At 50.5% G+C, this 57671-nt stretch carries 49 protein-coding genes and 1 tRNA gene (2 of these 50 cut by a window edge); 36 read left to right on the forward strand and 14 right to left on the reverse strand.

What is annotated here, in order from left to right:
• The 4 genes from OQJ98_01190 to OQJ98_01205 all read left to right on the forward strand — a co-directional run.
• On the forward strand, nt 1-377 hold the 3' portion of the coding sequence (locus tag OQJ98_01190) for a helix-turn-helix domain-containing protein (protein ID MCW9054580.1). It extends 25 nt beyond the left edge of the window; the window shows 377 of its 402 coding nt (coding positions 26-402); its start codon lies off the left edge, out of view; the stop codon is at nt 375-377.
• 201 nt (nt 378-578) lie between these two features.
• The gene (locus OQJ98_01195) at nt 579-1544 is read left to right on the forward strand and encodes a D-glycerate dehydrogenase (GenBank protein ID MCW9054581.1); all 966 of its coding nucleotides are present in this window, start codon (nt 579-581) and stop codon (nt 1542-1544) included.
• A gap of 49 nt (nt 1545-1593) precedes the next feature.
• Nucleotides 1594-2235 carry a 50S ribosomal protein L25 gene (locus OQJ98_01200; GenBank protein MCW9054582.1) on the forward strand — a complete coding sequence of 214 codons (642 nt, stop codon included), beginning with the start codon at nt 1594-1596 and terminating at the stop codon, nt 2233-2235.
• Between the two features lie 68 nt (nt 2236-2303).
• Nucleotides 2304-3683: a hypothetical protein gene (locus OQJ98_01205; protein MCW9054583.1), complete on the forward strand. Its 1380-nt coding sequence runs from the start codon at nt 2304-2306 to the stop codon at nt 3681-3683.
• A gap of 39 nt (nt 3684-3722) precedes the next feature.
• On the opposite strand, the gene OQJ98_01210 is transcribed toward OQJ98_01205, so the two are convergent.
• A complete protein-coding gene (locus tag OQJ98_01210) occupies nt 3723-3941 on the reverse strand; it encodes a hypothetical protein (GenBank protein MCW9054584.1) in 219 nt (72 codons plus the stop codon).
• Nucleotides 3942-4072: 131 nt separating this feature from the next.
• Between OQJ98_01210 and OQJ98_01215 the strand changes: the two genes are divergently transcribed.
• The 12 genes from OQJ98_01215 (at nt 4073) to OQJ98_01270 (ending at nt 15828) form a co-directional block, all read left to right on the forward strand.
• Nucleotides 4073-4336, forward strand: a complete 264-nt coding sequence (locus OQJ98_01215) for a type B 50S ribosomal protein L31 (protein ID MCW9054585.1) — start codon at nt 4073-4075, stop codon at nt 4334-4336.
• Between the two features lie 63 nt (nt 4337-4399).
• Nucleotides 4400-5368 (forward strand): PCRF domain-containing protein, encoded by a 969-nt coding sequence (locus OQJ98_01220; GenBank protein ID MCW9054586.1) that lies wholly within the window; start codon nt 4400-4402, stop codon nt 5366-5368.
• Between the two features lie 97 nt (nt 5369-5465).
• Nucleotides 5466-6188, forward strand: coding sequence for a 30S ribosomal protein S2 (gene rpsB, locus OQJ98_01225; protein ID MCW9054587.1), 723 nt, complete (start codon nt 5466-5468; stop codon nt 6186-6188).
• A 30-nt stretch (nt 6189-6218) separates the two neighbouring features.
• Nucleotides 6219-6803 (forward strand): elongation factor Ts, encoded by a 585-nt coding sequence (gene tsf, locus OQJ98_01230; protein MCW9054588.1) that lies wholly within the window; start codon nt 6219-6221, stop codon nt 6801-6803.
• Nucleotides 6804-6808: 5 nt separating this feature from the next.
• Nucleotides 6809-7204, forward strand: a complete 396-nt coding sequence (locus OQJ98_01235) for a hypothetical protein (GenBank protein ID MCW9054589.1) — start codon at nt 6809-6811, stop codon at nt 7202-7204.
• 161 nt (nt 7205-7365) lie between these two features.
• Nucleotides 7366-7438: transfer RNA gene (locus tag OQJ98_01240), tRNA-Thr, on the forward strand.
• Nucleotides 7439-7446: 8 nt separating this feature from the next.
• On the forward strand, nt 7447-8997 hold the full coding sequence (locus OQJ98_01245) for a glycosyltransferase family 2 protein (GenBank protein ID MCW9054590.1): 1551 nt from the start codon (nt 7447-7449) through the stop codon (nt 8995-8997).
• A gap of 26 nt (nt 8998-9023) precedes the next feature.
• A complete protein-coding gene (locus tag OQJ98_01250) occupies nt 9024-9878 on the forward strand; it encodes a hypothetical protein (protein ID MCW9054591.1) in 855 nt (284 codons plus the stop codon).
• Nucleotides 9879-10014: 136 nt separating this feature from the next.
• Nucleotides 10015-10746: a phenylalanine--tRNA ligase subunit alpha gene (pheS, locus tag OQJ98_01255; GenBank protein MCW9054592.1), complete on the forward strand. Its 732-nt coding sequence runs from the start codon at nt 10015-10017 to the stop codon at nt 10744-10746.
• Nucleotides 10747-10786: 40 nt separating this feature from the next.
• A complete protein-coding gene (locus tag OQJ98_01260; GenBank protein ID MCW9054593.1) occupies nt 10787-11143 on the forward strand; it encodes a four helix bundle protein in 357 nt (118 codons plus the stop codon).
• Between the two features lie 27 nt (nt 11144-11170).
• On the forward strand, nt 11171-13558 hold the full coding sequence (locus tag OQJ98_01265) for a phenylalanine--tRNA ligase beta subunit-related protein (protein MCW9054594.1): 2388 nt from the start codon (nt 11171-11173) through the stop codon (nt 13556-13558).
• 173 nt (nt 13559-13731) lie between these two features.
• On the forward strand, nt 13732-15828 hold the full coding sequence (locus OQJ98_01270; protein ID MCW9054595.1) for a type IIA DNA topoisomerase subunit B: 2097 nt from the start codon (nt 13732-13734) through the stop codon (nt 15826-15828).
• 73 nt (nt 15829-15901) lie between these two features.
• Here OQJ98_01270 and OQJ98_01275 read toward each other — a convergent pair whose 3' ends face one another.
• A complete protein-coding gene (locus tag OQJ98_01275; protein MCW9054596.1) occupies nt 15902-16912 on the reverse strand; it encodes a hypothetical protein in 1011 nt (336 codons plus the stop codon).
• Between the two features lie 126 nt (nt 16913-17038).
• Between OQJ98_01275 and OQJ98_01280 the strand changes: the two genes are divergently transcribed.
• The 3 genes from OQJ98_01280 (at nt 17039) to OQJ98_01290 (ending at nt 20846) form a co-directional block, all read left to right on the forward strand.
• The gene (locus OQJ98_01280) at nt 17039-17683 is read left to right on the forward strand and encodes a sortase (GenBank protein MCW9054597.1); all 645 of its coding nucleotides are present in this window, start codon (nt 17039-17041) and stop codon (nt 17681-17683) included.
• A gap of 131 nt (nt 17684-17814) precedes the next feature.
• On the forward strand, nt 17815-19020 hold the full coding sequence (locus tag OQJ98_01285; protein ID MCW9054598.1) for a hypothetical protein: 1206 nt from the start codon (nt 17815-17817) through the stop codon (nt 19018-19020).
• Nucleotides 19021-19091: 71 nt separating this feature from the next.
• Nucleotides 19092-20846, forward strand: coding sequence for a hypothetical protein (locus tag OQJ98_01290; protein MCW9054599.1), 1755 nt, complete (start codon nt 19092-19094; stop codon nt 20844-20846).
• 203 nt (nt 20847-21049) lie between these two features.
• On the opposite strand, the gene thrS is transcribed toward OQJ98_01290, so the two are convergent.
• Complete coding sequence (thrS, locus tag OQJ98_01295) at nt 21050-22798, reverse strand: threonine--tRNA ligase (GenBank protein MCW9054600.1); 1749 nt, start codon at nt 22796-22798, stop codon at nt 21050-21052.
• A 64-nt stretch (nt 22799-22862) separates the two neighbouring features.
• Nucleotides 22863-26072 (reverse strand): DNA polymerase III subunit alpha, encoded by a 3210-nt coding sequence (gene dnaE / locus OQJ98_01300; GenBank protein ID MCW9054601.1) that lies wholly within the window; start codon nt 26070-26072, stop codon nt 22863-22865.
• A 54-nt stretch (nt 26073-26126) separates the two neighbouring features.
• Here dnaE and OQJ98_01305 point away from each other — a divergent pair, with 54 nt between their 5' ends.
• From OQJ98_01305 to OQJ98_01325, 5 genes are all read left to right on the forward strand, one after another.
• Nucleotides 26127-26705 (forward strand): ribonuclease HII, encoded by a 579-nt coding sequence (locus OQJ98_01305; GenBank protein MCW9054602.1) that lies wholly within the window; start codon nt 26127-26129, stop codon nt 26703-26705.
• Between the two features lie 99 nt (nt 26706-26804).
• A complete protein-coding gene (rpmF, locus tag OQJ98_01310; protein ID MCW9054603.1) occupies nt 26805-27086 on the forward strand; it encodes a 50S ribosomal protein L32 in 282 nt (93 codons plus the stop codon).
• Nucleotides 27087-27131: 45 nt separating this feature from the next.
• Nucleotides 27132-28061: a transcription antitermination factor NusB gene (gene nusB, locus OQJ98_01315; protein MCW9054604.1), complete on the forward strand. Its 930-nt coding sequence runs from the start codon at nt 27132-27134 to the stop codon at nt 28059-28061.
• Nucleotides 28062-28069: 8 nt separating this feature from the next.
• Entirely contained in the window at nt 28070-28762 is a 693-nt protein-coding gene (gene rnc / locus OQJ98_01320; GenBank protein ID MCW9054605.1) for a ribonuclease III, read from the forward strand.
• A 68-nt stretch (nt 28763-28830) separates the two neighbouring features.
• Nucleotides 28831-31047, forward strand: coding sequence for an AAA family ATPase (locus tag OQJ98_01325; protein ID MCW9054606.1), 2217 nt, complete (start codon nt 28831-28833; stop codon nt 31045-31047).
• A 49-nt stretch (nt 31048-31096) separates the two neighbouring features.
• Here the strand turns inward: OQJ98_01325 and rnr are convergent, their stop codons facing one another.
• Nucleotides 31097-33025: a ribonuclease R gene (gene rnr, locus OQJ98_01330; protein MCW9054607.1), complete on the reverse strand. Its 1929-nt coding sequence runs from the start codon at nt 33023-33025 to the stop codon at nt 31097-31099.
• An 83-nt stretch (nt 33026-33108) separates the two neighbouring features.
• On the opposite strand from rnr, the gene rpsP reads away from it, so the two are divergent.
• From rpsP to OQJ98_01370, 8 genes are all read left to right on the forward strand, one after another.
• The gene (gene rpsP / locus OQJ98_01335; protein ID MCW9054608.1) at nt 33109-33543 is read left to right on the forward strand and encodes a 30S ribosomal protein S16; all 435 of its coding nucleotides are present in this window, start codon (nt 33109-33111) and stop codon (nt 33541-33543) included.
• A 108-nt stretch (nt 33544-33651) separates the two neighbouring features.
• Nucleotides 33652-33969 carry a KH domain-containing protein gene (locus OQJ98_01340; GenBank protein ID MCW9054609.1) on the forward strand — a complete coding sequence of 106 codons (318 nt, stop codon included), beginning with the start codon at nt 33652-33654 and terminating at the stop codon, nt 33967-33969.
• A 117-nt stretch (nt 33970-34086) separates the two neighbouring features.
• Entirely contained in the window at nt 34087-34731 is a 645-nt protein-coding gene (gene trmD / locus OQJ98_01345; GenBank protein ID MCW9054610.1) for a tRNA (guanosine(37)-N1)-methyltransferase TrmD, read from the forward strand.
• A gap of 629 nt (nt 34732-35360) precedes the next feature.
• Nucleotides 35361-38534, forward strand: a complete 3174-nt coding sequence (locus OQJ98_01350) for a DNA-directed RNA polymerase subunit beta (GenBank protein MCW9054611.1) — start codon at nt 35361-35363, stop codon at nt 38532-38534.
• Nucleotides 38535-38537: 3 nt separating this feature from the next.
• On the forward strand, nt 38538-42206 hold the full coding sequence (gene rpoC / locus OQJ98_01355; protein MCW9054612.1) for a DNA-directed RNA polymerase subunit beta': 3669 nt from the start codon (nt 38538-38540) through the stop codon (nt 42204-42206).
• A 123-nt stretch (nt 42207-42329) separates the two neighbouring features.
• Nucleotides 42330-44060 carry a DNA primase gene (gene dnaG / locus OQJ98_01360; protein ID MCW9054613.1) on the forward strand — a complete coding sequence of 577 codons (1731 nt, stop codon included), beginning with the start codon at nt 42330-42332 and terminating at the stop codon, nt 44058-44060.
• 21 nt (nt 44061-44081) lie between these two features.
• Complete coding sequence (locus OQJ98_01365) at nt 44082-45380, forward strand: sigma-70 family RNA polymerase sigma factor (protein MCW9054614.1); 1299 nt, start codon at nt 44082-44084, stop codon at nt 45378-45380.
• Nucleotides 45381-45516: 136 nt separating this feature from the next.
• Nucleotides 45517-48507 carry an ATP-dependent helicase gene (locus OQJ98_01370; protein MCW9054615.1) on the forward strand — a complete coding sequence of 997 codons (2991 nt, stop codon included), beginning with the start codon at nt 45517-45519 and terminating at the stop codon, nt 48505-48507.
• Nucleotides 48508-48579: 72 nt separating this feature from the next.
• On the opposite strand, the gene OQJ98_01375 is transcribed toward OQJ98_01370, so the two are convergent.
• The gene (locus OQJ98_01375; protein MCW9054616.1) at nt 48580-49302 is read right to left on the reverse strand and encodes a DsbA family protein; all 723 of its coding nucleotides are present in this window, start codon (nt 49300-49302) and stop codon (nt 48580-48582) included.
• A 45-nt stretch (nt 49303-49347) separates the two neighbouring features.
• Between OQJ98_01375 and OQJ98_01380 the strand changes: the two genes are divergently transcribed.
• The gene (locus OQJ98_01380) at nt 49348-50145 is read left to right on the forward strand and encodes an undecaprenyl-diphosphate phosphatase (protein MCW9054617.1); all 798 of its coding nucleotides are present in this window, start codon (nt 49348-49350) and stop codon (nt 50143-50145) included.
• Here the strand turns inward: OQJ98_01380 and OQJ98_01385 are convergent.
• Genes OQJ98_01385 through OQJ98_01400 form a run of 4 tightly spaced genes read right to left on the reverse strand, consistent with a single transcriptional unit; the run spans nt 50142 to nt 52836 of the window.
• Nucleotides 50142-50723, reverse strand: a complete 582-nt coding sequence (locus tag OQJ98_01385; protein MCW9054618.1) for a ribonuclease H-like domain-containing protein — start codon at nt 50721-50723, stop codon at nt 50142-50144. The two genes, OQJ98_01380 and OQJ98_01385, sit on opposite strands and share 4 nt — an antisense overlap.
• Before the next feature lie 27 nt (nt 50724-50750).
• The gene (gene hisS / locus OQJ98_01390) at nt 50751-51998 is read right to left on the reverse strand and encodes a histidine--tRNA ligase (protein MCW9054619.1); all 1248 of its coding nucleotides are present in this window, start codon (nt 51996-51998) and stop codon (nt 50751-50753) included.
• Nucleotides 51999-52058: 60 nt separating this feature from the next.
• Nucleotides 52059-52595, reverse strand: coding sequence for a PH domain-containing protein (locus OQJ98_01395; GenBank protein ID MCW9054620.1), 537 nt, complete (start codon nt 52593-52595; stop codon nt 52059-52061).
• Between the two features lie 10 nt (nt 52596-52605).
• Complete coding sequence (locus OQJ98_01400; protein MCW9054621.1) at nt 52606-52836, reverse strand: hypothetical protein; 231 nt, start codon at nt 52834-52836, stop codon at nt 52606-52608.
• A 72-nt stretch (nt 52837-52908) separates the two neighbouring features.
• Here OQJ98_01400 and OQJ98_01405 point away from each other — a divergent pair, with 72 nt between their 5' ends.
• The gene (locus tag OQJ98_01405; GenBank protein MCW9054622.1) at nt 52909-53337 is read left to right on the forward strand and encodes an SET domain-containing protein; all 429 of its coding nucleotides are present in this window, start codon (nt 52909-52911) and stop codon (nt 53335-53337) included.
• 68 nt (nt 53338-53405) lie between these two features.
• On the opposite strand, the gene OQJ98_01410 is transcribed toward OQJ98_01405, so the two are convergent.
• The 3 genes from OQJ98_01410 to OQJ98_01420 all read right to left on the reverse strand — a co-directional run bounded on the left by OQJ98_01410 (nt 53406) and on the right by OQJ98_01420 (nt 55327).
• On the reverse strand, nt 53406-53735 hold the full coding sequence (locus tag OQJ98_01410) for a hypothetical protein (GenBank protein ID MCW9054623.1): 330 nt from the start codon (nt 53733-53735) through the stop codon (nt 53406-53408).
• A 138-nt stretch (nt 53736-53873) separates the two neighbouring features.
• Nucleotides 53874-54074, reverse strand: a complete 201-nt coding sequence (locus OQJ98_01415) for a cold shock domain-containing protein (GenBank protein ID MCW9054624.1) — start codon at nt 54072-54074, stop codon at nt 53874-53876.
• Between the two features lie 440 nt (nt 54075-54514).
• Nucleotides 54515-55327 (reverse strand): UDP-3-O-acyl-N-acetylglucosamine deacetylase, encoded by an 813-nt coding sequence (locus OQJ98_01420; GenBank protein ID MCW9054625.1) that lies wholly within the window; start codon nt 55325-55327, stop codon nt 54515-54517.
• 337 nt (nt 55328-55664) lie between these two features.
• On the opposite strand from OQJ98_01420, the gene OQJ98_01425 reads away from it, so the two are divergent.
• The gene (locus OQJ98_01425) at nt 55665-56087 is read left to right on the forward strand and encodes a hypothetical protein (protein MCW9054626.1); all 423 of its coding nucleotides are present in this window, start codon (nt 55665-55667) and stop codon (nt 56085-56087) included.
• Between the two features lie 9 nt (nt 56088-56096).
• Nucleotides 56097-56969: an FAD:protein FMN transferase gene (locus OQJ98_01430; protein MCW9054627.1), complete on the forward strand. Its 873-nt coding sequence runs from the start codon at nt 56097-56099 to the stop codon at nt 56967-56969.
• A gap of 72 nt (nt 56970-57041) precedes the next feature.
• Here the strand turns inward: OQJ98_01430 and OQJ98_01435 are convergent, their stop codons facing one another.
• Nucleotides 57042-57671, reverse strand: partial view of a DEAD/DEAH box helicase gene (locus OQJ98_01435; GenBank protein ID MCW9054628.1) — the 3' end only. Its footprint extends 630 nt past the window's final position; only the last 630 of its 1260 coding nucleotides appear in the window; the start codon falls outside the window, past its right edge — the gene reads right to left on this strand; its stop codon occupies nt 57042-57044.

The raw sequence follows: 57671 nt of genomic DNA on the forward strand, positions 1-57671 counted from the left end.
TCGACGAGCGCATCACACAAAAGCTCGATCAACATTTTACACACCTGCTTCGCAATAGCGGGTCACGTACTCGTGTCGATATATTCAACGAACTCTTAACGGAGACCGAACGCACCATGCTTGCAAAGCGTCTCGGGATGCTCTTGTTGATACGAAAAGGGTATTCCTCATACAAAATATCGCAGGTGCTTGGCGTGAGCCCTTCAACAGCAGAGCGATTCTCACTTTTAGAAGAAATTGGCAAGTATAAGCACACATCCAATTGGATGTGGAAGCAGAGTAGAGAAGGGTCTCTTGAAGCGCTTTTTGAATCTCTCGTCAATCTCACGTTTACTGGACGCACACGCTCGTTCAAGAAGTCTGTTGATGAATACTGACTTCAGTTTATTCACAGAAGAGACCAGTGCTCTACAACATAGAAGCATAAAGCATCACAGAGCTCGTTTTTCATTCATACGATATATCGTATGAATGGTATGTGATTCACAAGTGTGCTGTGGGGTTGGTTATTGTATGAATGGTATGTGATTTACAAGTGTGCCGTATGGTTGGTAAGATAAATAATAATAACAATGACAATGAAGGTATTTGTAACAAGAAGGATTCCTGAAGCGGGTATTACACTTCTCAGAGAGGCAGGGTATGAGGTTTTGGTAAGCGAGAAAGACGGTGTCTTGACCCGTAATGAGCTCATTGCAGCGCTCAAGGCAGACGAGTATGACGCAGTGCTTTCGCTCCTCACCGACACGATCGACGCTGAGGTCTTTGATGCAGCACCCGGGGTGAAGATCTTTGCGAACTACGCGGTTGGCTACAACAACATCGACCTCGACGAGGCAAAAAAACGCGACATTACGGTCACCAACACCCCCGGCGTACTCTCTGACACAGTTGCCGAGCACACAATCGCACTCATGCTCTCGATCACCTCGCGTATTGCTGAGGGAGACCGGTTCGTGCGTGCCGGCAAGTATGACAGCTGGGCACCAATGCTGCTCCTCGGGACAGACCTTAAAGGCAAAACGCTTGGTGTTATGGGTGCGGGGCGTATTGGCACGCGCGTTGCACACTTTGCGTCACGCGGACTTGATATGAATGTTATCTACTACGATATCAAACGAAATGAAAATATTGAGAAGGAGTATGGTGCGGTATTCAAAGAAACGCCTGAGGAGCTTCTCAAAGAAGCGGACGTGGTCACGGTGCATGTGCCCCTTCTTGAGTCGACCGAGCACCTTATAAACAAGGAGCGTCTCGATATGATGAAGCGAAGTGCGTACCTGGTAAACTCCTCACGCGGACCGGTTATTGATGAGAGTGCGCTCGTTGAGGCACTTAAAGGCGGAGTTATCAAAGGAGCGGCACTTGATGTGTTTGAGAATGAGCCCACGCTTGCGCCTGGCTTGGCAGAGCTTGAGAATGTGGTCCTCACACCACATATTGCCTCGGCTACCGAGGAGACCCGCGGTGCAATGTCTGAGATGGCTGCGCGGAGCATTATTGACTTTCTTTCAGGGAAGACCCCGGAGCATATTGTTGTGTAAGTGCCTTCAGCGCTTGATTTTCTATACAGAATCCGTATACTAGAGCCTCATGACAGAGACACTACAAGTCCGAGTGCGAGAGGGGAAGAAAAGCCTCAAAGAACTCCGTGGCGGCAAGGAAATGCCCGCGGTCTTTTATGGTCCCAAGGAGGAGGCAACACCGATTGCACTTGAGGTGGATGCGTTCAAGAAACTTTGGAAAGAAGCAGGAGAATCAACCGTCATTGAACTGAAAGGTGATGGAATTGATAAAGAGGTGCTCATTCAGGACGTTGATTTTCATCCGGTAACTGGTGAGCCACGCCACGCAGATTTTTATGTAATGGAGAAGGGTAAGAAAGTGACAGTGAAGGTGCCGATCGAGTTCGTTGGTGTTGCACCAGCAGTGAAGGAGCTCGGTGGTATTTTGGTGAAGGTGCTTCATGAGATCGAGATTGAGGTTATGCCAAAAGACCTTCCGCAGCATATCGAGGTTGATGTTGAGGTACTCAAAGACTTTGAGAGTCATATTCTTGCAAAGGACGTTGCTATACCCGAGAGCGCAACGCTTATAACCAACGAAGAGGAGGCTGTTGCTCTGGTGAACGAGGCGAAGGAGGAGAAAGAAGAGGAAACTTCCGAGGCATCTATTGAAGATATTGAGGTGGAGCGGAAAGGAAAGAAAGAAGAGGAAGAAACACCTACTGAATAATCATATATCTCCACGCATCCCCGACGCGCACCTTACTCCACTGTGCGCGTTTTGCTATACTAAAGTCAATGAGAGTCACATCACTGCGGTTTGCATTCATACTCCTTGTGGCATTGATGAGCACATTGGTGTTTGTCGGTGTTACCACCGTGCTCCCACTTTTTGCGCAGACTGCTGATGAACAGGTTGCCGCGCGGCGCGCACAACTCGAAGCGGAGCTTGCCGGTATTGAAAAAGAGATCGCCGACCAACAAGTACTCCTTGATGATAAGAGGCAAGAGCGTACTTCTCTTGAGCGTGATGTCGCAATTCTTGATGCACAGATACAAAAGGCTCGACTCTCAATACGGGCGCGCGATCTTGAGATTAAGCGGATCACACAGGATATCTATGGGAAAGAAGAGACTATCGGAGGTCTCAATAAAAAGCTTGAGCGCCAGAAAGAGTCGCTCGCGCAGCTCTTAAGAAAGACAAACGAGATTGATGACTATTCTCTTGCTGAAGTGGTGCTGGGGAACGGGAACGTCTCGGATTTCTTTGAGGACATCGACAACTTTGAGTCAATCAAGGCGGGGCTCAGTGTCTCATTTGACGAGATTGCGCTGACAAAAGAAGATACCCAGGCGCAGAAGGAAATACTTATTGATCGGCGCGCTTCTGAAGAAGAGCTTCGCAAGATTCAGGTATTTGAGAAGCAGAAGATAGAGATGCGCGAAGCCGAACGTCAGAGAATCCTCGATATCACCAAGGGTGAAGAGGCGGCATACCAACAACTGATCACCAGTAAACGCCGGACTGCGGGTGAGATTCGAGCTGAACTCTTTACACTTCGAGGTAGCGCGCCAATCCCGTTTGCTGAGGCGTACCAATATGCACTCGAGGCTTCAAACATCACCGGTGTGCGACCGGCACTGATACTCGGCATCTTGGCGCAAGAGACGAATCTTGGCGAGAATGTAGGGCAGTGTCTCTTGACCAACGACCCCAACAAAGGAGACGGCAAAGGGGTTAACACCGGTCGGTACTTTAAGCACGTTATGCATCCAAGTCGCGACGTAGATCCTTTCTTTGCAATCACCGGTGAGTTGGGTATCAATCCTTACGGGCAGGTGGTCTCGTGTCCACCATCGTATGGGTACGGTGGTGCTATGGGGCCGGCACAGTTTATTCCATCGACGTGGAATCTCTATAAGAAACGCATTGCACGCGCAAGTGGTGAAAACCCAGCCAACCCATGGAATCCACGGACTGCGTTCATAGCCTCAGCGCTTTTGATGAGCGACAATGGCGCGGACAAAGGGACGTACGCCGCTGAGCGCCTTGCTGCACTTCGCTACTTCGCCGGCTGGACAAATGCCAAGAACCCGCGATATGGCTTTTACGGAGATGGGGTGATGGAGCTTGCGCAGAAGTATCAAGGACTGATCGATGTGCTCGAGAGTTCGTAGTAGAAAAATAACACCCCGCGCAATGCGCGGGGTGTTGCCTTAGGAGTACTCCAGGAATTCGCGGGGCACTTCGATGGTCTCGTTTCTGTTTGTGTCAGGGTTGAATATGCTGACACGAACTTGCCAGCTATTTGTGAACCCAGTCACAACCCCTGTCTTGCCTTTGGCGAACGAGAAGTTGTCGTCACAGAAATCCTCGGTGAGGGCGACTTTGTTACCCGCAACAAATGCCGGTGCGGTAGCTTCGATAGGTCCCATAGGCATATCTCCCTGGCTAAAATCCAAGATCTTGACACCTTGTCAAGATATTAGATGATTGAATCTCGTCCCACTATGCACGAGAATTAGCCTCGTTGCAACTCCTTAGTACATCTGGTATAGTGCCCTCTATGAAAAAGGATATCCATCCGGAACAGTATCGAAAAGTCATCTTCGCTGACAGCTCAAGCGGGGAGCGGTTTCTTATTGGTTCAACCGTAGCCACTGATGCAACTGATACGTGGACTGATGGAAAGGAATATCCACTCTGCACGGTAGAGATCTCAAGTGCCTCACACCCATTCTACACTGGAAAAGAAAAGGTTATGGATACTGCGGGGCGAGTCGAGAAGTTTAAAGCACGAGCTGCTGCGGCTCAGGGTTCGAAGAAATAACTCAGTCAAATGAATGTGCGTCTCGTCTAACGACAGACGCATTTTTGTATTAGAATGAATACCATGCTCGACGAAGCAAAACTCACTGAATATCGCACAAACCACAAGACTGCATTTTTGGTTGATCAATACGATCGACTTGAGCGGGAGCTTTTGAGTGTGCGTGACATGGCACAAGATCCGTCGTACGCGCCACTCGCGGAAGAGGAGGTTGCGTCTATCCAGAAACAGCAACAAGATCTCATCCTTGAGATGGAAAAGATCACAAAAGCTGAGGAAGAGGAAGAGCAATTCCCGAATGAGGTGATTCTTGAAGTTCGTGCAGGTGCCGGCGGGGAGGAGGCCGCTCTCTTTGCGGAGGAGTTGGTGATGATGTATGAGCGTTTTGCGGAGAAGGAGGGCTGGCAATATCGCGCGCTCGATGAATCGAAGAGCTCGCTCGGTGGCTACAAAGAGGCGTCTGTTGAGATCAAAGGGAAAGACGTGTACCGTGTTCTCCGATTTGAGACCGGTGTGCACCGTGTGCAACGTATCCCGGCTACCGAGAAGCAGGGGCGCATTCATACCTCAACAGCCTCGGTTATGATCCTGCCGGTGCGCAAGAAGAAACATGTTGAGATCAATCCGGCGGATATTGAGATGGAGTTCTCGCGCTCCGGTGGTGCCGGCGGGCAGAATGTGAACAAGGTCGAAACAGCAGTGCGGCTCATTCACAAACCGACCGGTATTGACGTCCGCTGTACTTCAGAGCGTTCACAGGCACAGAACCGCGAGAAAGCACTCGGAATACTTCAAGCAAAGCTTGAACAAAAAATGGAAGAAGAGGCAGCGGGGGAAGCTGCAAAAGAGAGAAGAGAGCAGGTGAAAACAGCTGACCGTTCAGAGAAGGTGCGCACATACAACTTCCCGCAGGACCGTATCACCGACCATCGCCTCAAGAAGTCGTGGTCAAACATCGGCGCCATCCTTAATGGCGATCTTTCAGGGATTGTTGCGGCTTTTCAGGATGAGTCGGCAGAAGAGGTGGAGTAAGAGTAGTTTTTGTTTATTCAAGGACCGAGTTAAGAATATATTTGCGAAATCAACCCGTTTTTGCTAGACTCTTGTGGTACAAAACGTGACCATATATATGGATACTGTAACAACAAAAGAAAATAACACTATCGAGCAAATGTTTGAAGCAGGTGCTCATTTCGCATACAGCAAGACGCGGCGCCACCCCACGGCGAGCCCATACATCTTTGGTGCAAAAGACATGGTTGAGATATTTGACCTTGAGAAGACTAAAGGGCTTCTCGATGATGCGCGTACCTTTGTGGCTTCACTCGCGCGCGAAGGGAAGCAGGTCCTCTTTGTTGCGGGTAAGAATGAGGCCCGTGGAGTTGTCTCAGCTACTGCACTTTCTCTTGATATGCCGTATGTCACTAGCCGTTGGATCGGCGGAACGCTCACGAACTTCAGTGAGATCAAGAAGCGCATTGAACGCCTCGAGACACTCGCTTCAGAGAAGGAGAGCGGGGAGCTTGCAAAGAAATACACGAAGCGTGAGCAACTCCTCCTCACTCGTGAGATCGAGTCGCTTTCCGAGACCTTTGGTGGTCTGACCCCAATGAAGACACTCCCCGCAGCACTCTTTGTTGTCGACACAGAACGCGAATCTATTGCAGTCGAGGAGGCAAAGAAGGCAGGTATTCCGATCATCGCCCTCATGAATTCAGACTGTGATGTTGCTGACGCGACATATCCGATTCTCGCAAATGACGGCTCAGTGAAGAGCATTACTTTCTTTGTGGAGAGTATTGCGGCGGCGTACCGCGAGAACAAGGGGGTCATCAAAAAGACTGAGGAATAATATTATTCATATTCAAAGAAATAAAAAACAATGAGTACTATCACTACTGAACAGATCAAGGAACTTCGTGACCTTACCGGTGTTTCGGTTATGCAGTGCAAGAAGGCGCTTGAGGAAGCAGGTGGTGATATGGAAAAGGCGAAGGTTCTTTTACGTAAGAAAAGTGGTGATATCGCAGCCAAGAAATCTGGACGAGAACTCGGGTCCGGCGTAGTTGAGTCGTATATTCACAACACAAAACAGGTTGGCACGCTTATCGTGCTCTCGTGCGAGACAGACTTCGTGGCGAAGAACGAGGAGTTTGTTCAGCTTGCACGCGATATCGCTATGCAGATTGCGGCAAGCGCTCCAGAGTTTAAGGTTCGTGACGAGGTGACCCCCGCGGCAACCGCTGCCGCCGAGGAGGTGTTTCGTAAAGAGGTTGCTGACAAACCGGCCGAAATGCAAGAGAAGATCCTCTCAGGCAAGATTGACGCATATCTTAAAGAGAAGATATTGCTTGAGCAGGACTTTATCAAGGATCCGAGTGTTACGATTAAGGGGCTTATTGAGTCTGCGACCCAGAAGTTTGGTGAGCGTATTGAGGTCTCCGACTTTACCCGGTACAGTATATAGTACATATGGCGATAAGTATCAGCATCTTCTTTGCCTCATTCGCAGGCATCGTTCTCCTTGTGGCATTTCGGCTCTGGGAGTTGCAACGCGGTGCGCGAGTCGCTCAGCGAGTACGTGCCCATGTTGATGAATGGGTGGATGCGACCGGAAGATCTGTTCGAGCTCGTATTCCAACACTTGATCATTCCTCCATCGCGCGGGTGTTCCATGTTCTTATGCACTATAGCGCACTCATCTTACTCGCGCTTCTTAAGATGCTCGAGAAAAAGATATTCAGAGTGCTTGAGTATGTTCGGGGGAGACGGAAAGTCTCGCGTGGCGTGACGAACTCTGACTTTCTTAAGAGTGTATCGGCGCATAAGCAGAGCCTTGGAAAAGAAAGAGGGAATAGTGTAGAATAGCCAGGTTAGTTTGAAGGTTCATCAAGTAAGACTTGCCACCTTAGCCCAGTTGGGGAGTTCAAACAGAGCCAAAACTCTGTTTGAAAGTTTTGTACAAAACCGTTGCTCCTCCTTGGTCTGATGTGATATACATTGTCTGTGTAAAGGCAATATCAAGATTTGCCACCTTAGCTCAGTTGGTAGAGCAACGGTTTTGTAAACCGTAGGTCGTCAGTTCGAATCTGACAGGTGGCTCCGATTTTATGAAAGACACAAGTCTATATCTCCCCGAGGACCTTCATGTGGGGCGTGCGAGCGAGCTTCACGGAAGGGACCGACTACTCTATCGCGCACTTGAGATCTTGCCCGGGACACTCTCGTGGTTGACCCTTATCGGGGTGGTCTTCCTCTCATTTTTTGCTCCAGTTGCCGCGGCATATCTTATCATCGCATTCTCGCTCTTTTGGCTTCTAAAGACGATCTACCTTTCGCTCCATGTTCGGCATAACTGGCGTCGACTGAAGCGCAATATGAATATGGACTGGGAGAAGATGCTTGAGCACTTCTCGTATGGGCATTTGCGGCACCTGATCTTGCTTCCGTATTATCAAGAAGATTATGCAACAGTCTCAGCGACTGTTGCCAAACTCGCTGAGACCAGTGGTGATAAGAAGAAGATATATGTGGTGCTTGCTCCTGAGGAGCGGGCGGGGAAGAGTGCGCAAGAGATAGCTGAGCGTGTCGTGTCTGAGTATGGGTCGGTATTTGGATATATTGGCGTTAGTGTGCACCCGAAAGATGTGCCTGGAGAGATGGCGGGAAAGGGGTCAAATATCGCACATGCCGCACAGTGGGCGCGGACACACGTGCTCGACCCGCAAGGTATCTCCTACAAGGATGTCATTGTCTCCGCGTTTGATATTGATACAGTTGTCTACCCACAGTACTTTCTTTGTCTCAACTGGTATTTCCTTACCACTGAGCGTCCTGATTACGCGTCTTTCCAGCCGGTGCCGCTTTATAACAACAACATCTGGGAGGCACCGTCATTCTCGCGTGTGGCGGCAACCTCAGGTACCTTTTGGCAGATGATCCAACAGGAACGACCAGAGAAGCTCGCGACATTCTCCTCGCACGCGGTAAGCTTCGCGGCACTTCACCGAGTGGGTTACTGGCAGAAGAATATGGTAAGCGAGGACTCGCGCATTTTCTGGAATATGTTTTTTGCGCACAACGGTGATTATCGGGTAGTACCAATCTCGTATCCGGTTTCTATGGACGCAAATCTCGCAGTGAGCACGTGGCAGACGTTTAAGAATATCTATAAGCAAAATCGACGGTGGACATACGGCGTCGAGAATGTGCCGTATATTATCTATCATGCGATACGGAACAAGCGGTTTTCTCTCTTCGATCGACTCCGCATGGTATGGGTTCAGATCGAGGGGTTCTGGTCGCTTGCCACACATCCGCTCATACTATTCTCGCTCGGCTGGTTGCCACTGCTTGTTGGTGGGCGTGAATTTAGTACCACAATCCTCTCGTACAACCTTCCAATCGTCGCGCGCACCTTCCTCACGCTTGCTATGGGCGGCTTGATCGTCTCCGCGATCATCTCGACCTCACTTCTACCGGAGCGTCCACAACATTGCTCTCGATCGAAATATATTGGTATGACCTTGCAGTGGATCTTGGTGCCGGTAACGATGATCGTCTTTAGTGCGATACCGGGACTTGATGCGCAGACACGTCTTATGTTCGGTCGGTACATGGGCTTTTGGGTTACGCCAAAGCGCGCCACTCGTTCGACTTAAGGGAGATTCCAGGTATAGTAGTGGGTATGCAGCCACTTCCGAGAAAAACACGACGTATTTACTTGGCACTCCTGGTGCTTGTTTTTGTTGTGTTGGTTCCGGCAACCGTCCTCTATTCTACCGGGTATCGTCTCGGTGAGGGATTCTCTTTGGTAAAGACCGGGGGTATTTATATCGGGGTCGGTGAGTCGGGCGCGGAACTTCTCCTTGATGGAAGAGTACGGAAGAAAGTCGGGATTCTTAAGAACGGCTTCTTTGTGCAAGACCTTACCCCACGCGTGTATTACGTGCGAGTGGAGAAGGAAGGATATCGACCATGGGAGAAGATCCTCGAAGTAAATCCACAGCGCGTCTCTGAAGCAGCAGCGTTTATCCTCCCTGAGCACATTCCGTATGTCGAAGTGCTTCCGTCAGATTCAAAGTACGAAGACCTGCTTGATCTCTTTGCAACATCAACCGCAACAACACTCCAAACAGACGAGTACCCGGATGAGCTTGCCACCTCAACACACGGAGTGGTGCGTGAGGTGAAGCGCAAAGGAGATGTTGTCCTTTGGCAAGAAGAAGATGGGGTCTACGCACGCTGGGTCAATAGTGTGGGGCGCGCACCATCGTATTTCTGTGAGGAGCGGGTGTGCAACAAAGTCATACACGTAAAAGATCAGACTGTTGATTTCTTTGATTTTCATCCGCAGTCAAATGAGCTCCTCATCACTGTTTCAGATGGAGTGGCATATATGACCGAGATCGATCCACGAATTCCACGCAACACCCAGACACTTTTTGATGCGACTGGTATGATGGTCCGTACCAAGGGAGCGAGTATTTATTTCAAAGAACCAACAGGCACCGGATTTAAGATATTCGAGTACGAGTTGTAAGAAGGGTAAAGAAACAATGTTAATACCAAGGTCTTGAACCCGGTGATATATCATTAGATTCGAAGGTTCCACTCTTCGGCTTTCCGGGTCTGGAGACGTAATGCTCCAAAGGCACTTTTTTGGTATACTCAGGCGTATGACTGCTGAACATACAGCACACATACACCCCATCACGCGCATGATCCGCGAAATAAACGCGATTTTTGGCGAGATGGGTTTTACCTTTGCAGAAGGTCCTGAGATCGAGACCGAGCACTACAACTTTGACGCACTCAATGTGCCGGCTAATCACCCCGCGCGTGATATGTGGGATACTTTCTGGCTTAAACCACTTAACGCAAAGAAACTCCTCCGCACCCACACCTCACCCGTCCAGGTGCGCTATATGGAAGCGCACAAGGACGATCTCCCGATCCGGATTATTGCGCCGGGCAAGGTCTATCGACATGAGGCGACTGACATGACACATGAAGCGCAGTTTTACCAAGTCGAGGGGCTTATGATTGGGAAAGATGTGACCTTAGCGCACCTCAAGGGGGTACTCACCACCTTTTTTGAGAAGTTCTTCGGCGCGGATGTCGAGGTCAGGCTTCGTCCGAGCTATTTCCCGTTTGTGGAGCCGGGGGTTGAGATTGATATGCGCTTGGTGGGGGAGAATGTACCCGAGCGGCTCGCGGGGAAGTGGATTGAGATTATGGGCGCCGGCATGGTCCATCCGAAGGTGCTTGAGAGCTCAGGTATTGACCCGCGAGAATGGCAGGGTTTTGCGTTCGGTACCGGTGTTGAGCGGCTCGGCATGCTTAAGTACGGCATTGATGACACGCGCCTCTTTCACACAGGCGACCTCAGGTTCGTCAATCAGTTCTAAATTGGAGAGTAGAAAATGGGAGGTAGAAGATAGATACAATATGTCAAAAAGTTATGAAAATTTGGATATATGGAAAAATGGAACAGACTTTGCAACTCTGGTCTATAAAGTTACGTTGGATTTTCCAAAATCTGAACAGTTTGGTATCACATCTCAATTGCGCCGCGCGGTAGTTTCCGCCCCTTTGAACATTGCCGAGGGATCAAGTCGTACTTCTAAGAAAGATTATGCTCGATTCATAGAGATAGCCATAGGTTCTCTGAATGAGGTGGTAAGTTTACTCGTTATATCCAAGAATCTTGACTATCTAACAGTACAAAAGTATGAAGAAATGAAGGAAGCAGCCTTGGGTATCGGTCGGTCGCTTGGCGCTTTCAAGAAATATCTATTAAAATAGCTAACTACATTCTACTTTCTACCTTCTATGCTCATATCTTACAACTGGCTCCAGACATATTTTGATACAAAGCTCCCAACTCCCGACGAGCTTGCTGAGAAGCTCACTTTCCATTCGTTTGAGATTGAGGGGGTCGAGAAGACAGAGAACGACACAGTGATCGATGTAGATGTCTTGCCAAACCGTGCACACGATTGTCTCTCGCATCGTGGCATCGCGAAAGAACTCTCGGTTCTCTTTGAGATACCGCTTAATCGTGATGTGCTTCGTGAAGACGAGCCGGAGTTCTCTGAGTCGAAGCTTCTCTCGGTTGATATCGAGGACTCTCTTTTGTGCCGCAGGTATAGCGCTGCGGTTATTCGCGGGGTAAAAGTCGCACCATCACCCGAGTGGCTCAAAGCGCGTCTCGAGGCGCTTGGACAGCGCTCGATAAACAACATTGTGGACGCGACCAACTACGTCATGTTTGGGCTTGGACAGCCACTTCACGCATTTGACATGAAGAAGCTTGAGGAGCGGGACGGTGCGTATCGTATTAACGTGCGTTCAGCACATGACGGGGAGAGTATCACGACACTCACTGGTGAAGGGTATGAACTCACACCTCAGACGCTCCTCATTACCGACGGTAATAGTGACGCACCGATCGGGATTGCGGGCATTAAAGGTGGGAAGATAGCCGAGGTTGATCAAGAAACGACCGACATTGTGCTTGAGTCTGCGAATTTCAACCCGGCACACACGCGCAAAAGCTCGCAGATACTCAAGCTTCGCACTGATGCGTCGACTCGTTTTGAGAATGAACTTGCGCCGGAGTATGCGCCATACGGCCTTCGTGAAGTGGTTGCGCTCATCCTCGATATCGCCGGCGGCGAAGCTGAGGGGTATGTTGATATATTTCCACGACAGCAGAGTATTCCATACATAACAGGAGTATCACTTGAGGAGATCAACAGTCTTTTAGGCACTTCTGTGAAGGAACAGGATGTCGAGCAAATACTCGATCGTTTTGGATTCGTGTTTGAGAGGGTGTCGCCGATTGACCGGGTCCTTGAAGAAGCTCGGAAACACGAGGGTGTGTCGTATAAGTATGGAGCAAGTATTCGGTTTGACGCACCCAAGGCATTCGATTGCTCGTCGTTTGTCTCATATGTGTTCTCTCGCGCCGGGGTGGGGGTGCCGCGTATCGCTATTGATCAGTACGTATGTGGCGAGGAGGTGGCTGAAGACGACCTAAAGCCGGGGGACGTAGTTTTCTCTATTGGGAAGGATACAGAAGCACGAGAGTCGTTCAAGCGAGTTGCAGACGGTGCTGAGGTAACCGTACAAGCTGTTAAGTATCAGACCATTGAATACATGCCGGGTACTGCGGTTGTAAGTGGGGTGAGTCACTGTGGTATCTACCTCGGCGATGGGAAGGTGATCCATGCGGCGGGGAAGAGTAGCGACAATCAAGTGGTGGTCAATGATATTGCTCATGATGTGAATTTTGCAAATATTGTGGGGTATCGCCGCATGGTGGATACCGCTCCGCGTTTCGTTGTTGCGGTGCCATTTGAGCGGCTTGATCTTAGAATCAAAGAAGATCTTATTGAGGAAATCGGCCGTGTGTATGGGTATGAGAATGTCTCTGAGATACCTGTGGAGAAAGAGAAACAGAAGGTCTCAGTAAATAAGAATTTTTATTATGCAGAGAAGATACGCGACCTCCTCACCACAAAAGGGTTTGCTGAGGTATATACATATTCAATGGGTGAGTCTGGCGACATTGAGATTGAGAACCCGATTGCCGAAGATAAAAAGTTCCTCCGCACATCGCTTGTTGGCGGGCTTTCCGGTTCTCTTGGACTCAACACCAAGAACGCACCGCTTTTTGGTGGGGGAGATGTGCGCATCTTTGAAATCGGCAAAGTTTTTTCGGACGACATCGAGTACACTTCGCTTGGTATTGCATCCTCAAACAGCAAGAATGTTCTTGAGGTGCTGACAGACCTCTCAGGCGAACTTGAGCAAAAGATCGAGGCGTCTGAAAGTAATAAAGAGTTGTTTGTGTGCAACCTCGATATGCTAGTTGCAAATCTTCCTGAGCCGAAGGAGTACGATGTCTCAGTCGAGCAAAAGCAGGTTGTGTACAGACCATTCTCGAGCTATCCGTTTGCACTTCGCGACATTGCGGTGTGGGTGCCGGAGAAGGTGACAGCCGATGATCTTCTTGAGGAGATTGTGTCTGTTGCAGGAGACCTGCTCGTACAAAGCTCACTCTTTGATGAGTTTTCGAAAGACGGAAGAGTCTCGTATGCTTACCGGCTCGTCCTTCAATCACCCGAGAGAACCCTCTCTGATGAAGATATTGATGCGGTCATGAATCGTGTGACCGTGCAACTAAGCAACAAAGAAGGATTCGAAGTTCGGTAAGATAATCTCATGCGGTATGAGATAGTGAACAGGGCTTTATAGAGCCGCTCTGAGGTGCTTTCAATCCCTCCCTCAAGGCTGTCGGGACAGGTAAAATTACTTTATTTTTGGGGGTTATTTTGCTATAATTAAGGGTACTAATGGAGCTCTATTTGGGGCGACCATATTTATTTATGGCTGAGAGAAAAGCAAAAGAGACCACCGAAAAAAAGACCGCAACCCCCAAAGGTGCCAAGACTGCGGGGAAATATGGTGCAGAGGAGATCACGGTCCTTGAGGGGCTTGAGGCGGTGCGCCGTCGCCCGGGAATGTATATCGGCACGACCGGCCCGGAAGGGCTCCATCATCTCGTATGGGAGGTGTTTGATAACTCACGCGATGAAGCGATGGGCGGCTTTGCAGACCGTATTGAAGTAGCGCTTTTGCCCGAGGGCAGGGTGCGTGTTGCTGACAATGGTCGCGGTATCCCGGTCGACATTCACTCGAAGACAAAAGTCTCGGCGCTTGAGACGATCATGACAACACTTCACGCCGGCGGTAAGTTTGGCGGTGAAGGTTATAAGGTCTCCGGCGGACTCCACGGTGTGGGTGTCTCCGTGGTGAACGCACTCTCAAGGTATGTGAAGGCGGTTGTGCACCGCGATGGCGGTATGTACATGCAGGAGTACACCAAGGGTGGCAAAGCAAAGGCGAAAGTAAAGAAAGTAAGAGCGTCAAAACTCACCGGAACCGTGATCACCTTTGAGGCTGACCCGGAAATCTTTACTGAGATTGCCTACGATTGGAATAAGATCGTCTCACATCTTCGCCAACAGGCGTACCTGGTCAAAGGTCTTTCTATTGCCATCCTCGACTTGCGTGAGTACACAGGAGGGGTCGAGGATGAAGCCGGTCTTTATCTCCGCGACCTCGGTCTTGAGTGTCCGTCGATGTCATTTTACTTTGAAGGTGGACTCCTTTCGTTGGTGAAATTCCAGAACCGCCACCAGAAGTCGGTTCATAAGAATATCTTTTATGTTGAAAAAGAGGCGGATGATGTTGGGGTCGAGATCTCGCTCCAGTACGTTGACGATATCTCAGCACGCATCTCAGCATTTGCAAACAATATCTATAATCCAGAACACGGGACACACATCACCGGCTTCAAGACGGCACTCACGCGCACACTCAACAACTACAGCAAGAAGGCTGGCGGCAAGGAGGGCGAAGCATTCACCGGAGACGATGTGCTTGAAGGTATCACGGTAGTGGTATCGGTTAAGATGCCGGAGATCCAGTTTGAAGGGCAGACCAAAGGCAAGCTTGGGTCTGTTGAAGCACGCGGAGCTGTCGAGAGTGTCTTTAGCGAAGCGTTCAGCACTTTCCTCGAAGAACATCCTGAGGACGCTAAGATGATCATCGGTAAGGCGACGCTCGCGCTTAAGGCTCGCAAGGCAGCAAAAGCAGCCAAGGACAGTGTACTTCGCAAGGGAGCGCTCGAAGGGCTCACGCTCCCCGGAAAGCTCGCTGATTGTTCTACAAGGAATGCTGATGAGTCCGAGCTCTTCATTGTGGAGGGAGACTCTGCAGGAGGCTCCTCAAAACAGGGACGCGACCGGCGCACACAGGCGATCCTCCCACTTCGTGGCAAGATTCTCAATGTTGAGCGCGCACGTCTCGACCGCATGCTTGCCTCGAACGAGATTAAATCACTCGTGGTTGCGCTTGGTACTGCGATTGGAGATACATTTGATATTGAAAAGCTTCGCTACCACAAGATCATCATCGCAACCGATGCTGATGTGGACGGAGCGCACATTCGCACACTCCTTCTCACACTCTTCTATCGCTACTTCAAGCCGATCATTGAGGGTGGGTACCTCTACATCGCGCAACCACCGCTGTATAAGATTAAGAAAGGGCGCGAGGTGTCCTACGCGTACACAGAAGATGATAAGATAAAAATCCTTGGGAAAGATGCCGAGGTGATTGAAGAGACACCGGAGGGAGCAACTGATGTGGAGGAAGACGCAGAGGAAGCGGAAACAGGCGAGGCGAAAGCAAAGAGTTCAAAGAAGGTTCATATCCAGCGTTACAAAGGTCTTGGTGAGATGAACCCTGAGGAACTCTGGGAGACGACTATGGACCCTGAGCACCGTGTACTCAAGCAGGTTACCATTGAGGATGTGCAAGAAGCCGATCGCATCTTTGACACACTTATGGGTACTGATGTGGCGTCACGCAAGACATTCATCCAATCGAACGCGAAGTACGCACAGTTGGATATTTAATTATTTGAAGATACCAACACAAAACCCGCCTTTAGGCGGGTTTTGTGTTGGGTTATCCAGTTCTTCGCAAAGGTTACTCGGTCGTTACCGTGATAGGGAACTGTTTGATGTTGTTCTCTTCGTTGCGTTCCTTCATGCTTCCGGTTGGGTCTGCATTAATGGTGATTGCGCCACCATGAACTGCAAGGTCGATTTGGTTGAATTCAAGTGTGAAGACAATTTTGTCTCCGGGGTTGAGTGCTTGCTGGCTTTCTGAATGGAAAATATACATTGGCATAGTTGGAAGCACTGCGTTGAATGTCCACTGGTCTGAAGTCTTGTCGCCAATGTTTTTGATTTCGAAGCGGATTGCCGCTTTCGTGTCTGTTGCGGTGAGGGTGTCGATTGGAGTGAATGTGCCATCATTCTCAACAATACCGATACCGATGATATGTACCGCGAGATCAGGGAGTCCTGATGGGTTTGAGATAGTGCCTCCGTTGGTGATCTCGTAGGTCCCTGTGGTTTCCTCTCCCGGAGTGAGTGTATTGCCGCCAGCGGTGTTTCCTCCCGTTGGCGCGCCTAGACCGCTTTTTGAGATAGTAAGGGTCACTGAGCCGCTCGCTGCGGTATCACCGGATGTGTCCACCGCATTGATGGTTACAGGAACACTCACAAAGTCACTCCCTTCAAGGAGGGGGATTATAAGGAGCGTGCCTTCGGTGCTTGAGAATGCAAATGGTGTATCACACACGACCTCCTCGTAGATACCGCCGGTGTTTGGACTCTGTATCGAGAGTCCGTCACGACACGTAAAGGACGCCGTGTATGCGTCTGATTGTTTATTGCGGTGGCTCCATGAGAGCTCATACACACTGTCTGTTGGCACGATAGATTCCGGTGTATCGATGGTAATGGTCTGTGCCGGCGCGAAAACCGAAGTAAGAGAAGTGGCGACTGCGGCAAGGGAAGAGAGCACTGACGGCGCAAGGCGCGCGATCTGAACTGAGCCCCAGAGTCCGACTGAGAGGATGGCGATAAAACCAATAATAGCGAGTGCTTTCACACCGAGCTGCTGTAATTCTGCTTTTGGAAAATTTTTCATGTGCACCAATATGTATCACAACTCGGCTGCTGTGTCAAGTTTTCTCAGGAGGAGGGAGTCTTTCAGAGAGCATGGATTTCTTGACAATACTGCATATTTGGTGTATAAAGGCTCAGAGCATCTTATATGAAAGACCAAGGAATAAAAGGGCACACAGGTTCTCTCGTTACCGCCATTGTGGCGGTGCGGTGGCGTTTTCTCTTTCTCTTTGTCTTTATGTTTGGTATGACGCTCTTCTTGCTTTCAATGGTTGGGCTTGTCCCCGAGAGGATCACAGAGCGAGAGCCTGCAGGCACTGAGGTTGCGTATGCTTCTCGTGAGTACGCGGGGGACCCTAAGCGGATCCTCATCCCTTCAGTCGGAGTGGATGCTAATATTGAAAATCCACAGAGCCGCGAGATCGAGGCACTTGATCGTGCCCTCAAGGAAGGAGTGGTACGATATCCCGGCACCGGAGTGCTTACCGAAAATGCAAATATTTTTCTTTTCGGACACTCCAGCTACTTGCCGAGCGTCATCAACAAGAACTATCAGGTATTCAACAATCTACAGAAGCTTGGTGCGGGGGATGAGATCTTTGTTGATTCGGGGGATATGCGATATGTATACCGCGTCACATCGGTTGTGCTTGATGAAGCGGGAAATGTTGTTGTTGACTTCAGTCGTGGAGAGCGGATGCTCACACTTGCGACCTGTAACTCTTTTGGAGAGAAAGACGAGCGATACGTTGTCCGCGCAAAGTACGTAGGAAGCTACCTGCTTACGATCTAGGTCGTACGCAGATAGCTCTCTAAGTAGAGAGTGTTTGTTCTTTTATAATCCAGTTCACATTCTTCACGTCTCTCTCGCATTCTCGGGAGATCAGACTTCAACGTTCAAGAGAAAAGGAAAGGAGAGCAACCATGCTCAGAAATATCAGTGTTGTCGTAGTCGCTACGTTGGCGATTGCGGCGTGTGCGGTCCCCGTGAGGGTCGTCAACACCGAGCAGGAGTCGGTGCCGACCAAAGAGGTCTCACTACAGGAATCTATTCCTGTGGTCAGGGCTCCTTCTGGACCGGTGAAAGTCCGCCCGAAAGAGTGGTCTCTTCCCGGTATGACTTGGATTGGCGATGGATTCTCCTGCCCCACATCGGCCGTACAGGGCGAGCGTCTGCGCAAGTGGGCACGCCCCGGCGCACACCCATACGCCGGCACTCTCGGCCAGGCAATCGGGCTCTTCCGGGATGTTCCCAAAGAGGTTCGTGCCTCCTGGCAGGAGGACTTCAAGATGAACAAGCTCACGACACGCCCGCTTTCTGAAGGCGAGCGTTTCTGCGGTATGTTCTACACCATCGACGGCAAGAAAGGTCCCTACCATAGGGTCTGGCCGAATGTCAGGACTGGTGCGTGGGTCAACGAACCAAACGCCAACAACGGCGCTCGGGTCGTTACTGCCACCTATGGCGGCTACGAATGGGATCTTGTGATCCCGGACATCTGCGACAACGTCTCATACGTTGCTCGTAAGATGCCGACACCAGTCCCGCACAATACGCAGAGCGTCAAGCAGTCGGTATCTCCTATGCCGATACCGCTGGCTAAGCTGGCAGAAGATCCGTTCTTCATTCGGGTCAACTACTGGGAGTGGGATTCAATCCCTGAAGACCTTCAGAAGAAGATCATGAAGATCGTGGAATATGAAGGCAACGAGACGTACGCCGAAGAAGACGGCGCCGTCTCAAGGGACTTGTACGATGATTTGGTCGCGTCATGGAAAGAAGGTGGCGCAACCACGGTTACCGTCCCCACCTCGGCGTCGATCAGCTATCCGGGCAGCAACGGCGTGGAGAGCATCCTCTCGAAGCAGGGTGACCACGCTAAGTTCTCGGACCTTGTGTACTGGGAGAAGTACATCAGTCGTTCGCTTGCGTCAGAGCTCGAGAGTCAGGTTTTACTCTCGAGAGTCTCTGCAGAAGGGTGTACGGTAGTGTATCCCACTGAAAAGATGGAATACACCATCAGCACCCGACTGAACACGAAACCTAAAGCTCCCGGGGAACTTGCCTTATTGGCAAGGAATCCTAAGGAAGTAGGTGCGAACATGAACGTCGTACTGGATTGCCCGTAAGGGCTACTCAACTTGGTGTGGGAGTAGAGATGCGCTATAGTGCACCCTACCTCCCATACCTTTTTATACTTATGAAAAATCAACTCACAGAAAAGACATCAACAATGAACACAACGCTTATGCAGGCGATTCTTTTCTGTATTTTTTTACTTTCACTTTTTGCCTTTGCGCTCAATATCACATTTGAGGGGCATCAGGTACAGGTAGGCCCAACACAGGTACTTGCTTTTGGTAGTGGCGCTGGAGCAGGTGGTGGTGGCGGCGCAGGTGGTGGTGGCGGCGCAGGTGGTGGTGGCGGCGACTCTGCTGGTGGTAGTGGATTTGGGAGCGGTTCAGGCTCTGGTAACGGAAACTCCTCAGATTCAGGATTTGGGGGTGGTTCGGGAGCGGGGAATGGTAACCCGGGTGATCCTGGAGATGAGGGAGGTGGTACTCCGTCAAACCCGCCCCAGAATCCACCAACGCCGGATCCAACCCCGTCCTGTTCACTTTCTGTCGACAAGAGCACACTTACCCTTGGCGGATCTGCGTCACTCTCATGGTCTTCGAGTAATGTATCAAGTGGGTCTATCGACCAGGGAGTCGGCACTGTTTCAACTTCCGGAAGCACAAATGTTTCGCCGGAAAGCTCGGTGACCTATACCGGCACCTTTACCGGGCAGTATGGCTCTGCAACATGTTCAGTGTCGGTACAGGTTTCAACAACACCAGACCCGGAAGCACCATCGTGTTCTCTCTCGGTCGGAAAGAGTGTGCTTGCAAAAGGGGAGTCGACCACACTTTCGTGGACTTCAGTCAATACAATCGAAGGTTCGATTGACCAGAGCATTGGATCAGTTGACACTTCAGGAAGCACGAGTGTTACACCGGACAGCAACACAACATACACCGGTACGTTCACCGGGCAAGATGGTTCGGTACAGTGTCGTGCCTCAGTCGAGGTCACAACAACCCCGCCACCAGGATGTACGGTCAATTGTGGCGGAGGAATCGACCCGCCGACAGTCTCGCTCAACTCACTTAAAGGACCGGGGGAGAACCCACTCGCATTTATTACCCTCAGCCAGATCCCGTACACCGGATTTGACGCCGGACCAATCGCAACCGCACTCTACTGGCTCGTACTTATACTCTGGAGTGCCTTTCTTGCATACGCAATCATTACCTACAACATCGGGGCACGACTCTTCTCTTCAATCGGCGCAATTCTTGGAGGCGGTCGGACCTCTGCCCCTGCAGAGCGCGCGCAAGCCAACCGGTCTTTCTATGCTCATGAAATAGCAGATGACGCGACGGCAGAAGGGGTGCATGGTGACGAGCTCACCCTTGAGATTGATGGTGGTGTGCCACGGATTATCCTGAAGCGGGTGGTGGCTGAGAAGACCCCCACAGCTTTTCTCAATGAGGGACATGAGCAGCAGAACAACTCGCACCAGACCGCGTATATTAAGACAGATACTACCGACAGACTTCCTGTAGCTGGCACGCATACAGCAGTGCTTCTCCAGGCGATTGCCCGAGGAGACAGCGCGCGTGCACTTCGTGTGATTCAAGAGCATCGTAAAGAAGGTAAGGATGTGACCACTACACTTGTCTCGCTTGTGTGTGAGCTCGATCGACTTCACTGTGTCCGTTGTGATGAGAAGACATCTGAGATGGTTGACCCGGCCACAGCAGAGCGTTTCCACTCTTGGAGTGCGTACGATATTGAGCAGGCAATTCACATCCTCACCGAAGGGATTGATCGCAACCGCATCTCTCCGGCAACCGGTGCCAAAGTTGCCATTCTCCGGGTACTTGAATATTCCAGCAACCGTCACAACTAACAAACAACCGCCTGATGGACATTGGATGTCCGTCATCGGGGATATTCATTTTGTCTGCCTGTCCGCAAACAGGACTTATGGAAGTCCAGATATCGTAAATATTAATAAAATAAACGCCAGGCTATGCCTGGCGTTTATTTTCTAGTGGCTCAAGTAAGCCACGATAAACGCCAACCCGGGGTTGGCGTTTATTTTTGACTGTTTTACTCTGGGTTGATCTCGGCTTTGAGGCGTGCTGTTAGATCTTCAACACTCATACTCCCCACCTTGCCTTCGTCGCGACTCTCAAGCGTGACCTCTTTTTTATCGACTTCTTGCTCACCAATGACGAGGAAGTATGGAACCTTCTCAAGCTTTGTATTGCGGATCTTTTTGCCGAGTGATTCAGATGAATCATCGAGTTCAAGTCGAATACCGCTTGCTTTCAGTTGTTCAGCAACCTCCTTTGCGTACGCGGTGTGGTTCTCGCTGATGGGGAGTATCTTTATCTGCACCGGTGAGAGCCAAAGCGGGAAGGCTCCGGCAAAATGCTCGATCATGATTGCCATGAAGCGCTCAAGCGAGCCGGCAATGGCGCGGTGGATCATGACGGGCGTCTTTTTTTCGCCGTTCTCATCAACATATGAAAGTGTAAAGCGCTCCGGCATGACAAAGTCGAGTTGTGCGGTTGCGAGTTGACGCTCTCTACCAAGTGCGTCAAAGAACATAAAGTCGAGTTTTGGTCCGTAGAACGCCGCCTCACCCTCGACACGTTTGTAGGGAAGGTCGAGTTGCTTCGCGATATCCTCAAGTACACTTTCTGCTTTGTCCCATCCCGCAGCATCACCGAGATACTTCTCAGGTTCATCTGGGTCGCGGACTGAAAGCGAAACCCAGAACTTTCCTTCTTGGAACATGTCGAGACTCGTATAGAATTCTTTGATAACGTGGACGATATTCTCAACCTCTTGTCTGATTTGCTCAAACGTACAGAACACATGACCGTCATCCTGCGTGATACTGCGTACGCGTGAAAGCCCGAGGAGCTCGCCTTGTTGTTCGTCACGATAGACCATGGTGGTCTCAGCGAAGCGGAGTGGCAGTTCTTTGTATGAGCGCGGGCGACTGTCGAATATCTGGGTGTGGTGCGGACAGTTCATTGGCTTCATAACAAACTCAGTGTCGCTCTTGCCTCGTACTTTGAAGAGCTCATCGCCAAACTTGTCCCAGTGTCCGGAGGTTTTGTACAGGTCGCTCTTAGTGATGTGTGGGATTGATACCTTGGTGTAACCGAAACGTTCTTGAATTGACATGATCTTATCAACGATCAGGTCGCGCATAAGGGTACCGCGCGGTGTAAAGAGGGGGAGACCAGGGCCGACCAGGTCTGAGAAGGTAAAGAGGTCAAGCTCCTTGCCGAGTTTGCGGTGGTCGCGTGCTTTCGCTTCTTCTTGTTGTGCGAGGTACGCATCAAGTGCTTCTTTGTTTTCAAACGCGAGTCCGTAGATACGTGTGAGCATGGGGTTTTTCTCGTCACCGCGCCAGTATGCTCCCGCTACGTGAGAGAGTGCGAAGCTCTCCAGGTCGACTTCGCTCGATGAAGCAACGTGCGGACCCTCACAAAGGTCGACAAATTCACCGATTGTATAGGTGGTGATGTTCTCTCCTTCTTTTGCAATCCCTTCGATAAGCTCGAGTTTGTACGGTTGGTCCTTGAATAGCTCGCGCGCTTCATCAACTGATACTTCCTGACACTCCGGCTCGAATCCCTTCTTGAGGATCTTGTGCATTTCCTTCTCAAAGCTCTTGAGGTCGCCCTCGCCGGGAATCTTTCCCTTGGAGAATTCAAAATCATAATAAAAACCGTTCTCAATTGCAGGACCAATGGCAATCTTTACCTTGGGGTCGTGTGTTAAGACGGCTGCAGCGAGCACGTGGGCAAGAGTATGGCGGACGCTCTGTAGGTCTTTCATATACGCTCAATCATAGCAGATTAGACACAGCAGACAAAGAATACCAGACAAGAACTCACAAATGTTAGGTATTCGTTCTTTGGAGCGGTTTGACCGCTTCTGCAACAATGCTGACCTCACCATTCCGGTGTGACATCCGCCCCTTGAGCCCAATGCAACGCTCTGGCTGCAAGAGGTCTTTATGTTTTGCGAACAGCTTAGGGAAGATTACACACTCTATACTGCCACTCAGGTCGGCGATCCGGAGGAATGCCATTTGGTCGCCTTTCTTGGTAAGGATAATCCGCGCATCCTCGATGATGCCGTAGATGACAATGGGCATTCCTTCCCGAACCTCCGCCCGTGCCTCTTTGATGGTGTATTTTTGTTTGTCGAGTATCTCCTTGAAAGTATCAAGTGGGTGCCCTGAGACATACAGTCCGAGAAGCTCCTTCTCCCATGCGAGCTTCTCTGCGGGGTCGATCGGCGGGGCGTCAGGGAGACGCAGCGTGTTATGCGGCGCGCCTACCCCTGCGCCAAAAAGTGAGTCTTGCGCTGTGTGCATCTTTGCTGATTCTTTACTGTATTCGAGAAGCGCGTCGATGTTCTCAAGCATGGTGCCGCGACGCTCAAATTGGTCGAGCGCGCCTGCTTTGATGAGCGACTCAAGTGACTTGCGGTTGAGGTTCTTGTTGTTTGTCCTCTCAAGAAAGTCTGCGAGCGATGCATACGGACCGTTTTCTTTTCGCTCTCGGATAATACTCCTCGCGATTCCTTCGCCAAAATTCTTGATCGATGATAGACCGAACCGTATCTGCGACTTTGTATGGTCCTCTCGGTTGGGTACGACAGAGAAATCACTGAAGCTCTCGTTGATATCCGGTGGCAGAACCTCAATTCCCATCTGTGCACATCCGGCAATCGTCTCGGCAACCTTCTCCACATCTCCCGAATCAGCAGTCAGCACAGCTGAGAGGTACTCGACCGGGTAGTGTGCTTTCATGTACGCGGTCTGGTATGCAACTTTGCCGTAACTTGCGGCATGCGCCTTGTTGAAACCATACCCCTGGAACGGCTCAAAGAGCTTCCAGAGCTTCTCGGCAAACTCCTTCGTCTGGCCATGTTCGACAATTCCTTTGGTGAGCTTCTCTTTCTGAGCGGCCATCTCCTCCGGAATCTTCTTTCCAATCGCTTTGCGGAACTTATCGGCCTCAAGCCAGGAGTAGCCGGCGAGCTTGATCGAAGAGAGAAGCACGTCCTCTTGGTAGACGATCACCCCGAGTGACTCTTTGAGATATTCTTCCATACGCGGGTCGGGGTAGGAAATACGTGCGGGGTTTCGTTTGCGCTCGATGTACTCGGGGATGTTGTCCATTGGCCCCGGGCGATAGAGGGCGACCATCGCGTTGATATCATAAATACTGGTTGGCTTGAGCTCCTTGAGGAAGTGGGTCATGCCTGAGCCGTTTAGTTGGAAGACGCCCATGGTCTCGCCGCGCGCGAGCATTTCGAATGTTTTTGTGTCATCAAGAGGGATGTTCTCAATGTCTATCTTCTCGCCATGAATCGCCTCTACTCGCTCGATTGCGTCAGCGAGAATTGCGAGGTTGGTGATGCCGAGGAAGTCGAACTTTAAAAGTCCGATGCCGTCTTCGCCGACCGCGTGCATATCGTACTGGGTCACGAGCTTACCACTTCCTTTCGGGTCATACTGAAGCGGTACATATTCGGTAAGTGGCTTCGGCGCGATCACCACACCGGCGGCGTGGATACCCATGTGGCGCGCGCGCCCCTCAATCTTCTTCGCAAGATCAATAACCTCTTTTACCTCGGTTTCCTTTTTATAAAGCTCAGCAAGCTCCGGCGTCATCTCAAGCGCTTTATCGATCGTCATGGGGAAGCCTTGTGAACCAAAGGGGATGAGCTTCGCGATGCGATCGCCAAGCGAGTAGGGGTGCCCGAGGGCGCGCGCGACATCGCGCACCACGCCGCGGGCGAGCATGGTACCGAAGGTGCCGATTTGTGCCACTTTGTCCTCGCCGTACTTCTCGCGCGCGTACTGGATCATCTCATCGCGCCGGTTGTCGGCGTAGTCCATGTCGATATCCGGTGCTGACGGTCGCTCCGGATTCAAGAATCGCTCAAACGGGATTTTGTACGCAACCGGGTCCACGTTGGTGACGCCGAGTACATAGGTGGTGAGTGAGCCCGCGACTGACCCACGAATGGTGGTGAGGATCCCTCTGCGGTGCGCCTCTTTGAGCAGGTCGGCAACAACGAGGAAATAAGTGGCGTAGCCTTTTTGTTTGATGACACCAAGCTCGTAGTCGAGCCGCTCCCTGATTTCCGGGTCTTCAAGTGAGAGTCCGCGGCGCTCTACACCCTCGTACGCCACGTGTTTGAGTTCATCATCCGGTTCACGCCCACTCTCAATAATGAAGTTTGGGAATTGCCACTCCATCTCGATCTCCAGGTTGCACGCGTCAGCTATCTTTTGTGTATTCTCAAGTGCTTCCGGATAGTCTTTGAAATACTCGCGTGCGGTCTCCTGCGATATGAATGAGAAGTCCTCATCTTTTTCTTCCTCATATGCGTTCACCTCAGACCCGGTCTGGATCTTGATCATGGTCTCGCGGGCGAGTCGATCTTCTTTGTCGAGGTAGTAAACATCGTGCGCGGCAACGAGCGGCACCTGAGAGCCTTTTGCAAGCTCGACAATCTGCTGCATGAGGTCTTGGTGTCCGGCGATCTCAGGGTGGTGCGTGAGTTCGAGGTACAGGTCGTCTCCGAATACACTTTTGTACCACTTGAGCTTCTCGCGCGCCTTATCCGGATCATTCCCCTTGTATGCAAGAGAGACTTCGCTTGAGAAGGAGGGGAGAATGGCAATGAGCCCGTCTTTGTGCTTCTCGATGAGCGCATGGTCGATGCGTGGTTTGTAGTAGAAACCTTCGAGGTGTGCGGCGGTTACGAGCTGTATGAGGTTCTTGTAGCCGGTTTGGTCTTTTGCGAGTAGTACGAGCCGCGACCAGCGATTGTCAATGCGCGGCTCTTTGTCGTCTTTGGTGCGCACCGCGACGAACGCATCAATCCCAATGATTGGTTTAATACCTTCTTTCCGACATTTTTGGTAGAACTCAACTGCGCCGTAGAGGTTGCTATTGTCGGTGAGTGCGAGTGCCCCCATACCCTCTTCTTTCGCCCGCTTGATGAGCTCAGGAACCTTCGGAAGCGCTTGAAGAAGGGAATAGTGGCTGTGGGTATGAAGATGCAAAAACGGTCTCTCTGATACCATGATAGACTTAGTATACCACTCGCGGCAGATGAGGCGCCCTGAGGAAAACTCCTTATGAAAAAGGTCAAGTATATTATCGGAATCGACGAAGTGGGGCGTGGGCCGGTCGCAGGGCCGGTTTCAGTTGGTGCCGTGTTGCTCTCACGCGAGTCATCATGGCAGGACTTCGATGGGCTTCGTGACTCCAAGAAGCTTACTGAAAAAAAACGAGAAGGATGGTTTACCGAAATAAAGGAGTCAGGTGTCATTTATGCGGTCTCCTCGGTGGGTGAGCAGGTAATCGATGAAAGAGGGATTGCGTATGCAATCAGACTTGCGCTTTCCCGCTCGCTTAAAAAGCTCAGTGTCGACCCGGGGGAATGTCTCGTGCTTCTCGACGGGGGGCTTAAGGCACCGGAGGAGTATGTGAACCAACAGACCATCATTAAAGGGGATGAGAAAGAACACGTAATTGCGCTTGCCTCGATTGTTGCCAAGGTCACCCGTGATCGCTACATGACACACATGGGGAAGCGTCATCCTGAGTATTGTTTTGAGCAGCATAAAGGATACGGCACGAAACGTCACTATGAGGCGATAGAGGAGCACGGACTGTGCCCGCTGCATCGGCGCAGCTTCTTAAGAGGTTTCTAGTCGCCGGTTGGCGCTCATCGTCCTTAACCACCTAGCGTCTAAAACCTAACGCTTCACGACATCTTGCGATTCGTAAGATATCATGTATAATCTCGTCATATGGGAGCACGGATGCGACTTACACGATCAAAAACCGGCAGCCGCCGGAGTAACCACGGGCTTGTTGAGCCGCGTGTTTCGACGTGTCCGAACTGTCAGGCACCACAGCTTCGTCACCGGGCGTGCACAGAGTGTGGTCAGTACCGCGGTCGTGTTGTCCTCGACGTCGCTCGAAAGGCCGAGAAGAAAGCCGTAAAGGCCGAGGCACGACAGCGGGAGATGGGGGAGGCAACACCCGAGAGAGAGGGTGATACAAAGACTCCGGAGGAATCTTCAAAGTAAACGCAGGGCGTTTAGCTGGGGAGGTTCCACACATTTGTTTTAGATATGGCAAATAGGCACCTTTCAAGAAGTATTGTTCTTCAAACTCTATTCGAGGTTGATTTTGATGATGTGGCAGGAAAAGGTGTGGATATCGATGAGGCGCTCGCTCGAAACACGGACGAATTTGCTCCGGGTTCGAGCGATATTTCGTTTATGAAGCGACTCCTTGATACTGTGGTCTCAAAACGCAAGGAACTCGACGATATTATTGTAAAAGCAGCACCCGAGTGGCCAATTGAGAAGATATCGGTAGTTGATCGCAATGTGCTGAGGATGGGGTTGGCAGAGCTTCTCTTTGCGGATCGCGCAGAAGTGCCGGCGAAAGTTGCGATCAATGAGGCAATCGAACTCGCCAAGACCTTTGGTGGAGAGAGTAGTGGCCGGTTCGTGAACGGAGTTCTTGGTGCAGTGTATAAAGAGCTTGGCGAGCCGGGCAAACACGAGACCTCAAAGAAGAAAAAGAAGAAAGAGGTACCGTATGAGGACATGCCAATCGAGCGTCTTGGTGGCGCGGTGGTGTATGCGCGCGAAGGTGAAGAGGTATACCTCGCACTCGTGCATGACGTCTTCGGACACTGGACGCTCACCAAAGGGCATGTTGAGGAAGACGAGGAGATCAAGGATGGGATTAAGCGTAGTGTGAAGGAAGAACTCGGTATTGAGGTATCGACTGAGAAAAAACTCGGCACCAATGAGTATGTCGCGACACATCCAGAGAACGGCAAGGTCCGCAAGCAGGTGATCTACTACCTCGCCAAGGCGCCGTTTGATGATCTTATGCTTCCTGAGAACAAAGGTGGGTTGGACGACGCGAAGTGGTTCAAACTCTCGAATATCCTTGACCTCAATTTCTACGATGATATCCTCCCAATAATCACGTCCGCAATCAATTTGCTCGTGAAGAATGATGAACCGAAAGAGGCAGAAGAGTAATACTGAATATGGAAAAAGATATACACAAATTTGAAACGGCACTTGGCGTTTCTTTCAATGACATCGGCTTGCTTAAGCAAGCGTTTATTCACCGTTCATATATCAATGAGCACAAAGAGAGTGGTCTTGAACACAACGAGCGACTCGAGTTTCTTGGGGATGCGGTTCTTGAGCTCGTGGTGACTGATTTTCTCTATAAGAAGTACCCCAAGAAGACCGAAGGCGAGCTTACTGCGTATCGCGCGGCACTCGTTAATACAGGTTCGCTCTCAGCGGCATCAGATAAGCTTGGAGTGAATGAATACCTCTGTCTCTCAAAAGGAGAGGCGCAGGACACCGGGCGAGCGCGTCAGTATATTCTCGCAAACACTTTTGAAGCGATTGCGGGCGCGCTTTACCTCGATCAGGGCTACGAAGCGGCGCAGAAGTTTATTGACGACAACCTCTTTCATCTCACTGAAGATATCGTCGAGAAGGGTCTCTGGCAAGACGCAAAAAGTCGCTTTCAAGAGCAGGCACAGGAGCACGCTGGTATTACCCCGCGCTACGAGCTTGTTGAAGAGCGTGGACCAGATCATGATAAGACATTTGTGATCGGTGTTTATCTCGACAAAGCGCAGATTGCGACTGGTAAAGGGCTCTCAAAACAAGAGGCAGAGCAGGATGCGGCACAAGCAGCACTTGAACTCAAGGGGTGGTAATTGTGAGCAAAAACCCCGGCGCGCCTTTAGGCGCGCCGGGGTTTTCTTTGATATAATAGGGCGTATCTATGTACTTGAAATCACTCGAACTCTCCGGATTCAAATCTTTTGCGAAGAAGAGCGAGCTTACGTTTGCCTCAGCAATCACCGCTATTGTGGGCCCCAATGGCTCGGGAAAGTCGAACGTCGCCGAAGCGTTCCGTTTTGTGCTCGGCGAGCAGTCGCTTAAGTCGATGCGTACCAAGCGTGGCGAAGACCTTATCTGGGGTGGCTCACACACCCAGTCGCGCGGGAATCGCGCATCCGCAAGAGTGTCTTTTGACAATACCTCACGGCTCTTTGATATCGATTTTGACGAAGTGACCATTGAGCGTATTGTGCACCGCGACGGAGTGAATCAGTACCTCATCAACGGAAGCTCCGTGCGACTCAAGGATGTCGCTGAACTGCTTGCAAGTGCAAATATCGGCTCGTCCGGGCACCATATCATCTCGCAGGGCGAGGCTGATCGGCTTCTCTCGGCGAGTATCAAAGAGCGTCGCGAGATGATTGAGGATGCGCTCGGGCTCAAGATCTTTCAATACAAGAAAAAGGAGAGCGAGAAGAAGCTTGAGCAGACGGAAGAAAATATCAACCAGGTTATGAGTTTGCGTAAGGAGATCGCGCCGCATCTCCGCTTCCTTAAACGACAGGTCGAGAAGATTGAGCGCTCAAAGCAGATGCGCGAAGAACTCACCGAGCTTTTGCGCGACTATCTCAGGCGTGAAGAGTTTTATATTACAAGCAAGAAAGCGGATATCGCGGTACGAGCGGCTGAGCCGCGCGAGAAGCTCGCACGACTCAATGCCGAGCTTGCCGAAGCCCGTGCAACACTGGAGAAGGTTTCAGAAGAAGACGCTCGTGGCAAAGAGGTGCTCGAGGTGGAGCAGAAGCTCAGGGAGACCCGCAAAGAGCGCGACGAGCTTGCTCGGAGAGTGGGGCGGCTCGAGGGCCAGATCTCATACGCGGAGAAACATGTGCAGCGTACGGCCGACAGTGTTGTCAAACTGTCTGCAGTAAAGATGCTCGCTGACGATATCGAACGTGAGGTTGCTGATGCAATGACGCTCGATTCGCTTGACCGAGTAAAGAGTGGGCTTGAGAAGGTTCGCTCGCTTGTCGTCTCATTTTTCAATACACACAAAGAACAAGAAGGAGTCGAAGATGGCCATGGAGATATTGAAGCGCTCCGCAAAGAAAAAGATGAGCTTGACGGTAAACTCAAGGAAGCAGAAACAAAGGAGGCCGAGCTCAGGGAGACATACAAAAAGCTCCAAGAGGAGCTTGATGAGAGCAGGGAAGAGGGGCGTGATGCTGAGCGTGCGGTCTTCCGTATTACAACCGAGAAGAACACGGTTGAGGGTACATTGCGTGACCTGGCGCGTGACGAAGAGGTCCTCAAGCAGCAGGAAGCAGAGTTTAATCGTGATGTGGAAGAAGGGGCAGTACTCGGCGGAAGGCTTGTCCTTGGCTATGCGGATATTACGCTTAACGAAGACGCGGCACGCGCTGAGGCGCGGAGCTCTCAAGAGGAGCGGAAGCGGGAGGTTGAGCGCTTGAAGATTCGTGTTGAGGAAGCCGGGGGCGGCTCAAGCGACGAGGTGCTCAAGGAGTACCAAGAGGCGAGCGAGCGCGACGAGTTTCTTGAGCGCGAGGTGCGCGACCTCGAGACATCGAGTGAGTCACTCAAGCGCGTCATTGCCGACCTTGATGAGCAGTTGGCGGTGAAGTTTCGAGAGGGGATTGTTAAAATCAACAAGGAGTTCCAGCACTTCTTTGAACTTCTTTTTGATGGCGGCTCGGCGAAGCTTACGGTGCTTGAACAGAAGAAGCGTGTGAAGAACAATATGCTTCTTACGGGAGATTTGGGAGAGGAAGAAGCCGAGATAGAAGCCGGTATTGATATTGGTGTCTCGCTTCCACGCAAGAAAGTGAAGGGACTCCAGATGCTCTCCGGTGGTGAGCGTGCACTTACCTCAATCGCGCTTCTCTTTGCAATGAGCCAGGTGAACCCACCGCCATTTTTGATACTCGATGAGACCGAAGCGGCGCTCGATGAGGCTAACTCGCGTAAGTATGGCGAGATGATTAAAGAGCTTGCGAAGAAGACGCAGCTTATCCTTATTACCCACAATCGTGAGACGATGTCAGTCGCCGGTATCCTCTACGGGATCACTATGGGGTCAGACGGCATCTCAAAACTTCTCTCGGTCAAATTCGACGAAGCAGTGCAGGTAGCGAAATAGTACAAAAATAAACGCCACACACATGTGTGGCGTTTATCTTCGTATCCTTTTATACCGGTTTCCAGGTGAGTTGCTTGTCATCAAGGCTTGCTTCGGCGAGTTTAACGTGAATCGAGTCGCCGAGGCGGTAGGCGCGCTTGGTGCGCTCGCCCACAACTGCGTACTTTGAGCGGTCGAACACATAGTAGTCGTCCGGGAGGTCGCGGAGACGAATCATGCCGGTCGCCTTCGTCTTATTCTCCTCAACAAAAACACCAAAGTCGGTGACGCCACTGATGATGCCGTCGAACATTTCGCCAACATGGTCTTGCATATACTCAACCTGCTTGTAGCGGATTGATTCGCGCTCTGCAGCAACTGCGTCGGCTTCACGCTGAGACGACTCAATCGCGAGTCTGCGGTAGCGCTGGAGTTCGTCGTGCGGTACCTTCTCACCACCGAGGTAGTGGGCGAGGATGCGATGCACCATCATGTCCGGGTAGCGCCTAATCGGAGAAGTGAAGTGTGTGTAGTAACTAAAGGCGAGCGAAAAGTGCCCAATATTCTTTGTCGAGTAGATTGCTTTTGCCATTGAGCGAATAGTGGCGGTCTGAATAAGCTTTTCTTCAGGCTTTCCTTTTGCCGCTTCGAGGAGTTTGTTGATATCACGCGAGCGTACAACACCCTGCTTCTCTTCGAGATCGTAGCCGATTGCTTTGAGGAAGACCGCGAGTTCTTGGATCTTCTCTTCGTCTGGTGCGTCGTGGATTCGGTAGACAACAGTATCTCTGAGTTGGCTCGTGCCGTTACTTTCATCATAGAGGAATCGGGCGACTTCGCGGTTTGCAAGGAGCATGAAGTCCTCAATCATCATCATGGTCTCAAGGCGCTCCTTTACAATGACGTTAATCGGCTTTCCTTTCTCGTCGAGTTCAAACTTCACTTCATCGCTCTCAAACGCAATCGATCCTTCCTTAAAACGTCCTGCACGAAGTTCTTTTGCGAGTCGTTCCATCTCCTTGAGCTCTTTCTCGTATTCTCCCGATGCGCCGTCGAGTACATCTTGCGCGCTTTGGTAGGTAAAGCGTTTGTCTGAGTGGATCACGGTGCGACCGAACCAACGACTTTTTACCTCTGCATTTCGATTAAGTTCAAAGACCGCGGAGAAAGCGAGCTTATCTTCGTTCGGGTTTAAGCTACATACGTCGTTTGAGAGTACCTCGGGGAGCATGGGGATAGTGCGATCAACGAGGTAGATTGACGTGCCGCGCTTCTGTGCCTCCTCGTCAATCGCTGAGCCGGGCCGTACGTAGTGGGTGACGTCGGCAATGTGGATTCCGACCTCAATCGTGTCTTCATCAATAAACGTAACCGAGAGTGCATCATCAAAGTCTTTCGCGTCTGCCGGGTCGATGGTGAAGGTGGTTGCTTCTCGCATGTCGCGCCGCTTTGTGACTTCTTCTTCGGTGATCTCACGGTTTTCTCCTATCTTTAGAGCTTGTGTCTCAACGTCAGCAGGGAATGATGTGTCGACATCGTGTCCAATCAAGATGGCCTGCATCTCGGTTTCGTGCTCGCCTTTCTTTCCAATGACTTGGATGACCTTGCCATGCGGGTTTTTGCGCGGGTCGTGCCACTCGGAAAGCTCGACAAGCACCTTTGTATTCTCGGGAGTCGCCTCAGCACCTTCGGTGACAACAATGTCTGCGTACATACGTCGTTCATCAGGGACGAGATAATACATGCCACTCTCACGCTTGATTGTCCCGACGAAGCGGGTTCGTGCTCGTTCTTTGACACTAAGAACCTCGCCTTGTTGGCGTATATCCGCACGCTTCGGAAGGAGGACAATCTCAACCGTATCACCATGGAGCGCTGTGTTGAGCGACCCCTCGGGAATCTCGATATCTTGCTCAAATCCCTCTGCAGTGACGTAGCCGATGCCGCGTCCGGTGACGCTGATTATTCCTTCTATAGTATTTTCTTTCTGTGATGTCATGATTGTTGAGTATAACACGAGAGCTACGCCTGGAAACTCAGAGGAGATTGACGCAGGACGCCCGCTCTGGTACATTAGAGCGCATGTTAAAGATTAGATTAGCACGAATTGGCCGCAAGAATGACCCGTCATTCCGCGTGGTCGTTACCGAATCAACTCGCGGACCAAAGTCCGGGAAGTATATTGAGGTGCTTGGCAACTACAACCCAAAGATGGACTCAGTTGTTATTGACGGTGAGCGCGCAAAGCATTGGATCAGTGCGGGCGCGCAAGTCTCAGACACGGTACACAACCTACTTGTTGGACAAGGGGTGATTGAGGGGAAGAAGGTGAACGTGCTTCCAAAGAAATCTCCGATTGTAAAGGAAGTCGAAGAGTCGGCAGAAATTCCGGCCGAAGCAGCAGAGGCACCTGCGGAGGGGACGGCGCCCGCTGAAGAAGCACCAGCAGAGGAGACTTCAGCTGAGAAAGAGAAGTCAGTAGAGGAAGCTCCGGCAGAAGAAGAGAAGAGCGAATAAGCACAAGTGAGTCATTGACTTCACCTCCGGACTTCATCATAGTTATAGATAGGTATTGCTTAGCGTAGGCTGCTGAGTAGGCCGTTACAAATATCAGATAAGATCTATATGGAACAAGACAGAGAGTTTCTCGAGTACGTAGTTAAAGCACTGGTTGATAATCCGGATGATGTAAAGATCGATCGCGTTGTTGACGAGATGGGGGTGCTCCTTACGCTTAATGTGAACCCCGCGGACATGGGAAAGATCATCGGACGCTCAGGCAACACCGCGAAAGCGATCCGCACACTCCTTCGCGTCGTTGGTATGAAGAACGACGCCCGAGTAAACCTCAAGATCAATGAGCCAGCAGGCGGCACCGGCGGTAGGGAAGGAGGAAGTGCAACCAAGACCGTTGACGAAGCGATGGAAGGACTCGACCTCTAACCAGGTTTTAGGTAGTAGGTTTTAGGTTTTAGTGAAAACACCCGGCTTCGCCGGGTGTTTTCTTAGGAACTTGAATTACAACCCAATCACCTATAACCTATAACCTAACACCTAAACATGATTCATTTTCACATAGTTACTTTATTTCCCGAGAGCATCGAGCCGTATCTCGATGCATCGATCTTGGGGCGCGCACAAAGGGACAAAAAAATAAAAGTCTCATTTTATAATCCGCGCGATTACACGAAAGACAAGCACAATAGGGTTGACCAAAAACCTTATGGCGGTGGCCCCGGTATGGTCCTTGAGGCAGCGTCAGTGCTCCGCGCAGCAGGGAAGGCTATCGGGCGAAAGAAAGATGTGCTTACGGTCTTTTTCTCGCCAAGCGGCGAGCAGTTTACGAATAATCTTGCGCGCAAGTTCACAAAGAAATACAAACATATTGTTTTCATCTGTGGGCACTACGAAGGAGTAGACGCGCGTGTCGCAAAGATACTCAAAGCAAAACATGTCTCGATCGGACCATATGTGCTCACTGGTGGAGAGCTTCCGGCAGCAGTCATGATCGACGCGATGGTGCGGCAGATCCCCGGGGTGCTCGGCGCGTACGAGTCGCTCGAAGAAGAGCGAGTGAGCGCGAGCGAGGTGTACACACGCCCCGAAGTGCTCGTTTGGAAGGATAAACAATACCGAGTTCCTAAAATATTACTCTCAGGTCATCATAAGAAGATAGAGGAGTGGAAAAAAAAGAGAAGTAAGTAAACGAACAACACCAGGCATATATATCAAGATTCGTCGCTCAGTGTGGATAAGAAGCTATTGACAGATCTTATTTTTTGTATACTATAGTCAACAGAAATAAGGCAGGCCACGGGGGTCTGCTAAAAACCTTAGGGGGTTTTACAATGCCAATAATCGACGATCAGTCTTCACAACAAGAATCAGAGCGGAGCTGCCTGAACTGCGGACATTGCGACCGCTGTCACGGCAACGACTGCGACACAGTCTCTGCTGCGGCAAGCAGACAACCCGCAATCAAGTCCGCGCTCGCTGAGTCTTGGGTGCCCAGGCCCTACTGAGAGCTCTTCTTTGCAGAAGACCCGACGCGTATGCGTCGGGTCTTTTAATTTGTGATAGTCCCGCGGCGCTATACACACCTCTCTCAAGGACGGATTTGACACCTTCAAAGGCTTCGTGTAGTATGGCAACATACGTTTTTCTGAGATGATTGAGTAACTGACGCTTTCTTTTTAATACGTTTTTGAGTATTCAACAGGCTGAGTACTCAGATTACAAATCGAATCACACAACACACTTTCAAGATAAACTTCTATTGAAGTTTATCTTTGTGCTGTTATTTTGTTTACTCCCACATAAATCACGCGCGCGACATGCTAGAGACAAAAGACACAAAGATCTTCGGCCGCTTCAAAGAGCCGAAAGCTGAGTACCCACACTTTGTGGAAGCACAACTCGAGTCATACCGCTGGCTCATTGAAGAAGGCATCAAAGAGATATTTGATGAGTTTTCTCCGATCAAAGATTATTCAAGCAAGAAGTTTGATCTTGAGATCTCAAAGATAGAGTTTGGTGAGCCAAAGTATGACGAGTACTTTGCCAAGAAGAACATGCTCACCTACGAGGCACCGCTGCGCGCGATCGTGTCTCTTAAGAATAAAACCATTGGCGGAACCAAGGAGCAGGAGATTTTTCTTGCTGATATCCCAATGATGACCGATCACGGGACTTTTGTGATCAACGGTGTTGAACGAGTTATCGTGCCGCAGCTTGCACGCTCGTTTGGCGTATTTTTTGGTACGAAAGAGCTTCGTGGCAAATCGCACTTTGGTGCAAAGATCATACCGGCGCGTGGTGCGTGGGTTGAAATCGAGTCGGAAGCAGACGGTGCAATCTACGTTAAGATCGATCGTAAGCGAAAGTTCCCGGTCACATCACTTCTGCGTATCATGGGCGCGACCTATGACAAGGACATGTTCGACCTTCTTAAAGGGAACCCGAACGCAAAGGCGGCGCTTGAAGCAACGCTCGAGAAGGATCCCGCAAAAACAGTCGATGAAGCATATATTGAGATTCACCGACGTCTCCGTGACGGGGATCTTGCGACCGCGCAAAATGCGCGGGAGTATATCCAATCAATCTTTAGTGAAGAGCGATATGACCTCTCCAAAGTAGGTCGACGACACTTCAACCAGCGTTTTGGTATGTCGATTGACGGCAAGGAGCTTGAGCGACGCACGGTCTCGCTTGATGATATTGTCCTGATCGTCTCAAACATCATCTCTCTCAACAATACACCGGACGCGGTCGCTGACGATATTGATCACCTTGGCTTCCGTCGTGTGCGGTACGTTGGTGAGCTACTTCAGCAAAAGGTCCGTGTTGGTATGAGTCGCATGAAGCGAAATATTCAGGACCGCATGTCAACGGTTGAGGCGGAGACAACACTTCCAATGCAGTTTATCAACCCGCGACCGTTCCAAGCGGCGGTCAAAGAATTCTTTACGACCAACCAGCTTTCTCAGTTTATGAGTCAGCAGAACATTCTCTCTGAGATGGAGCATCTTCGCACGCTCTCAGCACTCGGTCCGGGTGGACTCACTCGTGAGCGCGCCGGCTTCGAGGTGCGCGATGTACATCCGTCTCACTACGGACGCCTCTGTCCGATCCACACACCGGAAGGACCGAACATTGGTCTTATCCTTCACCTCTCGACATACGCACGAATCAATGAGTTTGGCATCATAGAAACACCATATGTAAAAGTCTCAGGTGGCAAGGTTACCGGAGAGATCGAGTACTTAAACGCGCTTGAAGAGGAGCGACGAAAAATAGCACATGCCGCAACGTCATACGGGGAAGACGGCCTCATCACAGAGAAGGTGGTTGAGGTGCGTATCGCCGGCGAGCCAACGCTCGTCCCTCGTGAAGATATTGAGTATATCGATGTCGCAACAAACCAGGCGTTCTCAATCGCCCCATCAATGATTCCGTTCCTTGAGAACGACGATGCGAACCGCGCACTCATGGGTTCAAACATGCAGAAGCAGGCGACTCCGTGTATCTTGCCGGAGGCGCCTATTGTGGCAACAGGGATTGAGGAACAGATTGCCCGCGACTCAGGACGACTCATTTATGCTCCTGAATCTGGCGAGATTACCTATGTTGACGCAAAGAAGATAGAACTAACCACCAACAAGGGCGAGAAAAAGACGTTCTCACTTGTGAATTTCTTGCGCACCAACGACTTCGGCGTCTCACACCACCGTCCGGTGGTTTCAGTTGGGCAGAAGGTTAAGAAAGGAGCACTCCTTGCCGACAACACGTCGAGTGATAATGGACAGGTGGCACTCGGGCAGAACATCCGTGTTGCGTTCATGTCATGGTCAGGAGCGAACTACGAGGACGCCATTATTATTTCTGAGCGGCTCGTAAAGAATAGTCGTTTTACCAGTATTCATACTGAAGAGTTCAGTGTCTCGGTTCGCGATACCAAGCTCGGTCCTGAGGTGACCACACACGACATCCCGAATGTTGGTGAAGTAAAGCTTCGGAATCTTGATGAGGAAGGAATTGTTCGTATCGGTGCTGAGGTGCGACCGGGTGATATCCTGGTTGGAAAGGTCACCCCGAAGGGTGAGACACAGCTTACGCCGGAAGAGCGACTTTTGCGCTCAATTTTCGGAGAGAAAGCAAAAGATGTGAAGGACACCTCACTTCGTCTTGAGGGAGGGAAGCGCGGTCGCGTGGTCGGGGTAAAGATCTTCTCGCGTGAGAATGGTGACAATCTCGAATCAGGCATCATTAAGCGTATCCATGTTGAAGTAGCGCAACTCCGCCCAATTTCAGTTGGAGACAAGATGGCGGGGCGTCACGGAAACAAGGGTGTGATCTCACACATTCTTCCTGAAGAAGACATGCCATACTCAGCAGACGGTGAGCCGATTGACATCATTCTCACGCCACTTGGTGTGCCTTCTCGTATGAACCTCGGGCAGATTCTTGAGATGCACCTCGGACTTGCCGCAAATACGCTTGATTACCAAGCAATCGTACCACCATTTGCCGGCGCAACCGGAGAGGAGATTGAGAGTGAGCTTGAGAGGGCGGGGCACAACAAGAACGGTAAGATGGAGCTCTTTGACGGCCGCACCGGAGAAGCGTTTGATCAGGATGTGGCAGTTGGTTATATGTATATCCTTAAGCTTCACCACATGGTGGAGGACAAGATCCACATGCGTTCAATCGGCCCATACTCACTCATCACCCAGCAACCGCTTGGCGGAAAGGCTCAGGGTGGTGGTCAGCGATTTGGAGAGATGGAAGTCTGGGCACTTCTTGGATATGGAGCCGCATATACGCTCCGTGAAGTGCTCACCATCAAATCGGACGATATTGTCGGGCGATCAGCCGCCTTCGACACTATCGTGAAGGGTGGTCACATCTCTCAACTAAACACCCCGGCATCGTTTAATGTCCTACTCAAGCATTTGCGAGGACTTTCACTTGACGTCGAACTTAAGAGCGAAGAGTCTAACGAAGAGTAGCCTATGAAAAAAGATTCACACACAAAGCAAGATTTCGACACGATTTCACTGCGGCTCGCGAGCCCGGATCGTATCCTCGAGTGGTCACATGGGGAGGTGACCAAGCCTGAGACCATCAACTATCGTACACAACGCGCAGAGAAGAACGGACTCTTTGACGAGAAGATCTTTGGTCCGGAGAAGGACTTTGAGTGTTACTGTGGTAAATACCGCGGCATCCGCTTTAAAGGTATCGTCTGTGAGAAGTGTGGTGTTGAGGTGACTCGCTCGATCGTGCGCCGTGAGCGTATGGGGCATATCGAGCTGGCAACCCCGGTATCGCACATCTGGTTCCTTCGTGGCATCCCGTCACGTATCGCTCTTATCTTGGGGCTCTCAGCAAGTGATGTAGAGAAGGTGGTTTACTTCGCCGGATACATCATCACCAAGGTGAGCGAAAATGAACGCGGACGACTTCTTAAGGAGCTTGATACCGAATACAAGACCAAGGTGAAAGCGGTCTCTGATGCGAAGACCAAGACAAAGCTCAAAGAGCTCTTTACGCAGACCAAAAAGGATATCGAAGGAATCGCTACAGGGATCGTCCTTGGTGAGGCGACCTACCATACCTACTCGGTGAAATTTGGCGGTCTTTTCGAAGCGGAGATTGGCGCGGAAGCGATTTATAACATCTTTAAGAATACTGATCTTGGGAAGCTCGCACAGACGCTCGAAGAACGATTTGAGAAAGCCGGTGCGGTTGAGCGAGTCAAATTGAATAAACGGCTCAGCCTCATCCGCTCGATGGCAGGAGCAGAACTCCGTCCCGAGTGGATGTTCATGACACGACTTCCGGTCATCCCGCCAATGCTTCGTCCGATGGTTGCTCTTGAGGGTGGACGCCACGCGTCTTCTGACATTAACGACCTGTATCGTCGCGTGATCAACCGCAACAACCGCCTCAAAAAACTTATTGATATCAATGCGCCTGATGTGATATTGCGCAACGAGAAAAGAATCCTTCAAGAGGCAGTTGATGCACTTCTTGATAACTCGATCCGCCACGGCAACACGGCATTTTCAGCAATGAGTCAGTCGCACCGACGACCACTCAAGTCTCTCTCTGACTACCTTAAAGGAAAGCAGGGGTACTTCCGCGGTAACCTTCTCGGCAAACGAGTCGACTACTCAGGTCGTTCGGTAATTGTCGTTGGTCCTCATCTCAAACTTGATGAGTGTGGATTGCCGAAACATATGGCACTCGAACTCTTTCGACCGTTTGTTATTTCACAGCTACTCCAGAAGGAACTCGCGTATAACATCCGCGGCGCAGGGCGCCTCATTGACGATGGTATTCCCGAGGTGTGGGCAATCCTTGAAGATGTGATCAAAGACAAGCACGTGCTTCTTAACCGTGCGCCAACACTCCACCGTCAAGGTATCCAGGCATTTCGTCCGCAGCTTATCGAGGGTAACGCAATCCAACTTCATCCGCTCGTCTGTTCGGCATTCAATGCTGACTTCGACGGTGACCAGATGGCGGTTCATGTACCACTCTCAGAAGAGGCACAGCTCGAAGCGCGTGAGATCATGTCTGCAAACAAGAACATTCTTAAACCGGGTTCAGGGGAAGTGGTCACGAGTCCACGCCAGGACATCATTCTTGGTTGTTACTGGATGACCAAGATTGTTGAAGGCGAGCGAGGGGAAGGAAAATATTTCCCAACACCAAACAACGCAATCACCGCGTACGACTTTGGTGCGGTTGGATTCCGTGCACGCGTGAAAATTCTCCCAACTGACAGTAAAAAATACGAACAGTTTGACGGAAAGGTATTTGAGACCTCTGTTGGACGTCTCCTCTTCAACTCAGTGCTTCCAAGCGACTACCCATTCATTAACGATGAGATGACCAATAAAAAGATGTCAGTCCTCGTTGATAGTCTTATTGAACAGTATGGCCTCGACGGCATCTCAGACATTCTTGATAAGATCAAGGCGTTTGGATTCAAGTATGCGACGTACTCGGGTATCACCTGGAGTCTCTCTGATCTTATTGTTCCTGAGAAGAAGAAAGAGATCATTGCTGGTGCTAAGAAGAAGAGCGAGGAAATCATTCTTCAGTACAACGAAGGGCTCCTTTCAACTACAGAACGGCATCGTATGTCCGTAGAAAACTGGATGCAAGCAAAGAATGATATCGAGAAACTGCTTCCCGATTCTCTTGACCCAAATGGTTCAATTAACGACATGCTTGTCTCCGGGGCACGTGGTTCGATCAGTCAGCTCTCACAGATGGCCGGTATGAAGGGACTTATTCAGAACCCGCGTGGCGAGACCATTGAATTCCCGATTGTGGCGTCTATGAAAGAAGGTCTCTCACCAATTGAGTACTTTATTACCACTCACGGATCGCGAAAAGGTCTTACTGACACCGCGCTCCAGACTGCGAAGGCGGGGTATCTGACCCGACGACTCTTCGACGTTGCACAAGATGCGATTGTCTCAGAGGATGATTGTAAGAGTAAGGAAAGCGTGCGCATCACTCACGAGAGCGCTTCTGGGATTCAGGTCTCTATCGCGCGCGATATTGTTGGTCGCTATCTTGCAGAGAACGCCCTCGACAAAGATGGTAAGGTGCTCTACAAGAAGGGAGACCTCGTTGGTCCAAAAGAGGCTCGTGAGATTGAGGAAGGTGGCGCTGAAGAGGTGTTCGTACGCTCACCAATGACCTGTAAATCAAGACATGGTGTATGTCGCGCGTGTTACGGGACCGACATGTCGCATGGCGGAATTGTTGAGCTTGGAGAAGCAGTCGGAACTGTGGCTGCACAAGCAATCGGTGAGCCGGGAACACAGCTGACGATGCGTACCTTCCACGCCGGAGGTATTGCCTCAGCCGGAGGCGACATTACTCATGGACTTCCACGAGTTGAGGAGGTGTTTGAGAAACGATCTCCAAAGAACTCCGCCGCAATTGCACATGTCTCGGGAACTGTCTCAGAGATCAGGCAAGAAGGTAAGGAGAGGATCGTTGTACTACTACCAGATGAGGGAAGTAAGACTGCCAAGAAGAAAGACATTGAATATACGATACATCACCTTCGAACACCAACAGTCAAAGAAGGGAGTCGTGTCGAGAAAGGTCAGCTTATGACCGATGGCTCTGCCGATATCACCGAACTCTTCACCTATGCCGGCAAGGAGGTAGCGCAGAAATACATCATTAATGAAGCAACGAAGATTTATGAACTTCAGGGTGTAACCATCTCACGAAAGCACATTGAGGTTATCGTGAAGCAAATGTTCTCACGGCAGAAGATCAAGAGCCAGGGGGATTCATCGTTCGTTGTGGGTGATATTATCGAAGAAGCTGAGCTTGTTGCCGAGAATGAGGCGCTTAAAGCGGCAGGAAAGAGTCCGGCAACTGCGGAGCCGCTGGTCCTTGGTATCACTGAGGTGTCGCTCTCACGAAAGAGCTTCCTCTCTGCCGCTTCCTTCCAAAATACAACACGTATCCTCATTAACGCAGCTACGCGTGGTAGTGTTGATCACCTCAGAGGTCTTAAGGAGAACGTTATCATCGGTCGTCTGATTCCGGCTGGAACCGGGTTCCCCGGCAGTCCAAAGTTTGAGATGGTTGATGAGCTCCAGAAGAAGATCCGTCAGACCGAAGAGATTGACGAAGCGTAGTCTCACGCCCGCAGGGTTTCGGTGTTCTTTCCTTTTTGAAAGTTTGTAGCCCGCCAGCTCTGATCTGTCGGCCTATCAAAACAGATTGCGTTACACGGAGCGCACCCTAGACGTCTAGATGTTATGCCATCACCAGTAGAACAGATCAAAGAAAGACTCGGTATTGTTGATGTTGTATCAGTGTATGTAAAGTTGCAGAAGGCGGGCAAGAATTACAAAGGTCTCTCTCCCTTCAGCAACGAGAAAACTCCATCTTTCTACGTCTCGCCCGAGCGAGACATGTACTACTGCTTTTCGACAAATCAAGGAGGCGACGTGTTCACTTTTGTGGAGAAGATGGAGGGTGTGGATTTTGCCGGAGCGCTCAAGATCCTTGCTGAGCGTGCCGGAGTCGAGTTGGTTCACGAGAGCAAAGAAGTGCGCGATAAACGCACACGACTCTACGATATCCTTGAGAAAGCGAGTGCGTTTTACACACACACGCTGAAGCGAAGTGACGCCGCGTCCGCCTATGTAGCCTCGCGTGGCATTAGCGACAAATCAATTGCTCACTTCGGGATAGGTTTTGCGCAAAATGAGTGGCGTACGCTCTACGATCATCTTAAGCAAAGCGGCTACAGCGAAGACGACCTTATTGCTGCGGGGCTACTCAAGCGCGCGGAGGCAACAGACGGCACGCGGTATTACGATACGTTTCGCGGCAGAATCATGTTTCCGATTCGCGATAGTGCAGGACGCACCATTGGATTCTCGGGGAGAATCCTTCCTGAGTATGATGACGGGAAGACAGGGAAGTATATTAACAGTCCGGAGACCGAGTTGTTCAATAAATCAAAAGCGCTCTTCGGGTATGATCTTGCGAAGGGGGGGATTAAGAAGTTCAACTTCTCAGTTCTTGTTGAAGGGCAGATGGATGTTGTCTTGTCACATCAGGCAGGATACACCAACACGGTTGCTGTCTCAGGGACTGCGCTCACCTCTGAACAACTCACGCTTCTCGGACGCCTATCAAAGAACATTGTAATGGCCTTTGATGCCGATCGTGCGGGAGTGGCATCTGCAGGGCGCGGTGCAACCCTCGCGCTTGCGCGCGGCATGGACGTAAAGGTGGCGCGCCTACCCGAAGGGGTCGACCCGGCAGACGCGATCCTTAAGGATCCGGAGATGTGGAAAGTTGCCATCCGTGAGGCAACACACATCGTTGATTTTTATCTTACTCTTCTCCGCGAATCAAAAGGTGATAATGAACGGAAATTCAGACTAGCCGTCCATGAAACAGTGTTGCCGTTTGTCGCGCAGATCCACAACAAGATAGACCAGACCTACTTTCTGCAGAAGGTTGCACGAGAACTCGGAGTCTCAGAAGAGATTGTTCGTGAGGAAATGGCTCGTTCTCTCAACGACGCAACAGGACTGCCGGCGACCACACAAGATCAAGAGACAAAGACAGAAACTCCGCGACGAGAAACCGCTGAAGAGAAGCTCTTGCAGATTATTATGTGGCAGGAGTCGCTTGCTGAGCCGCAGATTGATCTTGCGGGACTGAAGGAGAAATTTCAGGAGGTTGTCGGTGAAGATCGGTTCAAAGAGTTAAAGAGTGCCACTGAGGCGACGAGGCAGCAACAAATATTCAAAACAGAACTTCTCTACGACGACTCACATCAACTAAAGGAAGACATAGAAGAATTACTACATCATCTGACCTACCGCACCACGAAGCGTGAGCTTGAGGAGACCACAAGGGAACTCCGGGAGGCAGAGTCATCGGGAGACGTTGAAGCATCATCTCGCCTATTAGAGAAGATTCAAGAGATCGCCAATAAGTTGAAATCTTTCATTGGCAAAAAATATTAAAGGTGTAATATATATAAAAATATGGCTACAAAAAAGAAAGCAGTAAAAAAAGCCCCAAAGAAAACTGCAAAAAAAGCGGTCAAGAAAACACCGAAAAAGAAAATTACACCAAAAAAAGCGGTGAAGAAAGTATCCAAAAAAGCAGCAAAAAAGAAGGCGGCTAAGGTGGCACCAAAGAGAAAAGCAACTCCCAAGAAAACGGTAAAGAAAGCAGCGAAGAAGACCACTCGTCGAACAAAGAAATCAGCAGCAGACATGGAGAAGAAAGCAGAATTGCTCCTCATGCGCGGTCGTGAGCGTGGTTATGTGACGTACGACCAGATCCTTAGGGAGTTTCCGAAGATCGAAGAAGATGTGCTATTTCTCGAGGAGATGTATGAACGCTTTGCGACCGCAAGCATTGACGTGCTTGAAGGTGGCGGACTTCTTGAGGCGGGTGTCGAGGATGATGTTTTGGATAAGAAGAATATCTACCGCCGTAGCGATTCATCCTACGACTCAATTCAGATGTATTTACGCGAGATCGGTCAATACCCGCTCCTTACCGCAGAAGAAGAGCGCACGCTCGCAAAGCGTATCACCGAGGGAGATGAGGAGGCAATCAACCTGCTTGCGCGCGCGAACCTACGCCTTGTGGTCTCAATCGCAAAGAAGTATGTTGGCCGAAGTCCGGACCTCACACTGCTCGACCTTATCCAGGAAGGCAACCTTGGCCTACGTCGTGCAGTTGATAAGTTTGATTATACAAAAGGCTACAAGTTCTCAACGTACGCAACGTGGTGGATCCGTCAGGCGATCACACGCGCACTCGCCGACCAGTCGCGCACCATTCGTATTCCGGTGCATATGGTAGAGACCATTGCCAAATATAAGCAGAAGGTACGCCAGTTGAGTCAGGACCTCGGGCGTGACCCGCTTCCTGAGGAAGTGGCGGCGGAGATGGGGCTCGATGTTGAGAAGATTCATAATATCGAGAAGATCAACCAGGATACTGTCTCACTCGAGAGTCCGGTTGGGGATGAAGGGGATGACAAGTCAACACTTGGTGATTTCATTGCTGACGATAAGATCCTCTCTCCTGATAAGGTTGCCTCACAGCGTATCTTGGCTGATCAGATGCGCGAGGTGCTCGATGAACTCTCACCAAAGGAGCGTAAGATCCTTGAGATGCGTCATGGGCTTGAAGACGGTATTTACAATACACTTGAAGAGGTGGGGAAGGAGTTCGGGGTTACCCGCGAACGTATCCGTCAGATCGAGGCAAAAGCACTCGAGAAGATCCGCACCCACGAGCGCGCCAACCAGCTAAAGAATTACTAACGCAGTCAGACTCGTTAGTCTGCGTGATTAAAACACCGGGTTGCGTCTTGGTGTTTTTATGACTCGGTAAAGTCGATATATCGGCATACTGTAGTGGTGCAGGCGGTCCAGTGGGTGCATGATATAATGACCGTTAATGAGCGACGCGCCGACATTTAATACTCTCTATAAAAAGCTCAACGCTGAGCAGAAAAAGGCGGTCGATGCCATTGAAGGACCTGTCATGGTTGTTGCGGGACCGGGGACGGGGAAGACACAAATCCTTACACTGCGCATTGCAAACATCCTTAAGCAGACCGACGCAGATCCATCATCAATACTCGCGCTCACGTTTACGGAAGCGGGTGTTGCCGCGATGCGCAAACGCCTCGTCTCGATGATCGGGGCAGATGGTTATCGGGTTGGTATCCACACTTTCCACGGATTCTGTAACGCGATGATCGGCCGGTATCCGGACGATTTTCCGCGCTTGGTAAGCTCGCAGGCAATCACTGATATCGATAAAATACTCCTCCTTCATGAGATTCTTGAGTCGACCGAAGGACTCAAGGAGATTCGCCCGTTTTATGACCCAGTGGCGTATACGCGAGACATCGTCGGTGCCATAAGCACACTTAAGCGCGAATACCTCACACCGGAAGAGTTCAAAGATCGGGTCGAGGAAGAGGAGAAGGTGTTTTGGGCACAAGATGATCTCTACAACGAGAAGGGAACATACAAAGGCAAAATGAAGACGATGCACCAGCGTGCCCAGAAGCGTATAGAGCGCAACAAAGAACTCGCTCGGGTCTTTGAGACATACGAGGCAGCGCTTCGTGAGCGAAAACTCTACGACTATGAGGACATGATCTCAGTTGTGGTGCGTCGTCTTGAGGAAAATCGCGATGTATTGCAGCGACTCCAGGAGGAGTTTCACTATCTGCTTGCCGATGAGCACCAAGACGCGAACGATGCGCAGAACCGATTGTTGGAGCTTCTTGCGGATTTTCATGACAACCCCAACCTCTTCATTGTGGGCGACGAGAAGCAAGCAATCTTTCGTTTTCAAGGTGCGTCGCTTGAGAATTTCCTCTACTTCAAGAAGAAATACCCGGAAGCGCTTTTGGTGGAGCTTAAAGACTCGTATCGCTCCGGACAAGTCATTCTTGACGCATCGCACTCACTTATGGAAGGAACTCCCGGGCAAGAAGCGCGCACGCCGCTTGTCTCTTGTGCGGGAGTGATCGGTGCGACGGTCGAATTGCGGGTATTCTCTGCGGATCAATATGAAGCTGCGTGGGTAGCGCGTGAAGCAGCCCGGCTTGTCGGTGAGGGGGTTCCTGCGGAGGAGATAGCGATACTTTATCGTACCAACGCTGACGCCGCAGTGTTTGCGCAAGCACTTGAGCGCGAAGCAGTGCCGCATACAGTCGAATCTAATCGCAATGTGCTAGATGACCCGGCAATCGCGCAATTTGTGATGCTGCTTCGCGCCACTGCACACTACGGGAGCGACGAGTATCTCGCGCGCGTCCTCCATGCACGCTTCTTAGGGTTTGCGCCGATCGATGTATATCGCGCTCTTAAGTACGCAAGCCGTGAACGCATGCTGCTTCATGACCTCCTTTTGAATGAGGAGAAACTCAAAGATGCCAAGGTTGCAGACCCGAAGAAGATGAGTGTTTTTGCAAAGCGGCTCGCAAAGTGGGCTGAGGCGGGGAGTAACGATCCGGTTCCGGATGTATTCAATCGTATTCTTGATGAGTCGGGTTTTCTTACTCATGCGCTCAACACTACACGTTCAGTCGAGATGATTGAGAAGCTCTCGGGGTTGGCGCGTAGCACCGAGATGCTCGCTTTAGGTGAGCGTAGTTACACTCTGGGGGATTTGGTGCGACATTTTGATCTGCTCGATGAGTATCGTATTTCAATACAAAAAACAGGCGGAGCGCGTGCCGGGCACGGGGTGCGTCTCATGACCGCACATCGATCCAAAGGGCTTGAGTTCGAGCAAGTATTCCTTGTGGGTGCGTGGGACACACACTGGGGTAATAAGCGAAAGATGGACAAGTTTTCACTACCACTCCGTGGTGCCGATGATGAAGGCGATAACGATGACGAGCGTCGGCTTTTCTACGTTGCACTCACGCGGGCGAAGGCGCGAGTTGCGATCAGTTATGCATCAAGCGCACTGAGTGGTAGCGAGCGGCTCCCCTCAATATTTCTTGAAGAGATGGACGAGAAGGCGGTTGTAAGTGAGAGTATCCGAGAGTTTGAAGAGGCACTCCCTCCGGAGACGTTTCTTGTCGCATCACCCGAGCAAGACGGGTTCTCGATTGCTGATGGCGAGTACCTTCGCGAGCTTTTCATCGAACAAGGTCTCTCCGTTACTGCGCTCAATAACTATCTCGCGTGCCCATGGCGGTATTTCTACAGTAACCTTATCCGCATACCGAAGATACCGACAAAAGACATGATCTTAGGAACGGTGGTACACCAAGCGCTTCGCGCGTTCTTTGATGCGCTCGGAAAAGGGAAAGTAAAAAAGGATGTTCTTTTGCAAACGTTCCGTGATGCGTTGCTGCATACCACACTCTCAGGGCGTACCTATGATGATGTACTTAAAAAAGGGGAAGAAGCGCTTTCCGGTTGGTTTGACGCGCATGATTCATGGAGCAAAGAGACGCTCAACGAGTACCGCATCGAGACCACGCTTCCTCTGTCGATTGAGGGTCTCTCTGAGCTTCGTCTGCGAGGTGATATCGATAAAATGGAGATCTGTGATGATGGTGTGCGAGTTATTGACTACAAGACCGGCAAGCCAAAGTCGCGCAACGAGATGATGGGGAAGACCAAGGCGCGCGGTGCGGGAGACTACTTCAGGCAACTGGTTTTCTACAGGCTTCTGCTTGATCTTGAAGGCAGGTACACCATGAAGGACGGCGCAATCGACTTCATCCAACCGAAGCCGAATGGTACATACACAAGCGAGGTCTTTTCTGTTGAAGAGGATGACGTTGCGGTCCTTCGCGATGAGATTGCGCGAGTCTCTCAGGAGATACTCACGCTCTCGTTTTGGGATACCCGCTGCGAAGCGCACAAGAAGGGGGAGTGCGAGTACTGTGCACTACGCGATCTTATGCAGTAGTTTGTCTCTGAGACATACACAAAAAACGCCAGGATGACCCTGGCGTTTTTTTGTGGCTCTCTGGAGCCGTCTTTATTGGATAGGCACTGCGGGTATACTCTGTGCCCCTGAGTCATCGAGGAGAGTCTCGATGACGCGGCGCATGACTTCGATTGGCTGCGCTCCTTCAATCGGCGCTTGTTGATCGCCAACAATGACCACATTGTGTGGGGTACCACGACCGCCGGCAGCAACCACCTCTTCATACTGTCTCTGGACCTTTTCGCGGTACCGACCACTCTCAAGACATTCATTGAATGCACCTTCATCAAGCCCTACTGATGTGGCAATCTCGGGGAGTTTGGTGAGATCAAATTGGTTATTTCCGGGGGTCGTACGGTAGAGCTCATCCGCGAAGTCCCAGAACGCTTGGTTGCCGCCGAGTTCTGCCGCACACTCAGACGCTTCTGCCTGTGTGACCGCCTTAGGGTGGCGAGAGACGATCGGGAAGTGTCGATAGACCCAGGCGACCTCTCCGCCAGTACCGTATTCGTTCATGATTGCGTGCATGGTTGAGTGAAAATTCTTACAAAACGGACACTCAAAATCAGAATATTCAACAATCACCACTTTCGCATCCGGGTTGCCTAAGATGTGGTCGTCGGCCGAGACAGCAGGGACGGCAACCGTCCCTCGTTCTGTGTCGCCGGTTGATGTGTCGCTCGGCTGGTTTACCATGTAGAGCGCTCCGGCTATGATAAGACCCGCGATTACTATTGCGGCGGGTATAGTATATTTCTTGTCCTCCATATTCATATGCTTAGTCTTATATTTACGGTATTATGTAGTGTATCATAACGTATGGATTTTACCTCAGCAATTATCCTCGGCGCAGTACAAGGAATCACGGAATTCCTTCCCATTTCTTCTTCGGGGCACCTTATTCTCGCGAGAGAGGCGCTCGGGCTTGAGACATTTTATGGTCTCTCCATAGACGCGGTGCTCCAATTAGCTACCTCGCTGGCCATTCTGCTTTACTTTTGGCGGGATTTCTGGAAGATGGCAGTATCCGGGTTCAATTGGTTGCGTGGTCGGGTTATTCCGACAGAGGAGCGCATTCTTATCATTGCGCTCGTTGTTGGAACGATACCCGCAATCATCTTTGGGCTTTTGCTTGAGGGCATGATGGAGACAACCTTTCGGAGCGCTGAGCTTGTCGCGTGGACACTTATCCTCGGCGCCGTATTCTTTTTTGTAGCAGAACGACTCGCGAAACAGTCGCGTACACTCAATGTGAAGCGTGGGTTCTGGATTGGTATGTTCCAAGTGCTCGCACTCATTCCCGGCATGTCCCGTTCAGGCTCAACCATTGCGGGAGGACTCCTCCTTGGTCTTTCGCGCACAGACGCTGCACACTTTGGCTTTATGCTTGGTTTTCCAATCATTTTCGGTTCTGGGATGAAAAAACTTCTTGAGTTGGGTGGAAATGGTGGAATCCTCTCAATCGGTTGGCCGCTTGCTGTCGGTGCAGCAACCGCATTTATTGTCGGTGTCCTTGCGATGCATCTGATGATGCGTTATCTCAAGAACCACACACTTGATGTGTTCGTAATATACCGCATAGCACTTGCGGTACTCGTATTGTATTTTGTTGCCTAAAACGGGAGTGAGTGCGTCATCGTTGCGCCCTTGTCTTCATCTCTCTCCCAGTCTGACGTGTCGAGTGCGATATTCTTTTTTTCTGAGAAATCCATATAACGGAGCTTGCCGTTCTTCATGGCATAGTCGTATACCTCTTTGGTAATCTTTACATCGTCGAGGCAATATTGGCGAATCTTGTCGATCTCACCCTGTTGCCACCAGCGGATCGCATCAAGCCCGTGTCCGCTCTTTTTCACGCCGAGTGTTGCTTCAGCGACAGAGTCGAGACGGAGACGTCTCCCGAGTGAGTTTTTTATCTCCTTGAGAAGGTCGAGGCTCTTAATACGCGTGAGATCACCGTGGTAATACTTATTAAGCAGGGGGATATCAAAATGGTCTGAGTTGTAGCCAATAAGCATGTCGGTCTGCTCAAGGAGTGGCCAGAGTTGTGGCAACTCTTCTTGTAAGTATGAGTGGTATGCGTTGGTCTCATAGTCGTAGACACAGACCATAGAGATATCAAGAAGCGCCGGGTCCGCTTTCCCGACATCTTCGAATGTATTTTTAGTTTCAATATCAAATACAACTTTTCTCATTCCGGTAGCGTTATTGGTCTGCGGTGTTTAAATCTTTGAAAATATAAAATCGGCGACCGCATCCTTCTTGACCGTCTCTTGTTCGCCGCTTTCGAGGTGTTTAACCGCAACAGAGTCGCTTATGATTTCCTCTTCGCCAATCACGATGACAAAGGGGATTTCTTTCTTGTCTGCAACCTTGATCTGGTCACCAACTTTCTTTTGTGAAAGCGATACCTCGACATTGATGTCTTCTGCGCGAAGTTGAGCTGCAAATTTTTGAGCGAACTCCGCCGCTTCAGGTGAGAGGGTGCAGAGATACAAATCGGTGCGTGACGTGTATTCCGGAAGCAGTTCGTGCGTCTCAAGGAAGTCGCGGATGGTTATGTCACCCATACCAAACCCGACCGCGGGTGTTTTCTCGACACCAAAGACCTCAAGGAGGTTGTCGTAGCGGCCACCACCAAAGAGTGAGCGGTTATTCTCCGGAGAGGCATCAAAGACCTCAAAGACAATACCGGTATAATACTGGAAACCACGCACCACGCTCGTGTTGACCGTGGCATTGGCGACACCGAGTGCAGCGAGTTTTTTAAGGAGTGATTCAAGATGCGGACTGCTGCTGGTCTGAGAGAGCGCTGTATCAAATGACTCCGCACGGTCGCCGAGGATTGCTGTGAGTTGTGTATTAAAGTCGTCTATCTTCTCTTTCTTATCAAGAAGGCGCATGACTTGCGATTGTTCTCCTTCACTGATGCTGTGTTGAGTAAAGAGGGAAGAGAGAATCTCGCGGTCGTTAATGCGGATCTCGAAATCACCCTCATCGGCACCAAAGGCCTTCATAAGATTGTGTGCAAGGAGGATAATCTCTGCCTCTGCATCTACTCCCTCGACCCCGAACAAATCGGCATTAAGCTGCCAATGTTCACGCATACGCCCACGTTGTGGTCGCTCGTAGCGGAAGACGTTTGGAATCGAATACCAGCGAAGCGGGAAGGGGAGCTCCTGGCGTTTGCCGGCCACCATGCGCGCTAGAGTCGGAGTCATCTCAGGGCGCAAGGTGACCTCGCGCTCTCCGCGGTCGGTGAAGGTGTAGGTTTGCTCTGAGACGATCTCCTCACTTGATTTGCTTCGGTAGAGATCTCCCGACTCAAGGATGGAAGCTCCATACTCCTGGTACCCAAAACTCTCAACCACACGGCTCATTGTGTCGAAGATGTATCGCTCGATAAACATGTCGCGCGGGTAAAAGTCGCGAACACCCTTATACGGTTCTGTTGGTAGGTTTCCCTTCATGAATACGCTCAATTGTAGCGAAAATCACACGAAAGATAAAGGGGAGCAGACCTCCGCTTGCTACACGACAGAGCCCCGTCCCTCTGTAGCTTGATCAAGATTCTCCAGTATGATTCTCTTTGCATGCTCAGGACGCGAGACACCAAGCATGGCAAACTCCTTGACCTCTCCCGCTGTCTGCACGTGAATGTCTCCGAAGTTGAGTACGGTCGCGACGATGCCGGTCACCTCGGCAGTAACGTCTTGGATACGCTCTACACGAAGTGTCGATATCTCGCGGTTAAAGAGGCTCTTTTGTTCGATATTTATAATGCGACGGTCGGTAACGATCCATATATCGAGATAATACTCGGTCCAAACAGTGAACAACCACGCCCACATAATGAGGAGCCACGTACTTATAAGAAACGTTGTGAGTGAGACGGAGAGTCTTCCTAAGATGAGATTGGTGGTGAGAGGAGACTGATTCACCAAGAGACCCCAGCCAATAAAGGGGAGAAGCGCGAGGATGATTACACCAAAAGCATCGCGTGCAAACAAGAACCAATGCTTCCGTGCCTTGACCTGTATACGTTCTCCTTCTTGTAGGTGGATCATGGTGAGATGGTTATGAGATAAGGCTGGCAAACGAGAGGAGCATAGTAAGGAGGATCGCCGCGCTCGCCCCCGCGTATACCACTGTCGCAATAAGGGACACAAGGACATTCATGCCGAAGCGGAACCAGTGATACACAAGGAAGATGCTGTAGAAGAGGAACACAAGGATGACCCCGAGAAAGATATACCAGAGGATGTCTGTGTCGAGAGCGATGAGTGACAGAATAGGGAACTCGTTCATTGATTCTATTTTTACATAAAAGCAGCGTGCACACCACAGGTCAGCTGTTATGTGTTATACTCTGCCGTATCTATGGCTCCAAGAATAGCAGAAAAGGATACGTTTAAGGTTGTTCGTGCTCGTAAGGGTGCAGGGCTTGGTCTGGTGGCACTCGTGCCGTTTAAGAAAGAGGACTTTGTAATCGAGTATACCGGGAACCTCATCCCTACCGAAGAAGCAGACGAGAAAGGTGGGAAGTACCTCTTTGACATAAACTCAAAATGGACGATTGATGGATCGCCGCGCGAGAACCTCGCGCGCTACATCAACCACTCCTGTAAGCCGAACTGCGAAGCGGAAATCTCTGGAAAGCGCGTAAAGATATATGCGATCAAGAATATAAAAGCGGGCGAGGAGCTCACCTACGATTATGGCGAAGAGTACTTCGATGAGTTTATTAAGCCACATGGTTGCAAATGCAATCACTGTGTGAGCAAGAAGACAAAAGCGAAGAAAAGATAGAGGCTACAGTAAAAGAAGACGACCGGTGTAAAAACCGGTCGTTATTGAGGTGCTGTGCTTGCTTGCGTCTAAAGAGCGGGTTGTGTTGAGATGCGCTCGACCGTTTCCACGGCGGCATTGTTCCACGTGTCGGGGCTCTCGTCCTTCCCTAGTCCCATCCCCAAGAGGATCCTCTTTGCCACCGCATCATCGATTCCTTTCACGCGCTCGTGAGCGCGTTGAAGTGCATCTTTGAGGGTGTTTGGATCTTCCGGCCGAACCAGGTGTGTCGGATATGTGACGATGCTTTCGGTGATGTTGCGGAAGTTGCGCAGAGCCTCTTCGGGGCTACGATTCTCACAGACCATCGTGTTGAGCTTCCCGACGACAGACCAGTCTCGGGGTTGGTTAGTCTTCATGTTGGCACTCCCTCGTATGTACGAAACTCAGCATATTGTGCCATAGTAGAGGAGAGGAGTCAATATGTTATCCTGAAAGGGCAAAAAACACACCCCGCGCACTTGCGTGCGCGGGGTGTGCTTCGTAAGGAGTGTTCCTTACACGACAGTGACGTTGGTCGCCTGAGGACCCTTCTCACCCTCGGTCATCTCGAACTCAACTGCGTCACCCTCCTTGAGGGTGTCGAAGTCAACGTCCTTGACTTCACGAGCGTGGAAGAAAAGATCCTTGTCGCTTGCCTCGGACTTGATGAAGCCGTAGCCCTTGTCCATGAGACGCTCGATTGTTCCTTTTTCCATTGTGAATAGAACTAGATTCGAATAAATCTTTGGATAGAGCGCAATTCGCTTGTATCCAACCTCAAATACACTCCAAAGATTCAAACTCGACTCGTTTCTCCACTTAGCAGCTTATTTGATAGAAGAACTATAGAGGATTGAAGCTCATATGTCAACACAAAACGAGGGACATCAGATGCCCCTCCATTTATGACTCTATATGCCGCCGGCGCGAGACTATTTCGTCTTGCCACGTGCTTTTAGCATCTCTCGCTTCGTTGTGAGACGTTTTTGTGTCTTTTTCGATCGAGACGTCTTCATGGTCCCGACCCCTGTTGCTCTCTTTGCCATATGGACGCCATTATACATGATAATCTTGAATTAGGAAAAGGGGATGGGATATTAAAAAAAGACCGCTCCTAGACAGGAGCGGTCACACAACGGTTTTAATGGTCTATGGTTCATATGAACCGATTTGGTACTCGAAGCTCTTCAACAAGAAGCATATCACTTTGGTGGTTTGCAAACTGCGGACTTATGATCCTTCCGGCCAGACGCGTTCCTTTTGGGGTAACACACAGTAACGCCCCAAGAAGGTCGAGCAAGCGGTGTGTCGCGATCTCCTCAAGTTTCTCTTGAGACGATATGCCTTCATTCTGTTCAAACCACACGAACTGGTCTTTGCGACCGAAGATCTGACTGAGTACCTTAAGTACTGGTCTGCCGTACGGTCTTGCATGTGATAATGCAGCAATGTCGATTTGATCGAGATCTCCTTCAAGGATGCTTTCCCCGATACTTTCGTAATTGACCACGATCCTGTAGACAAGGGTCCTGGTTTGATTGGTCTCTTCGCTCGGATGGATCTCCAACGATCGCCCGCTGCAGACCGGTATCTCGATCATCGTGGTGGGCGTGACGCAGGAGAACACACCACTGCGTTTCAATTGCGGCCCGATCATTTTGTGAAAGAGAACCGCACAGCCGTCATAGGGAAGTCGGGAAGCGCTGATGCGCACCCCGTCAACACCTGCTGCGTAAAGATACCCTAGCAGATGCTCAGGCACATAGAGCTCCGCCTTTTTGTGTGACAGTTTGAGGCAGTGTAGGTATGGATGCGCAGTGATGCACACCTTATCAAGGGGTACATCCGTGCCGTCCGCATTCCAGTAGATCCCCGGAGCGCCAATCGGGCTCAAGACGACTCGCGCCGTTTTCCCGAAAGCATCACGCCCGTTTATCTCCACCTCCTTTAAGAGTGTGTTGCGGATCATCGAAGACTCCTTTCTTTGTTCTTGTGATATTGATATCTCACCAATGTATAGCACACCGAGCAGTTGTTGTCATGCCCTGCGCGATATGCGTGCTCGGAGACTTGCCTATGACCTTGGGTTACATACAAAATTCAAAATTGAGTAAAAATGGTGTAAAAATAAAAAGAAGAGACCACCCCCAATTGACGAGGGTGGTTTGAAGCATCATAAGGTCTCTTGAGGATGTTAGTCGTCGTGGTCGGTGCCGACTTCTAGAGAAAGGATACTTTATACACACGCTCATTATGTACTCGTGCCTCTGGTTTGTTAATATGAGATGTATAACCGAAGATTCAATATGAACAAGAAAATAGCACTTATCGTCGTGGTCGTCATTGTCATTGCTGGTCTTGTATACTATCGAGAGACCATAACCGGGTATCTTTCCAAAGAAGCCGAGTACGTCTCAGTCACTGAGAATATTGATGTGACAGCCTTTCGTAAGATCAGCGCAGTGACCATGTTTGATGTGCCGGAAGGGGGAGACCACCGGGCTGAATTCAGCATCTTTGTTGATGCAGACGGGGTTGTCCAGAACGTTCGTGCAATCGAGCTCGATGGCGAATCGAAAGTATATTTCGACAAGTTCTCAGATGGTGCGTACGAAGTCATAAAAGGGAAGAAGTTGAGCGAAGTCGGTCCAATCGACCGCGTGGGCACCTCCTCGCTTACTACTAACGCATTCAACTCAGTGCTCAACGATCTCAAAGCACAGCTCTAAGCTGGCAGGATGAAAGAGTTCTCGTTTAAAGGTATCGGCACTCGGTGGAATATCTCCATAGATGATACTGGGTCTACTGAAGAGGCCGAGCAAGAGATACTTGCTCTGGTTGGTACGTTTGAAAAACGTTTTTCTCGGTTTTTGCCGGACTCTGAAGTAAACGCATTTCGGTACGCGCTCCCCGGAGTGTACGAAGTATCAGAAGAGTTCTTAGTATTGCTTACGCGAGCAGATGAGCTTCGGGTACTCACTGGTGGTGCCTACGATCCGGCTGTGGGTCCTTTGCTTGAGGGTGCGGGGTATGACGCATCGTACCGAATGCAGCCAGACGACTCTGTAGAGAAGTTTACACTTCCTGAATGGGAAATCACCCAGGGCAGTCTTTGTATAGACGGCCCAACAGGGTTCGACTTCGGTGGTATCGGGAAAGGATACTGTATTGATCGTGTCTCAGACCTCCTTAAAGACCTCGGGTTCAAATACTTCATCGTGGAGGCTGGCGGTGACATGTACGGCACGTCTAAAGAGAATGATGAGCCGTGGAAGATTGCTATTGAGTACCCGGGGAAAGAGGATACTGCCGCCGGGGTCGTGCCACTGAAGGACGGAGCAGTCGCTGTCTCAGACAGTTTTCGACGGCGGTGGGGGAGGTGGCACCATATTGTTGACCCGACAAAGAAGAGTCCAGTTGAAGATGTTATTGGTGCTGCGGTTGTGGCGCCCTCAGCCTGGAATGCCGACTGCATGACCTCAGCCCTGTTTCTCTCAAATGAGGAGATGTACGCCTCGGCGGCGGAGAAGTACGATGCCGCGTATCTTGTGTTCCGTAGCGATGGGGTATCTGTGGTAAGCAAGAGTTGGCCGGGGGAGCTTTTCGTATAAGGTTTTTATAAAAACCCTATGACACAACAAGACAGTGACCCGAGTATCAGTTTTATATGAGTTTCTCTGAGGCTAATTAACAAAAGTTAGAGCCTTTCCTACCTTTTCACCACGTCCCGTCCTTCCAATTCTGTGAATGTAATCATCAAATGTCTCAGGAAGCTCGTAGTTGATCACATGAGAGACGTTGCTGATATCCAGACCTCTTGCGGCGACATCTGTTGCAGTAAGGACTTGTATTTCACCATTTTTGAATTTCTTTAGAGACCGCTGTCTCTGTCCGTGGTTTTTGTTGCCGTGTATGGATTCGGCTTTAATTCCTAGTTTTGAAAGAGATTTACTTAGTTTCTCAACACCGTATTTTGTTCTTCCAAAGACGAGAACCTTACTAAACTCCGGATCTGAGAGAAACTTCTCTAATATATGTAGTTTATCCTTCCCGCCGATTCTAACTATATCCTGGTCAATATTTTTCGAGGTGGCTCGGGTTTTTACAGAAATGTTTATCGGGTCATTAAGAAAATCTTTGATAAGCCTTTCGATATTTGACGACATTGTTGCTGAAAAGAAGATCGTATGTCTCTTTTCTGGCATCTTGTCCATGACAAAACGCATATCATTTACGAATCCCATGTCGAGCATTCTATCAGCTTCATCAAGTACGATTGTGTTAAACGTATCAAGTTTAAGAACCTCTCTTTT

This window comes from Candidatus Paceibacterota bacterium, from assembly GCA_026195275.1.
Classification (GTDB): domain Bacteria; phylum Patescibacteriota; class Minisyncoccia; order Phycocordibacterales; family JABMNX01; genus JABMNX01.

Coding starts and splice junctions, on each gene's coding strand:
- rpsP (MCW9054608.1), top strand. CDS start 33,109: ATGTTAAAGATTAGATTAGCACGAATTGGCCGCAAGAATGACCCGTCA.
- OQJ98_01290 (MCW9054599.1), top strand. CDS start 19,092: ATGAAAAATCAACTCACAGAAAAGACATCAACAATGAACACAACGCTT.
- OQJ98_01380 (MCW9054617.1), top strand. CDS start 49,348: ATGGATTTTACCTCAGCAATTATCCTCGGCGCAGTACAAGGAATCACG.
- rpmF (MCW9054603.1), top strand. CDS start 26,805: ATGGGAGCACGGATGCGACTTACACGATCAAAAACCGGCAGCCGCCGG.
- rpoC (MCW9054612.1), top strand. CDS start 38,538: ATGAAAAAAGATTCACACACAAAGCAAGATTTCGACACGATTTCACTG.
- OQJ98_01415 (MCW9054624.1), bottom strand. CDS start 54,074: ATGGAAAAAGGAACAATCGAGCGTCTCATGGACAAGGGCTACGGCTTC.
- dnaE (MCW9054601.1), bottom strand. CDS start 26,072: ATGGTATCAGAGAGACCGTTTTTGCATCTTCATACCCACAGCCACTAT.
- rnc (MCW9054605.1), top strand. CDS start 28,070: ATGGAAAAAGATATACACAAATTTGAAACGGCACTTGGCGTTTCTTTC.
- OQJ98_01405 (MCW9054622.1), top strand. CDS start 52,909: ATGGCTCCAAGAATAGCAGAAAAGGATACGTTTAAGGTTGTTCGTGCT.
- OQJ98_01220 (MCW9054586.1), top strand. CDS start 4,400: ATGCTCGACGAAGCAAAACTCACTGAATATCGCACAAACCACAAGACT.
- OQJ98_01250 (MCW9054591.1), top strand. CDS start 9,024: ATGCAGCCACTTCCGAGAAAAACACGACGTATTTACTTGGCACTCCTG.
- thrS (MCW9054600.1), bottom strand. CDS start 22,798: ATGAAAGACCTACAGAGCGTCCGCCATACTCTTGCCCACGTGCTCGCT.
- OQJ98_01410 (MCW9054623.1), bottom strand. CDS start 53,735: ATGAAGACTAACCAACCCCGAGACTGGTCTGTCGTCGGGAAGCTCAAC.
- OQJ98_01305 (MCW9054602.1), top strand. CDS start 26,127: ATGAAAAAGGTCAAGTATATTATCGGAATCGACGAAGTGGGGCGTGGG.
- OQJ98_01285 (MCW9054598.1), top strand. CDS start 17,815: ATGCTCAGAAATATCAGTGTTGTCGTAGTCGCTACGTTGGCGATTGCG.
- OQJ98_01210 (MCW9054584.1), bottom strand. CDS start 3,941: ATGGGACCTATCGAAGCTACCGCACCGGCATTTGTTGCGGGTAACAAA.
- OQJ98_01235 (MCW9054589.1), top strand. CDS start 6,809: ATGGCGATAAGTATCAGCATCTTCTTTGCCTCATTCGCAGGCATCGTT.
- OQJ98_01215 (MCW9054585.1), top strand. CDS start 4,073: ATGAAAAAGGATATCCATCCGGAACAGTATCGAAAAGTCATCTTCGCT.
- OQJ98_01430 (MCW9054627.1), top strand. CDS start 56,097: ATGAAAGAGTTCTCGTTTAAAGGTATCGGCACTCGGTGGAATATCTCC.
- OQJ98_01205 (MCW9054583.1), top strand. CDS start 2,304: ATGAGAGTCACATCACTGCGGTTTGCATTCATACTCCTTGTGGCATTG.
- OQJ98_01425 (MCW9054626.1), top strand. CDS start 55,665: ATGAACAAGAAAATAGCACTTATCGTCGTGGTCGTCATTGTCATTGCT.
- OQJ98_01275 (MCW9054596.1), bottom strand. CDS start 16,912: ATGAAAAATTTTCCAAAAGCAGAATTACAGCAGCTCGGTGTGAAAGCA.
- OQJ98_01370 (MCW9054615.1), top strand. CDS start 45,517: ATGAGCGACGCGCCGACATTTAATACTCTCTATAAAAAGCTCAACGCT.
- OQJ98_01200 (MCW9054582.1), top strand. CDS start 1,594: ATGACAGAGACACTACAAGTCCGAGTGCGAGAGGGGAAGAAAAGCCTC.
- OQJ98_01340 (MCW9054609.1), top strand. CDS start 33,652: ATGGAACAAGACAGAGAGTTTCTCGAGTACGTAGTTAAAGCACTGGTT.
- pheS (MCW9054592.1), top strand. CDS start 10,015: ATGACTGCTGAACATACAGCACACATACACCCCATCACGCGCATGATC.
- OQJ98_01265 (MCW9054594.1), top strand. CDS start 11,171: ATGCTCATATCTTACAACTGGCTCCAGACATATTTTGATACAAAGCTC.
- OQJ98_01420 (MCW9054625.1), bottom strand. CDS start 55,327: ATGATCCGCAACACACTCTTAAAGGAGGTGGAGATAAACGGGCGTGAT.
- dnaG (MCW9054613.1), top strand. CDS start 42,330: ATGCCATCACCAGTAGAACAGATCAAAGAAAGACTCGGTATTGTTGAT.
- OQJ98_01195 (MCW9054581.1), top strand. CDS start 579: ATGAAGGTATTTGTAACAAGAAGGATTCCTGAAGCGGGTATTACACTT.
- OQJ98_01385 (MCW9054618.1), bottom strand. CDS start 50,723: ATGAGAAAAGTTGTATTTGATATTGAAACTAAAAATACATTCGAAGAT.
- OQJ98_01375 (MCW9054616.1), bottom strand. CDS start 49,302: ATGAATATGGAGGACAAGAAATATACTATACCCGCCGCAATAGTAATC.
- OQJ98_01350 (MCW9054611.1), top strand. CDS start 35,361: ATGCTAGAGACAAAAGACACAAAGATCTTCGGCCGCTTCAAAGAGCCG.
- nusB (MCW9054604.1), top strand. CDS start 27,132: ATGGCAAATAGGCACCTTTCAAGAAGTATTGTTCTTCAAACTCTATTC.
- hisS (MCW9054619.1), bottom strand. CDS start 51,998: ATGAAGGGAAACCTACCAACAGAACCGTATAAGGGTGTTCGCGACTTT.
- OQJ98_01325 (MCW9054606.1), top strand. CDS start 28,831: ATGTACTTGAAATCACTCGAACTCTCCGGATTCAAATCTTTTGCGAAG.
- OQJ98_01270 (MCW9054595.1), top strand. CDS start 13,732: ATGGCTGAGAGAAAAGCAAAAGAGACCACCGAAAAAAAGACCGCAACC.
- OQJ98_01400 (MCW9054621.1), bottom strand. CDS start 52,836: ATGAACGAGTTCCCTATTCTGTCACTCATCGCTCTCGACACAGACATC.
- OQJ98_01395 (MCW9054620.1), bottom strand. CDS start 52,595: ATGATCCACCTACAAGAAGGAGAACGTATACAGGTCAAGGCACGGAAG.
- OQJ98_01365 (MCW9054614.1), top strand. CDS start 44,082: ATGGCTACAAAAAAGAAAGCAGTAAAAAAAGCCCCAAAGAAAACTGCA.
- trmD (MCW9054610.1), top strand. CDS start 34,087: ATGATTCATTTTCACATAGTTACTTTATTTCCCGAGAGCATCGAGCCG.
- tsf (MCW9054588.1), top strand. CDS start 6,219: ATGAGTACTATCACTACTGAACAGATCAAGGAACTTCGTGACCTTACC.
- OQJ98_01280 (MCW9054597.1), top strand. CDS start 17,039: ATGAAAGACCAAGGAATAAAAGGGCACACAGGTTCTCTCGTTACCGCC.
- rpsB (MCW9054587.1), top strand. CDS start 5,466: ATGGATACTGTAACAACAAAAGAAAATAACACTATCGAGCAAATGTTT.
- rnr (MCW9054607.1), bottom strand. CDS start 33,025: ATGACATCACAGAAAGAAAATACTATAGAAGGAATAATCAGCGTCACC.
- OQJ98_01260 (MCW9054593.1), top strand. CDS start 10,787: ATGTCAAAAAGTTATGAAAATTTGGATATATGGAAAAATGGAACAGAC.
- OQJ98_01245 (MCW9054590.1), top strand. CDS start 7,447: ATGAAAGACACAAGTCTATATCTCCCCGAGGACCTTCATGTGGGGCGT.